Source organism: Streptosporangium sp. NPDC048886 (assembly GCF_055586905.1).
This window is the reverse complement of sequence record NZ_JBVJHH010000023.1, coordinates 108,796-156,179: the sequence shown is the minus strand read 5'-3', so window position 1 is coordinate 156,179 and position 47,384 is coordinate 108,796. Positions and strand designations below refer to the sequence as shown.

The window sequence follows — 47,384 nt, the reverse complement described above, 5'->3', positions numbered from 1 at the left end:
TAAATTTATAAAAAAAACCCCTTTTTTTAAAACTTAAATTTTGGCTTTATACAAAAACGCCCCTTCTTTTAAAATTTTCAAAAATATTATTTTTTTTTTGGGGGGGGGGGGGGGGGGCCCCCCCCCCCCACGACGGGACCGATATGGAAGGCAGGGCAATGGAGACACGCACCGTACGCCAGACGAGCGTTACGCTGCCCGACCTGGATGACGCCGACCTGGGCGAGGTCGATTCGCTGGAAGGCGAGCACGGCACGCTGCGCGACTTCCGATACGCCGACGCCCAGCTGCGTGAGCTGCCCCTGTCGGGGACCCAGCTCATGGACGGACGCATCACTGGCCTCATCACCCAGCGGGCCCGTCTGGAGGACCTGCGCCTGCACTCGGTGGAGTTCTCCGGCTGTGACCTGGCCGGCGTCCGCTGGGAGGGCGGCAAGCTCTCCCGCGTCACCTTCACCGACTGCAAGCTGCTCGGTGCCGTGTGGGAGAGCGTCACGCTCGACGACGTGGTCTTCGAGCGGTGCAAGCTGGACTATGCAGCCTTCACACAGCTCCGCGCCGTAGGGTCGGCGATCTTCACCGACTGCTCGCTGCGAGAAGCGCGTTTCAGCGGGTCTGACCTGAGCGACGTGGCGTTCGATGGCTGCGACCTGCACTTGACGCAGTTCGACGGCGGCGCATATCGCGACTGCGACCTGCGCGGCAACGACCTGTCCGGCCTGCGCGGCGTGAGCGTACTCAAGAAGATCATCATCGATCGGTCGCAGCTTCAGGGCCTCGCCCAGGCGTTCGCGGCCGAGCAGGAGATCACCTTCGATTAGGGCCTCGGCAATCAAGAAGGCGGAGACATGGGCGTACGGCTGCGGTTCGACCAGTTCAGCGACATCCAGGGGCGTATCGAGATCGGGCACGTCAGGCAGGCGGGCGACGCGCCGAGCTATGACGACGGTGTGGCCGTCGTCCCCCAGGGGGACTGGATACCCCTCAGCAGCGCGGAAGCCGACCGTCTCCGGCCTGACGCTGCCACCCCACCCAGCATGGTGATCGACCTGGTTAGCCAGGATTTGCCGGTCTTTGCTTCCGACGATCTCCAAGCCCGCGTGGACGCGGCGGCCGCTCTCGACCCGCTAGGTGGCCGCTGGCCACGCAGGCGGCACGCCTCCATATGCAGCCTGGCCGGGCTGCTCACCTCCACCGAGGACACGACGATCAGCCGCAAGATCGGACTGCACGTAGACAATTGGGATCGGCTGCCGTACCCGGTCCGGCAGGATAGTCACCGCCGGCTGTGCATCAACTTCGGGCCGGGAACCCGCTACCTCCTGGTCGGCGACCGGGACATCCTGGAGATCTGCAGAGCACTCGGCCGGGACCAGGAGCAGCACTGCCCGCACACCGACGACGTGCGTCAATACGTCGCTGACGGGCACCCCCTGCGATGCCTGCGCATCCGCCTGGAACCCGGCCAGGGATACATCGCGCCGACCGAGCTCGTGCCGCACGACGGATCCACGAGCGGTGCCCGGCAGTGGTCGCTCGCGACCTTCTGGCTAGGGTGAGCTGAGTCAGAGAACGCAAAAGAGCGCCCCGTTCCTTCCACGATGGGAAGGAACGGGGCGCTTTCGCAGTCGTCAGGGCCTAAACCACGTCGTAGACCTGGAGAACCTCATCACCGTAATGGTTGATTACCTTAACGGCGATCTTCCCGGTACTCGGAGACCGGAACGGCTGTGAACGGATGCTGTAGAGCGTCGCCCAGGCATCTTCATTGATGTCCGCCTTAAGGGCCTGCTTGAGCCGCTTGTACGGATCATGACCGCCGCTGAAGTAGCAGTGCCGAACAAAGAACGACTCACCGTCATAGTCGGTGTCGATCATCCAGAGGGCGATCTCGTTCGTACCGTTCGAGCGGATCGTGCCCTGGGTCGGGTCGTAGACATCAATGCCCCGAATCTCCACCACGACGCCTTCAGCCGTCCTCTGGATGTCGATATCCGGCTCACCGAAGACCGTGAACAGGTTGCCAGCGCCGGTCTTCTTCAACACATCCGCCATCACCAAATCGGAGTTCATCCGGACCAGCAGAATCGGGAGCCTGCCAAACTTGCGCTCCTCCTGCACGGAGGCGAAGTCCTCAGCGTTCGGCTTGAACTCCTCAGTCGTCTTCACCGCCTGCGGGTCGAACGCAAACGCGCAGATGATCAGCAGATCGAAGCCCATCCCTGTGATTGCCTCACGGGCAGCCCGCCGGATCCAGTTCGGGTCCACCGTGCCGTACTGCGGGCCGATGCTAACCCCGATCCGCTGCGGCGTGCCCTCCTCGCCGTTCTTGCGGATCCCCTCGGCATGAATCAGTTCACCGGCGTACGGAGTGAGCGACTCAAACTCCAGCCGCTCATTCTTCCGGCCGTTCTGCACCCCAGCCTTCTCCAAGTTGCCGAGGATCGACCGCTCGAAGTTGGAGGAGTCCTCTTCAACTGCGGCCTGCTCGGTCCCGGTTTGAACGGTCGTAGCGATCGTCTTATGCGGCGCTAGACTTTCTACGGTGAATGGCCCGGAAACTCGGATCTTCTTCTTGTCGTCATAAGGCTGGTCGTAAAGGATCTCCTGCTCCGCGTGTCGAGCAATCGCTGCATCGATTTGCTCGCGAGTCATTCCTTCTTTAATGTCTGGGTTGTTTGCGATCGATTTAAGTCCGATGTGAGGTACGCGTTTGTATACGAAACCCTTACGAACGTCTCCCTTGAAACTGCCGCTTGGGGGCGCCTGGCCAGCGATCTTAACCTCTTGAAGCTGACCCTCTTTGGAATCTGCCAGCAGATAGAATGGGTACTGAGCGCTCATGACTCGCTGCCGCGCCAGGGCTAGGGCGACTCGAGATGTGTCAATTGTGATCCATCGTCGCGCCCACTGTTCAGCTACGTAAGAAGTTGTTCCTGATCCGCACGTTGGATCCAGCACGAGATCCCCAGGATCAGTTGTCATGAGCATGCAACGCTCAATGACCCTTGTATTCGTTTGAACGACATAGACCTTCGGGTCGGCAAAACCTGAAGTGACCGTATCTTCCCAGAGGTTCGTATAGGGAAATGCGGGAAAGTCGTCAAGATATCGAACATAGCGAAGGGTTTTACCAATTCCCATAAGGCGGTCGGCCCAGATAAGACGCCGCATTCCTGTCTGGTTAGTTTTCCAGCCACCCTTATTTGGCAGATAGGCTTTTCCTTGCACTTCGACAGGAAAAACTGTAGTTTGACCAACACGAGTAGTCTGTGAGGTCATATTGTCCGCCTGAAAAACTTTGTCGCCCCCCTCGGCGGGTCGGGATATGGTGATACTGCGGCGACTTCCATCCAGAGATTCTGCCCACGTGTATTGACCCCCGCCTTGCCCGCCAGCCTCCTTAGTCCGGAACAAGGCCCGATACTTCACCTGAGAAATATCTTTTGCGTACCAAATGATGTAGCTGTTGACGGCCGCGAGAACGTTTGTTCCTCCTGCAAAACTACCCGCCCCCGATGTTGTCTTGAAGGTAATAAGGGAGCAGAAGTTTTCTTCTCCGAACACCTCATCAAGCAAAGATCGAACGCGGTGAACATTCTCATCCCCGATTTGGATGAAAATACTACCGGAATCGGTAAGAAGGTCGCGGGATACGATCAGACGATCACGGATGTAGGAAAGATAGGAATGGGTGCCTAATTCCCAGGTGTCGCGAAATGCCTTGATCTGCTCGACTTCACGGGTGACGTCCTCAAGCTTGCCGTCCGCGACCTTGTTCTTACGGGTGGAGAGCTGGAAGTTAGACCCGAATTTGATGCCATAAGGTGGGTCAATGTAGATCATCTGGACCTTGCCGCGGAGGTTTTCCTTCGCGGTGAGTGAGCCCATGACCTGGAGTGAGTCACCGAGGATCATCCGGTTAGACCAGTTGGCTTCGTGCTTGTAGAACTCGATCAGCTCCATGCCGTCGAGGCCGTCGAAAGTGTCGAAAAGTGTGAGCTCCGGCTCCTCCTCAGGGCGCTCCGCCGTACGACGCAGGTTCTCGATGAGGACGCGAGGGTCGATCTTCTCCTGGATGTAGATCGGCGGCGCATCAACGACCAGGTCCTGGGAGTCCTGTTCGTCCTTACCCTTCCAGACGAACTGCGGGTCGAGGTCAGGGTTGCGCGGGTAAAGCAGCCGCGACGGCTCGGCTGCCTCCTCATCAAGGAGGTCGTGGGAGTCGGCTGTGGGGATGTTGACCCGCTTGTCCTCGTGCTTGAGTGACCCGACTGGGGTGACCCTGGACTTCTTCAGCGGCATCCTTACGCTCCCTCTCCAGCGTTGATCAGCAAAGACTCTTCGGCATCCCACAGCGGCCCGATTTGGGCGCTCAATCCCGTTCCGCCATACAGGGCCTGGATCGCGGCCTCTAGTTCGGAGCGGAACGTGGTGGGGTTCTTCAACTCGCAGTAACTCCACCGGCCGAAGCCGCCGTGGTTGTTTACCGCCGGCACCCAGTGGTGCTTCGCAGTGCGGGCTTTCTCCCACGTCGGGTCAGCCGGTTTGTGGCTTCCGGACACCTCCACGATGAGCGTGTAGGTGAGGCCGTCGCCCGGCTCCGGAGGTGCGAGCCGTACTAGGAAGTCCGGCAGGTACTGGCGGGTCCGGCCGCCGATCGTGTACGGGATGGTGAAGCCGAGATGGTCGTTCTTGACGTAGGCGGCAACTTGGGGCAGCGCCTCCAGGATCCGGGAGACCTTCTCCTCCCAGGTGTTGCCATCCGGCCCGTCGAGCACGACGAAGTTGACGTGGCTCTTCTCCTCTGCGGTGGGGTAGACCGCCTTGGTGGTGAAGAAGTTCACCTCCGTAGTGGAGCCGATGTGGTCGAACGGGCGGAAGATTGGCAGAGACTCGGGCCGCCGGTTCTCCCGCTGGGTAACGATCGAGTCCTTGATCCGGCGGGCTGCCTGGTCAGCCAGTTCGGAGAGAGTGAGCATCCCCTTGAACGCGTCGCCGGAGACGTCCACGCATTCGGCGAGCCACCGCTTGGTGATGTAGAGCACCTGCGGGAAAAGCCAAGGCTTACGGTCTTCTGGGTCAGCGAGATACATGTCGGTGACCTGGTGAGCGAGCTGGAAGGCGATCTCCTGCTCCCGCTTACTGCGCAGTTCTTCCAGCAAGTCGGTGCGGCCCACGCCGACGACGCCGGAGACCTCAGTGAGCGTAGGGATGAGATCGGTACTGAGCGTCATCCGACTCTCCGAGCTGAACACAGGGACCAGCGCTTCATCGGGTAGTTCGATCCGGTAGCCAGCCAGCCGCGGGAAAGTGATTTCGGCATGAGCCCGGTCATCAGCGGCATGCACTCGGCGGCTCGGTTTGACTACCGGGTCCCTGGTCTTGCCGACCGTGGGAATGAACTGGAAGGGCACGCCGTACACATCGGCGTACTCAGGGGTGAAGAAACCGTTCTCGTCCACAGCGTAGGAACGGCGGCGCAAGCCCCGCCCCACGACCTGCTCACACAGAAGCTGAGTGCCGAACGCTCGGACGCCGAGGATGTGGGTGACGGTGTTGGCGTCCCAGCCTTCGGTGAGCATTGAGACACTGACCACGCAGCGGACGTGCTCGCCGAGGGTGTCCTTCTTGCCGACAGTGTTCATCACCTCGCGCAGGATCATCGCGTCGTCCACCTTGTCGGCGCTGCGGCCGGGGAAACGGCGGATGTACTCCTGTTTGAACTCCTCGATCTCGTGACCGAGAGCCCTGCGGAACTCAGGAGTCAGCTCGCCAGACTCGAACTGCTTGGAGTCGACCAGGATGGTTGGCGGCCGGTGCAGCCACCGGCCGTGCTCATCAACGTTGGAAAACAGCTCCAACTTGCCGGGGACCGCGATCGTGGTGTCCTCGGCGAGCTGCCGGTCCCAGCCGCTGATCCAGTCGAAGACCATCTTGGACACGGTGGTGTTGTTGCACACCACGATGAAGACCGGCGGCGGATCGCCGTGCTTGGCCGCCTGGGAGCCGTTCCAGTCCTCGTACGACTTCTTGTAGGAGTCGTAGAGGCTGTGCAGCGCGCCTTCCAACGCCGGAGGCAGGTGGTCGGCCGAGACGCCAACGTCCTTGCTCCGACCCTTTTTGGGCAGCCCATCGCGGATGTTCTTCCAGAGGTTCAGGTAGGTGACGTCGCTCGTTGTGGCGTTGTCGTTCACCGGTACGCGGGGGATCTTGACGATGCCCGACTCAATGGCATCGATTAACGAGAAGTCGCTGACCACCCAAGGGAAAAGGGTGCCTTCCTTGTGGCCGGAGCCGCCTAGGAAGAACGGGGTGGCAGACAGGTCATAGACGGTCTTGATGCCGAGCTTGGCCTTGATCGCCTGCAAACCGCGAAACCAGACGCGTGCCTCCTCGTTACGGCCCTCGGCCTCCTGCTTCGCTTCGCCCTTCAGGGTCTCGTCGGCGCCCTCCTCAGGGTCCGCGATCCGATCTCGGTAGCAGTGGTGGGCTTCGTCGTTGAGCACGACGATCTCTGAAGTGCCACCCAGGTCGCCGACGATCCGGTTGACCATCTGGCCGATGGTCTCCAGGAACGGGCTCGGCCCGCCTACCTTCCCCGTCAGCACTTCTTTCGTGGTCTTGGCTACTCCCCGGCCGAGCTTGGTCTCCCTGCGCTGGAAGGCGTGGAAGTTGGTGATTGAGATCTTCGCCTGGCGGAGAGCGCCGTACAGCTCGGCCGGGACGAGGTCACGCATCCGGTAGTAGTTGCCGTCGTCTTCGGGAAGCAGGACCCGGAGCCGGTCGCGGATGGTGATGCCGGGAGCGACGATCAGGAAGCGTTTGGCGAATCGCTTGTCGTTGGGGTACTCGACCTTGTTGAGGGTCTGCCACGCGATGAGCATCGCCATCACGACGGTCTTCCCGGAGCCGGTCGCCATCTTGAGGGCCACCCGGTTCAGGCTGTCGTTGTATTCGGCGTTGATCTCAGTGAGCTTGTTCGGGATGGAGGAGTCGCCGTCCTTGTTGACGGCCTCGGCGAGGTAGACGGCCGTTTCGACCGCTTCGCGCTGGCAAAACAAGATGGGATTGTCCCGCTCGGGATCGCTCCAAAACTCCAGCAGCCGACGCGTGGTCGGCGTGACGTGCGGGTAGCGCCTTACCCGCCAGCGCTCCACCCGGGTTCGGATGGAGTTGATGAAGTGGTTGGGCTCGATCTGGTCAGCGGTCAAGCCCAGCTCGGGTAGGTCCAGTTCAGCTTGAACGCTGCCTTTGCGGGCCTTCGGCACGGGGATGAAGTGGGCGCTGGGACGCCGGCCTTCGGCGATATCGCCGGTGATTCCGTTGTTGTCGAACGTGAAGTGTTTGGTCGGCGCATGGTAGGGCGAGTTGATGATCGGGTTGTCGATGACGCGGTCCGTCACTCGCCGCCTCCGCTGCATTTGTCCTGTTGGGAGAGATACAGGGTAACGGGCTTGGCTTAAAAGCGTAATGGTTTGGCGATCATGTTTGCGACATCGCGATAACGTTCGGCACTCAATCGGAGGATAAGCACTAAAAATACACATTAATACTTTAAGTTAAAAATGTCCGATTAATCACTTTTGTGTACTTATGTTTCTTGTGGCACATTAATAGACGGCTTTTCCAGGATCACGACCATGCGTTTCTCTGCCCATACCGGTCAAACGACGCATCGACTACGCAACGTGCATGAAATAAGAGCAGGATCCCCTTTACATGGAGAAGAAGTCAAGGCATCTACCTGCGGACGATCAACCGGCTTGGCCACCATGAGCAGCATGGACCCCGAACTACGCGCCCTCGAAGCGGCCTTAGCTCACCTTGATCGGGACGCCGCACTTGCACGGCTGACGCTCGCATCCTGCGGCCTCCTCACCCTCGGCACTCCCCACACACCCGATCTTCAGCCGCATAGCGCGAAAAAGCCTCGGCCGTCGACGCACGACGCGTCGGCGGCCGAGACTTCTTCTTGCGTCCCTAAGGGCGCGGCCCTCCCGGATCTCGAAGTCCATCGCATCCCCTGAGGCGAGGTGTTGCGACGACCATAGAACGGAAGTCTCCCTGGGAGATGAGCAGAGGAACTTCAAGTTCAGCCGCGATCGGTTTCTTGGTGGCGGTGGGTTACCGCTGTTTCACCGGCAGGTCCGGCCGCGGGGTGTGCCGCGCCTTGTAGCCGGCCAGCGCCGCCAGGCCGGTCGGCACCAGCGGCAGGACGATCGCCTCCACCCAGTCGGGGAGGAACGCGATCATCGACGGGTTGTCGGCGACGGCCTGCAGAACGGTCATACCGGCGACACCGGCCAGGTAGCTGGTCAGGGTCATCGCCTTGACCTTGGTCTCGACCGGCGCAGGGTAGGTGGGCCGGGGGTCAGCGTGAGCGTTCATGTCTCTCCTTCGGGACGTCCGCCGTGGTGGCGGGAAGGTTGACGAGGGTCAGGTGCGGGGCGGCCACGACCACTGGCCGTGGTCCGGCCCCTGCGAGCGGGACGTCGCCCAGTACGTCGTGTTGCCGTCCAGGAGCACCTGGAGGTTCACGGTCGTCTCGGCGCCCTCGAACGTGCGGACCACCACCGCTGGGTAGACCTCGCCGAGCTTGATGGGCGAGCGCACGACGCCCTGCCCGCCGTACGACTGCATGTTGTGCAAGTCGATCATGGACACGTCGTGGCCGGACAGCTTGTAGTGGACGATCCGGCCGATGGTCGGCTTCAGGCTCGTCTCAGGGCTGGGAACAGACATGGATGCCCTCCTTCGTTGTACCGATAGCGGAACCGCTATCGGCGATGAAACATGCTGATCTTGGCCATCGAGACCTTCTCGACGACCCCCGTGGCGACGTCCTCACGCGAGTTGATCACCCGCAGACGCAACTGGTTGTGAGTGTTGAGCGCGAACTGACCGCCCACGGACTCCTCGACGCGGCCGTTGGCGTCGGCATGCGCCGTCAGCCTCCAGGCGTCATCCGTCCAGGTCTTGCCATCCCGCGAGTAACGCGACCAGGCGATGTCCACCTCCTGGCCCGGCCGCAGGCCGCGGACCTTCACCAGGCCGTCCGCGATGCACCAGCGGCTCGCGCTGGCCAGGACCGCGACACCGTCCTCGCCGTGGCCCTTCGGGTCGTCGGTGTACTCGGTATGCCAGCGCACCGCCAGCTCGCCGCCAGCCGGGACGTCCTGGTCCTCACCGGCACCCAGACTGATGACCTCGGGCACGTCTTCCTCCTGCTGCTGATTGGGGATTGTTCCGGGGTTCGTCACGCACCTGGCGACGGTGGCCCGGAAGGTGGACATGCTGAGGCTGTGCGGGTCGGGCTTCTGAGAGTTGACCTCCTTATGGCCGACCACCCGCGCCGCACTCAGCCCGAACTCCCGGCACAGCTCCGCGCACAGCGCGTGGTAGGCATCGAGCTGCACGGTCGGCCATGGCGTGCGGCCGTCGTTCTCCGCCTCGATCCCGAGGCTCGCCGAGTTGGTGTGGTGCGCGCTCAGGCTCGGTGCGTTGTGCCAGCACCGCCCGGCCGCCACGACCCAGATCCGGCCGGTGTGCTGGAGCCAGATGTGCGACAACGGCCCGTCCAGCCCCGGCCGGCCGTTCACCACCACATGTCGGTCATTCCAGCCTGCGGTGTGATGGCACACCACGCCCTCAACCGAGGGCTGTGGCCCATGCCCGCGGGACTTCCATCCGCCCACCTCCGTCACTGGGAAGCCCGTACGGCGGGCAACGTCGGCGAGCTGCGTCAGCCATGGCATCAGCTCTCCCCCTTTGTGTTGTCGTCGGAATCCTCGTGGTCACGAGGGCCCTCGGTATGCACCGCCGTGGTGTTGATGACGACCCGCTGCTGCGCGGCCGCCAGGCGGTGCTCCGTCAGGTGCGCGGCCAGTGTGTCCTCCACCCGGCGCACGCCGGATTCGGTGCGGTTCACCGCGTCCCGCAGCGACGAGCCGTGGTTCGGCCGCAGCTCGTCCTCGATCTGAGCGATCCGCGCGGCGATACCGGGCCGCGCTGGGACCCCGGGCCGTTCGGATTCTCCCTGCCAGTCGTCTAAGAAGTTCTTCAGCGCGCCGAACGTCCTCCATAGCCAGGCGCCGCCCTTGCTGAGCAGGCCCAGCAGGGTCAGCCCTCCCGCGATCATCCCCGCGATCACGAACACGTCCAGTGCTGTGTTCCCGGTCACGCGGTGACTCCCCACGGCTTGCGGCCCATCCACGTCGCGGGCGGCTTGACGTCGAAGGAGGGTGTGGTCGGCGCGGACCGCTCGCTGCGGTGCCACTCCACCGCCCGGCGGCGGGCCTCCACACGCGCGGGATCCAGCCGCGTCAGCGTTTTGACCGGCTCCAGCGGATCCTCCGGCGCGACGGCGTCGAGTCCAACGTAGGTCATCACGTCCTGTCGCAGCTGCTGATCCTCGGCCACCATGCGCACTCGGTAGGTCTTGACGGCCTCGACGCGGGCCAGATGCGCCGCCAGCCGGTCGACGTCCGGCACGCCAGGCGTCCAGCACGTCGGCAGGCCGTGGGTAACGCGCAGCACCTCAGACGCGCCCGGTTGGAAGCGGGCCATAGCGTCGTCCGGCGACGGGATCCACGGCTCATGCAGCACGACGTCCAGCAGCGTGTCCATGTCGTCGGGTGAGATGCCGTACTCGGCGCACCGCCACTCCCACGTCGAGTGCGGGATGATGTGCATGTGCGCGACACCGTCCGGCCGCACGCGGCTGATGCCCCACATCGGCTCGGCCCCGTCGTGGTCGGCATGTCGGCCAGACTGCTCTCCCCCGGCTTGTAGCAGGCTGGTCGTCGAGTAGCCAAGCTCGGCATCCCATATGGTCCAGGTGTCGGCCACGCGGGCATCTCCTTTGATGATCGTTAATGGCGGTGAGCCCACCAGTAGAAGCCTTTGCCCGAGAACACACCGCCGCCTTCCGACCAGGCGAGGGAGAAATCGGTCTGGTTACTGAGGTCCTCACACCAATAGAAGTTCGCTCGCACGGCGCCGTCGCGGACGACGGCGACGGGCCCCATGTTGGACGCCATGGACGGCCCATAGTGGATCGTCACGCCGCCGTAGTCCGGCGGCACCGTGCCCGACCCGGCATGCACGGCGTCGTACGGGTCGGCGGTGTTGGTGTCCCACACCCGGCCCCGCAGGTAAAACCGTCCGGAGCTGTTGGTGTAGATGTACGTTTCGGTGCTGGCGAACCCGTCGCTGTAGCCGTAGCGGCCGTAGCTCTCGGCGATGTCGAGGCCGCCGCCGTTGCTGCCGGACCCTGAGCTGTCGCGGATCCGTAGCCGAATCAGATCAGCGGCGACCTGGAGCTCGGCGCGAGCGGTCCCTGACTGGTTAGTACCCGAGGTGATGAACGTGGTCGTTTGGCCGGGATAGATGTTGTCCAGCGCGTAGAACCGCGAGTAGTTGGTATTTCCAGCCGGGTAGAACCGCAGATCAAGCGTGGAGGAGTCGAGCACGAACCGCTGCCCGGTCGCGGCCGATCGGACCACGGATCCCGTGATGGTCTTGCCCGTGATCGCGTCTGCGGCGATTTTGTTCGCGGTGATGGCGTTCGCGGCGATCTTGTCAGCCTCGATCGCGTTCGCCGCGATATGGCCCGCCTTGATCGCCCCAGCGGCGATCTTGTCAGCCTCGATGGCGTTGGCCTGAATATGCCCAGCCTGGACCGAGAGCGCCTGAATCAGACGGCCCGTGATCGTCCCTGCGGTGACCTTCGCATCGGCCGGGATCGTGCCGTCGATGATGTGCTCGGCTCCGTCGATCACCGCGCCGATCACGTCCGTGTCCACCAGCGGCACCGTCGCGATCGTCGCCGAGGCCGAAACCGCCGACTCGTTTCCCGACCGGTCAACCGCCGTGAACCAGAACGTGCGGTCCGCGCCGTACGGCTGGTCAGGCACAACGATCGACCCCGCAGCATCGAGATAGCCCACCTCGGCCGCGGCCTCCGGCGTGAGCGGGTCGTCCATCCAGATGCGCAGCCGCGCGAAGTCGGCTGGCATCGCCACCCCGCCGACGCCGAGCCCGTCCCACGCGACGTGGATCACGCCCAGCCGCGTCGAAAGCTGCGGCGTGGCCGGCACTGGAGGTGGTGTCGCGTCATCGGGGATCAGCTTCACCACCTGGTCGGAGAAGACGCCCTTGATTCCGGCCGAGGTGGCGCGGACCTTCCACGCGTACTCCCAGCCGACAACCAGCGGCGAGACCGTCGCCGTGGTGTCGCCGGACGCGGTCTGCGCGACCAGCAGCCACAGCTCACCCGCCTGGTTGCGCCGGGCGTACACCTCGTATCCATCGATGCCGAGTGCGACGCCGTTGATGTCCTGCGCGACCGCGTTCCACCTCACCGTGGCCTGCCCACGTGCGTACCCGTGCTCATCAAGGTACGCGGCCGGCCCGACGATGAGGCCCAGCGGTGCGGCCGGGGTCCGGTTGTTCGTCTCCGGGGCAGGCTCGCCGCCCGAACCACCCGACGACACCCCACCGTCGAGGATCCCGGCGGCCTGCCGAGCCAGACGGATCTCCCGCTCCAGGAAGCGATCGTTCAAGACGACGTTGCCGCCAACCTGGCCGTCCTTGTCCACCGACAGTGTGATCTGCCGCAGACGAAGCGACTCCATCGCCCCGCCGTCGCCCGGCGCGAGCAGGTAGTCCCCCGGCTGGTAGTGCTCGAACGGCAGCCAGCGCGCGAGGTCGAACATCAGACCGCGGGTGACCTGCACCCGCTCGCGGGCGACTCGATCCAGGGCGTTCTGACCCAGCAGTCTCGCCGTACCCTCATCCGAGACACCGCTCTGCGACTGATAGGTCTCCCACCTGCCCCACGGCGCGACAGCGGCCGAGTTGGTCACCTCCACCGACAGGCCTGCCTCGCCACCGATCAGGATGGCCGACACGGCGTCCTCCAGCGTCCCCGTGTCCGGAGCTTCGGTGACGTCACGGCCAAACCGCAGATCAACCGGCGTTGGCCCGGATGCCCGGTCCCGGCCGAGCACCGTGTCCGGGTTGAAGACGTGCAGGAGGCGACCCTGCATCCGCCAGTCGATCACACCCTGTTCACTTAAATTGATCAGGACGCTGAGCAGGTCCTTGCCCGGCTCGATCGCGAGTGTCAGCGTCTTCGCCCACGTCTTCCTATCGCTGTCTTGCGAGAGTGAGAAGTTGAACCCCAGGTGCGTCAGCGCGCCGCGCGCCTTCCCCTCCTGAATGAACGTCGCCAGAATCTCGCCTGGCGACACCGCGTTGAACGGCCGCTTGCCGTCCACCATCGCGCTGTTGGGGTACAGCACGACCTTGCGCAGCATCCACGCCCAACCAGGCAGGTCGTACGACCGAGAACCGGCGCGGTCCGTACTGTCCCCGCTTCGCTTGATGCGGAGAAACCGCGCGTTCGGCGGTTCGACCCACGCGCCACTGTTCACCGCGTACTCCACCGCGACCTCGCAATGCCCGGCGATGAGGCCCGCGTTCAGCCCGCCGTCCGGGTAGGTCACCTTGAGGCTGGGCACGTCGTTCAGCGGGTCTCCCAGCTCGAACCCACTGTGCTGAGGCAGAACCCCTAGCCGCAGCCCATTAGGCGCGTACGCCACCAGCCGTAGCGCGAACTTCGCGGGCTCACCTGGGATGATCACCTGCACCGCTCGTCCCCCTCAGTTCGTTGATCTCCTCGCGCTGCTGGTCCACTGCCGCCGACAGCACGGCAGTCTCGTACGTCAGCTCCTCGATACGGCGGCGCAGCACGGCGATGATCCGCGCGGGCTCGACCACCAGGTCCTGCATCACGCGCCCGCCTGCAGGAGCGCCCGCTGCTGCTCCAGTCGCACGGCCGCGGCCTTCACCGGGTCGACCCGGACGTGCGACCGCAGAGGTGCGAGCACGTCGGCGGCCTTCCGCGCGGCCGCCGTACGCGCCTTCGGCACGGCCGTCGCGACCGTCGCGTGGTCCCGCTTGCACCGCTCGACCCGCTCTAGCACGACGGCGCGGGCTTCCTCCCCCGACATCTGCCAGGGATTGCTCTCGGGTAGGTTCGGCTCGTAGATCGGGTGGACGGCGCGGTGCATCAGCACGTCGATCACCTCAGCCGTCGAGGTCAGCCCGCACGCCACGGCGGTGGATTCGATCGCCACCTTCGGCAGGAACATCGCGAGCGTCACGCCATCGGCCGGTCGGGTCAGCGTGACCTCCCAGGCCTCGATCTGCCCTGACTCGTCGGCCGTGTCGATCACCTCTGTGACCTGCCACTCGTCCGGCATGACGTCACCTCCAAGCCCAGATGTGGAACGTCCGGGCGGCAGAGCCCCCGGACGGGTCGAAGAAGAAGAGGTCGCTGGCCGTCCGGGAGAACAGTTGCATGGCCGTGGTCTGCTCGGCCGTGAACACGACCTTCGGCGTCGTCGGGAAGGTGTAACCCATCACCACCTGGTAGTAGGTGGTGCCCTTCGACACCGACAGCGACAGCATGATCAGCCCCGAATCGGCCCCTCCGAGCTGCCACGTACCTCGGTGGAACGTCCCGGACGGGTCGAACACGAGATACTGATCCTGCTGAGTCGGGTGCATCCACCCGACCGACGCCTGAGTCTCCACCGCCGACATGAAGCCGCCGCGCTGTTCACCGTTCGACGGGTTCAGGATCGCCGCCTGCCAGAAGCCGGCCGCGTGGGTGAGGCGGCATATCGCAGTGCTCGCCTGGTTCGTGCCCGATTCCATGACCAGCGTCGCCTCGCCTGTGAAGCGAGAGCCGTCGCTGTAGATGCGCGACTGGTTGGTCCCGCTGCCGGGGATGAAGCGAATCTCAGGGTTCGGCGCTCCGGCTGGGTTGACCACGACCCGCGCCCCGGTCACCCCGGACGCGAGTTGCCCCACGATGCTGACCGCGCCGGTGGCCGCCGAGATGCTGGCGGTCTGCTGGCCCGAGCCGTTGAACGCCACCAGACCGGTCGAGTTGAGCTCCACTCGCGCGCCCGAAGCGCTGCCCGCGATGACCCGTGTGGAGAGCGTCAGCACGGCCGCGAGCTTGTCGGCCACCACCGCTCCGGCCGTGATGTGCTCGGCCTGGACAGCGCCTACGGCCAGCTTGTCGGCGGTGACCGCGTTGGCCGCCAGCGTGCCCGTCGTGATCGACCCGTTGGCGGCGTCGCCGGTCACGAGCTGCACCGCGGCGATCGTTGCCGAGGTGGATGGGGCCGACTCATTGCCGGACCTGTCGATGGACGTGAACCGGAACTGCCTGTCGGAGCCGTACGGCAGGTTCGGCACGAGGATCGCCCCGGCCTCGCCCAGGACGCCGATCTCTGACCAGCCGGGCACGAGCGGGTTCTGCATCCACACCCGGACGTGCAGGAAGTCGGACGGCATCGGCACCGAGCCGACGCCAAGGCCGTTCCACGTGACCCGGACCACGCCGAGCCGCGTGGAGAGCTGCGGCGCGGTCGGCACCGGCGGCGCTTCGTCGTCGGCGGAGATCGTCACCGCCACCTCGGACGAGAACGGCCCGATCTTGCCGAGGTTGACCGCCCGGACCTTGAAGACGTACGACTCTCCGATGACGAGCGGCGAGTACGTCGCCGTGGTGTCGCCAGCCAGGGTCGAGGTAACGAAGAACCACGGCGCGCCGGTCTCGTTGATCCGCATGAACAGCTCGTAGCCGCCCACGGCCAACGCGACCCCGCCGACGTCAGAGGTGACCGCGCCCCACGAGACCGTCACCTGCCCGTGCGGCAGGCCGTGTTCGTCGATGTACGGGAGTGGGTTCACGATCAGCCCGTCCGGGGCCGCTGGCGTGCGCGGCTCGGGCGCTTCCGGGCTCGGTTGCGCCCCTGACCCCCCGTCCGACGTCGAACCGCCGACGATCCCGGCCGTCCGCCTGGCCAGCCGGATGTCCCGCTCCAGGAACCGGTCATGCAGCACCAGCGACCCGCCGAGCACGCCCGTCGAGCTGCGCGCCAACGTCACCTGCCGGACCCGCAGTGACTCCAGAGTCCCGCCGGCCCTCGGCGCAAGCACCCGGTCACCGGGCTGGTAGTCCTTCAGCGGCAACCAGCGTGCGCCGTACAGGACGATGCCCCGCGTCCGCTGCACCCGCTCGCCCCCGGCGCGCTCGAGCGCGGACTGGGCGAGGATCGTCGCAGTCCCCTCGTCGGAGATACCGCCCGCGCCGACGTACTGCTCCCACCGTCCCCATGGCTGCGCCGCGGCGGGGTTGGTGAACGTCTTGATCAGCCCGTTGTCTCCGACGAGCAGCACCGATGACGCCAGGTCCTCCAAGGTCCCGTCGTCCGGCGCCTCTGCGATATCGCGGCCATACCGCAGGTCCACCGGGGCGGCCCCGGTCGCCAGATCGTCGTTCAGCGTGTCGGGGTTGAACACCTGTAGGGTGCGGTCGGACATGCGGAAGTCGCACACGCCCTGCTCGGCCAGATTTTGCAGCGCCGTCAGCGCGTCCATGCCGGGCTGGTAGTAGATGTTGATGACCTTGTCCCAGGGGTGGCCTGCGCTGTCGCTCGTCGGCGTGAAGTCCCAGTTCAGGCCGAGTGCCGCTTCGCGTCCCGGCGCCTTGGCCTCCGTAATGAACGTCTGCAGGATCGCCCCAGCGGTCGCGCTGAGGAACGCCCGCTTGCCGTCCACCAAGGGGGCAGGCCCGGGGTAGAGCACGATCTTGCGAAGCATCCACACGAAGCCCGGCAACTCGAACCGGGCCAGGCCGGTGGGGTTGGAGTCGTCGCCGCGGCGCTTGATACGCAGGAACCGAGAGTCGGGGGCTTCGGTCCACACGTTGCCGTCCACGCTCCACTGGACGGCGATCTCGCACGGCTGGTCAAGCAGGTCAGCGCCGACCGCTGTGGTGGTGTAGGCCAGCTTGAGCGACGGCACATCGTTCAACGGCCAGGCCACCTCGACCGACAGCGGATGCGGCAGAACACCTTGCCGAGGGCCATTCGGGGCGAATACCACCAGACGGAGGTCGTACACGTGTCCCTCCATTCACCCGCTCGCTTGGGTTGGTGGCAAGAACCCAGGGGTCGTAGGGGGACACTAAAGGGGTGTCAACGAAGACTTCCTCAAACTCCCGGGACAACTCGCTGCTTACGCAGATCGAGCGTGACGTCCTCGATCGCAGCGTGCCGCTTTCCGACGTGCTCCTCAAGTGCGTCGCCCTGAGCGGGCATTCGGGCTCTTCGGAGCTCCGCAACTGGGCCCAAAGCGAACTGAACGGTTACACGTCCACGGAAAAAGTACCCGCCTACAGGATAGTCAGCGCATCCCTCTACCTTACGCACGTCAACCTAGGCGGCTACAATCCGATGTCGCAGCGAATGAGCCCCCAGCAGCTTCCAGAGAATATCCGCGAGTATGTAAAAGAAGAAGTCCATCTCACGGAATCCATCAGCGAACTGGAAACTTTTGCCAGTCAAGAAAAGTCCTTGGCAGTCATCCGTCCTCACTTCGATGACCTGGCACAACTCCTGACAAAGCATGGATGGGAAACTGGAAGTTTTCCAAGCAATCAGCGCATCGGCAGCATCCACTTGCAGTTGGAACCGGTCTCTGTCGCCGGTGTAGTAAGCCGCATCCGAACAGCGCTTACAGTTTTCATCAGCGAACTTAGGGCCCATATGCCCAGCGGCCAGGAAACACCGTCCACCGCTGAGACAAATCAGGCGCTGGCTTCCGCGATCCCAGGAATGGTCACGGTCACTGCTAACACGGGTTCGACTGTGAACTTGAACCAGGGCAGCGGGGGCACCATCAACAACATGCCCAGATCGGCCCCCGCGGACCCTCCGACCCGCCGGGCCTGGGTGGTGATCGGCTGGATCCTAGCGTTCCTGGTCGCGATCATCGGCACATACGCCGGACTCGGTCAGTGGCTGCAATGGCCAGCACCATGGAAATGAGCATCACGGGGCAAGGGGGCGCCCTCACAGATAGGATCGTCGAGCCCGTATCTCCAGCCTGGATACCTCGGTGGTCGAGGTTGCCGCGCTGGACACCAGCACCGCGCGAGAGAACGGGTCACCCACCGCGACGGCCGGCGTCAGGTGCAGCCACCGGCATTGCGAGCCGGGACCGATCGCATCGATCTCCCCGGTCACGTCCGTTCCGGCGGCCAGATCCCACGTGTCCGTCGTCACCTTCGCGGCCTGCATACGGCCGCAGTCGATCAGCAGCCGCTCCCCCGCCAGCAGACCACCCGGGCGTAGCACCCACCCGCCCGTGGCGACGTCCCCAATCGACGGTTGCACGGCCGGGCCGGTGAAGCGCAGCAGCGCGTCCACGATGGGCCCGGTCGCGCCCGCGAGCGTCGTCACTGGCTGAGCGAGCTGGTTGGGTGCGCCCGACCAAGTGGATTCGGCCTCGTCGCGCCACAGCACGCCCGGCACCTCGACTACGGCCGTGATCCGGGCGGTCGCGGCCCCGGTGTTGATCTCCGGTTCGGTGTTGCTGGTGATTGTGATGTCGGCAACTCGGACGATCGCCCCCGCCTCGTACCGCAGCCTCATCAGCCGGTGCCGCGTCCCGAGGAGGGCGGCCAGGGCCTCCAAGTTGCGCTCCATCTGCTCGTAGCCGCCGTCCGTCCCCGAAGGGGTGGCCGAGCTGACCTTGAAGGACAGGCCGAACGTGGTGGCCTCCAGATCGAGCCCGACGACCGGGATGTCACCATGCCGGCCCGGCACGGCGACCTTCACGGCCCGCGCGCCGGGCAGCGGCCTGCGCTGGGTCCCCTTCTTGAGCCTCCAGCAGCCGGCCGGATGGTCGAGCGGGACTCCGTCGAGCGAGTAGCTCGGCACCTCAGATCACCCCAATCGCGCCCACGTACTGGAGCCCGCGGTTCACGGTCACCGACGTGGGTTCGGCCTGCGGGTAGTGGTTGGTCACGTGGACTACTGTCCGGGAGATGGCGCGGCCGCCGCCGAGCCCGTCCGGGACGGTCACGCCTGGCATCGACAGGTCCGGCATCGTGGTTTTCGCCGCGAGTGAGGTCACCTTGTTCAGCGAGGCGACGACGAGCCCGGCGCCCTTGTCGAGACCAATCGACATGCCCTGCATCATGAAGCGGCCGATGGTGGCGAAGACCCGCGACGGGCTCTTGATGCCGAGGCTGGACTTCACCGAGTTGACGATGCCGGAGAAGAAGTTGTTGATCTGGTTGTAGAAGGTGCTGGCCATCGACTGGATGCCGGACCAGATGCCGGTCACGATGTTTCGGCCGATGCCCATCATCGTGGGGCCGAGGTTGCTGACTGCCGAAGTGATCTTGCCTCCCAGGTCGCGGAAGAAGCCGACCAGGATTGTGCCGATCCATCGGCCGATGCCGTTGACCATGTCCGGAATGATGCTGTTTCCGACCAAGACGTTATACATCCAGCGGAAGATCCCGACCGCCTGATCGATCACCGGCTTGATCTTGGCGACGACCCCGGCCACCTCGACGCCGAGCTGGGCGAACCCGACGCCGATCTTGACCAGCATGGGCAGGATGGGAATCAAGGCAGGGAGGACCTGCTGGATGACCATGACCGCCAAATCGGTCAAAATTGGAAGAACAGGTAGCACAGCCTCAGTTAGTGACACAAAGGCAGGAACCAGCCCATCGAGCAAGCTCGGGATCAGATTCAACAGCGGCGGCAGGAGCTGCTGCACGACCGCACCCGCGATCTGACCAAAGGCGGCATAGACCGGCTGCATAACCGGCCCGAGCTGGGCAAGAGCGGACGAAACGGACGCGAGCGCAGGTCGCAGCGCGTCAGCCAACGCCGTGATCACTGGACCCAGCACGGCCGAGAGATTCTGCAGGGCGATCCCGAGGACCTGACCCAAGATCCCGGCGAGCTGACCGACGATCGGCAGAAGCGGAGCAACCGCCGCCAACGCCGCCGACAGTCCCTGACCGAGCGCCAGCAGCCCGGCCTGCATCTCCGGGGAGGCGAACGCCTTGGAAAGCATGGTCGCGACCAAAATCAGACCAGGTCCAAGCGCGGCCAGAGCTGGCCCGAGCGCGGACACCGCTGCGGCCAGCCCCGGCCCGAGGGCCGTCGCGATGTTGCCGATGTGCGGCGCGATCTGCGCCACCGCACCACCCAGCGCCACGAAGATCGGGAACAAACTCTGCCCGACCTGCGACAACGACTGGAAGATCGTCACGAGTATCCGCTGGCCCTGCGCCGAGTTGACGAACTCGCTGACCTTGCCGAGAAGCTGGCCGAGCACGCCGAGCGCGTCCGACCCGCTGGTCCGCATCGCCTGGAAAACGCCCTTGAGGATGCCGCCCACGCTGCCCGCAATCGAGCCGAGCTGACGGAACACCTCCATCGCGGACTGCATCCACGACAGGGCCCGCCCCGAGTTGGCTGCGGCCGACAGGAACTCACCAAACCGAGCCGCCGCTGAGGCGATGCCCGGCACGAGCCCGGACGAGAACTGCGCACCCACCACGGCGAGGTCGCGGAACCCCGCCAGCACCGGCTGGATGGCCGGCTGGATCGCGGCGACCGCCGACCGCAGCGACCCGAAGACCGAGTTCACCGCTGAGGCGGTCTGCGCCGAGGACAGGAACTGCGTAACCTGCACGGCCGCGTTACCGAAGTCGGATGCGACCCCGGACATCCCGGCACGGAGCGGCCCCACGAGGGCACTCGTCACGGCCGTGATCTGGCCTACCAGTGGTACGAAAAAGGCGTCCTGGACAGTGCTCTTGAGCCCGTCCAGGGCAGGCTTCACCGCGCGCAGTTCCCGCGCTGCGGCCTGCGCCGCTGGGGACAGCCCCTTCAGTGACTCCTCGAATTTCTTCGGGTCATCGCCTAGGGCCGACTTGAAGGCGTCACCGACCCCCACCAGGGCCAGCTTGAGCGTCGCCATAGCGCCAGCGCCGAGCGCGATCACACCGGGCAGAGCAGCGACGATGCCGCCGGCCGGGGCCAGCGCCGCACCGAGACTGACTGCACCCTGCGCGGCCGTCGCCATCGAGGCCGCCAACGACGACGTCTGAAGCGCCGTGGCGGTGAACTTCGCCCCCATCGAACCGGCGCTTTTGGCCAGGCCGCCGACGTCGATGTTGAGCTTCTTCGCGGAGTCCCGCATGAAGGTCATGAACCGGCGCACCGTGCTTGTGCCCCGGTCCTTCACATCGATGGTGGCAAACAGTTCGCCCACGTTCAGCGCCACCGGGTTTCACCTCCTGAGGTCTGGGGTGGGGTGAAGCCGGGCAATGCGGAACCGGTCGAGAAGCAGGAACTTCACGGCTTGTCGCCCGGATCCAGGGCGCGGGTCAGACGCGAGTCACACGTCAGCAGCCCGTGCAATCGCGTCCGCAGCCACCGCCACGACCTGGTGCGCAGCACACCGGGCTCGCCGAGGTCGATGCCGTACACCTCGTGCAGGTCGGCCTCGACGAGTGCCCAGCGCGTCAGGATGTCTTGCCACGAGACGGTGCGGCCTTTCGAGACCGAGAGGCCGTCGTCGTCGTAGTAGTCGCGGATCCCCGAGACCGGGTCGATCTCGCCGCCGCGGCTGTCGCCCGGCGAGTCGCCCGATTCGGGGCCTGGGCTTCCCCCGCGCCGGACTCCCAGATCTTCGCGGCGGCGTCCTTACCTGCCGCGACCCACACCAGCGCCGTCGAACCGACGTGCTGGATCTTCGGCCAGGTCACCCCGTCTGCGCGCAGTTCGTCGAGCACGGGCCCGAGGATGCGCTGGTACAGATCGGTTTCCTCGTCGTCGTTCAGCACGACGGCGGCCAGCTCGTTCAGCTTCGGGTCGTCTACCGGCTCGCCCTGCTCGGCCGCCAAGCTGGCCTGCATGAGCCGCTGGCACAGCATGCCGACCTCGGCGTCTGGGGCGGGAATGACGTACCATTTGCCACCCACCGGGAGACGAAGCGAGTCGTCGAAAAAGTCGTCGAGGTCCTCGAAAGTCGCCACCGGCTACCCCGCCACCGGGTTGGGGATCTCGATGGGAGCGCCCTGGCCGAGGAGCGTGAAGTTGAACGGCTCCAGGTCCGTCACGCTGCCGCCCTTGGTGAACTCCGAGACGGTGCAGACGCCCTTGTAGGCGTCCGGCGCACCGTCCCGGCGGTACCACCGCACCGGGATGTTCGCGCCGAACCCGACCTTCCGAGCCGCCTTCCGAATGGCCTCCTGGCCCGGGTCAGCCGTGAACACCGCGTCGTCGGTCCGCTTACGGCGCCCCTCGGCCTCGATCTGCCATGTCCGGCCGGTGACGACGGAGGAGCCCCACCCCTCCTCGTCGTCGAAGTCGCCGTCGTCCTCGGTATTGTCGTCGGTCGTCTCCTGGAAGGACGTAAGGCCCTTCACCGGGATCCACGTCGGGTTCTCCGGGTCGGAACCGGTGCCGACGTCGAGCTTCCAGTCCTTCGCGAGCAGGGAACGCAGCCCCATGATCACTCCTTATGTGGGCATGCCGGAAAGCCGGAAGCAGCTCCGCTTCCGGCGGGGAAAAGTCAGGTCAGGTCACAGGTCGCGGTGCAGCGACGGCCGGTGACACATCAGGTCGAAGGAGTCGGCCCGCTCCCACCGGCCCGAGCTGTCGCGGCCGAGCGGGGCGACCAGCGTCCGTCGCGCCAGCAGCACGTGCACGCCCGTCGAGAGCGTCACGTTGGCCAGGCCGTGCACGGCGTCGAACACGCCGTCCGCCAGGTCGTCCACGAGCCGCGGGTCCGTCTTCGCCCGGAACCGGGCCTGCATCTGCACGGCCGAGTCCGACTGCTCAACGTCATCACCCATCTGGCCCACGCCGTACACCGCGAGCGCAATCGCGGTGTCCGGCTTGGCCGGGAGACCACCGATCGTCAGCGCGGTCTGCGCCTCGGTGTAGATGCCATGCGGGTTCCACGTGGCCACGCCAGCGTCGCCAAGCAAGACCGCGAACCCGGTCAGCAGGTCGCGGGTCCAGGTCACTTCAACACCTCACGGAGCGGCTTGGCGATCAGCAGCTTGACCACCTCAGCCTCCTCGCGCACCGCGAGCTCCAAGAACTTCGCAGTGCGGCCCGCCTTGTGCTTGTAGTCCAAGTTCTCGTGCTGCACCACGGAGTACGGGGTGTCATAGCTGACGACTCCGCGCAAATCAGACTCATCGACGACCGCCGCGCCCGACCGCTCCAGCGTGCCTTCATCGTGCGGCACCCGCTGGTTGGACACCGCCAGCACGTGCTCGGTGGCGGTGCGCAGGCCCCGCGCGGCCGCCCGCCGGATCTCAGCGGTAAGCGCCTCCGTGTTGACCTTCTCGTTGAACCTGGCCCTAGCCATCAGCGGCACACCACCTCAACGTGATCCGGCGTCGGCAGGCCGCCGCCGTCGCGGGAGAAGGACGTGATGACGGTGGTGACCCGCCCGTTGACAGTGACCCTGCTTCCCTCTGGGCAGATCGTGCCCGGGGGGAAGAAGACGGTCGTGTCGGAGACGACCTCGGCGCCCTGTGCGTCACGTACCAGGCGCCGCTCGTCATCCACCAAGCAGCGAGACTCGAACGCCGGCCCGAACACGGGCCCGTACGCGCCGTCACCCTGAAACGGTTCGATGGTCGCGGTGTGCCGCAGCAGCCACTCGGGCAGCATCACCACACGCTCCCGTCGAGGATGTAGCCGGGCAGCAGCCCGGCCCGCTGGAGGATCGACGAGGCATCCGGGGCGTACCGAGGCGGTGGCCCGTCGCTGGAGCCGCCGCGGTCGAGGCGAACCGAGCCGATCGACACCGATTTGAAGGCCGCCGCCACGCCGAACTCATCTCCTACGGCCAACGTCCACGCAGCCTGCGCGCACACCGCCCGCTTCATCGCGTCGATGTCTCTGGGCCTGATGGGCATGCCCTCGTCGTCAGTCGGATAGATGGAGGCGAACAGCAGCTCGTCGATCCGCTCCGATGCGCGCTCCAGCCGCCGGTCCATGTCGTTGGGGCCGGCCTGGCCGGTATATGCCGTGTAATCGGCAGCGGTCGCGTACCCCATGGCTACACCGGCTGTTCGAGCACCCCGACCGTGAGCCCGGCCGGGGCGGCGTAGTCGACGTATACCTTGCCGTTGGCCTGTCGATACACCGCCGAGAACGGCGGTAGCAGCAGGCTGTCGTTGGCCGGGATGGTGACCGGCAGATCCACGACGTCCTGGCCCTCGACCGTCGCGGGGATCTGCACCGTTGCCGTCGCGGGCGCACCGTTGCTGTTCTTGATCAGCAGCATGCGCCGCGCGGTGTGGTCGAAGGCGTTGCCGTCCGCGTGGGCCGCGACCAGGCCCGTGCCCAGCGCGACGCCGGTACGCGGCATGGGCCGGACAACCAGGTCAGTCCTCGCCATCTGAGTCCTCCCCAAACTCCTCGATCAGCGCGGCCTTCGACAGCGACTTGGCGTCGGCCTCGGGCATGCCGCGGGAGGCGGCATAGATGACCCACGCCGCCTTGGTGTCCTGCTCGGACGGGCGGTCCGGCCCGGCCGAAGCCGGACCGGACTCGTCGTCGGCGGGGGCGGACTCGGGCCCGCTGATGATCCGCCAGTTGTCCAACATGTCCAGCCAGGGGTCCCGCTGGGCGACGGTGACCACCTGGCCGGTGTTGGCGTTCTTGTAAATGAACGTCACGCGCCCTCCCAGTAGAGGCCGAACGCGATCCGCTCAGCGGTTCGGTCGGCTTCCGCCTTGGTCGTGACGGTCGGCGTCTGATAGGTGACGCCCGGGTACGACGTCGTGATGTTGGCGTCGTGGCAGATGACCGCCACGTAGAACGCGCCCGCCGTCCCCCTGACCTCCATCCGGACGACCGAGGCCAGGGGGATGATCGTGTTGCCGAATCGGGCCCAGCCGCTCACGCCGCGACCCCGTGGATCAGCACGGCGCGGTCGGGGTCGAGCGTCTTGACGCCGTAGAGGCAGTCCACCGACACGATGTCCTGCTTCTTCGAGATGTCGTAGTCCATGACCACTCGAATGCCGAAGCCCTTGTAGGACTCGACGGCCGCGTTGGCCGCGCCCTGCGGCAGCACCAAGGGGCGCGTGACCAGTGCAAACGCCGTCCTATGAAAGGCAACGCCGATCTCGGTGTTCGGCTGGCCAGCGCCAGGCGTGCCGGTCGGGGCCTCGATGTTCTGCGTCTGGTAGGCGTCGAAACCGAAGACACGCCTGCCGAGGTTCGCTTCCCTGAGACCGTCCGTGTCGCCCCTTGTGTCGGCCTGGTGGAACAGCGGGTCCGACAGCCATTTGGCCTCGATCTCCGGGCCGACGACGAGGTTCCGGTCGGCGGCCGGGACGTTGCGCTGGTTCAGCACACGCCTGGCGTCGATCGCGGTCTTCGGGTCGTCGTATGGGTGGATCGCGGTGCCGGTCACACCCGTGATGGGCGCGCCGGCCTTGCCGACGCGCTGCACGATGTCGTTGCGCAGGCTGAGGACGTCCCGGTCGATTTTCTGGCTGATGGCCTCCATCGCGGGGTTGAGCAGCTGCGTCCCGAAGTCCTCGATCTCGAGCGTCAACTCTTCTGCCGTCACGGCAAAGGAGACGTCCGCGAAGTGGTTCAGCGTAATCGGCACGCTGCCCTCGGACGCGTTCTGGATCTGGATGCCAGCCGCGCGGTTGAACTCGTTCGCCGTGAACACCGCGGGCTTGCGCACGCTGATCGTGTCACCGACGCGGGAAACGAACTCCTGCTCGTAGTCGCGGTGCACGAGCTGGGCCATGACGCAGGTCTCGTACAGGGTCGCCAGCGCGGCCTTAGCGATGATCGACGGGGTGAGGAAGGTGTTAGCCATTCGGGCCTTTACTCCTTAAGAGAGCCGATAGCGCTCCCGCTATCGATGACTAGGACGAGGCGCGCTTCTTACGCCTGGCGCGGAACTCGTCGATGGAGGGCTCGGAGTCGCTGCGACGCCCACCAGGCCCGCCGGTGAACTCGCCTCCGCTCCTTGCGGGCGGCCCCGCCTGGGCGGCCGCCTTGAACTTGGGGTTGTTCTCCACCGCCGTCTGGATCGTCTCCGTCAGCGACGTGGAGAAGTCGTCGGCGTCCGGGTCCATGTCCCGGACGGCCTTCAGGAACGACCTGCTGTCGAGCAGGACGTCAGGGTCCGCGCCCACCTTCTGGCTGGCGCGGTGGACCGCGAGCTCGATCAGGGCGCGGCGGTGCCGCTCCTTCTCCTGGTCGCGCTCCTGCGCCGTCTGGTCCTTCTCCGAGGTCAGCTTCTCGATCACCTGCTGCGGGTCGAGCGGCTTCTCCTCATCGGCGATCAGCCCCAGCGCCTTGCCGATCTTCTGCGCGAACTCGGCCTGCGCCTGCGCTGTGACCTCTTCCGGGGACGGCCCCTGCTGTCCGGTCGCCTCGTCGGCGGCCTTCTGCGCGTCCTTCAGCTTGGACCGGTAGTCGGCCGCCTCGGCGCGGGTGTCCTTGATGAGCTTCTGCGCCCACGAAGGAAGCTGGTCCACGCGCTTGGCGTCGGGGTTCACCGCCGTGTCGTCGGCCGGCGGCTCGGGCGGCGTGACCTCGGCCTGCGCAGGAGGGTTCTGCTCCTCCTGCTGCGGCTGGCCTTCGCCGCTCTCGTTCTCCGGTGCGCCACCGGCGATCAGGTAGATCGGGGTGACGCCGTCCTTGCGGTAGCCGAGGAACGCGCCTGGCGTGGTCGGCGAGGTGGTTTCGAGCATGACGAGATCGCCCTCCTGGAGCGGAGCGTCGGAACAGTGGAAGGACCCGCGCCCGGCGGGCCCATGGGGAAGGGCGACTACGCGCCCGAGCTGTGCCGCGCGTACGTGCGCATCCACAGCAACCGCAGCGCACGCTGCCGGTCATCGCCCTGCGCCGGATATGGGCAGGTAACGATCGGCATGCCGCGCTCGCCGGCCAGGCGGCCAAACGTCACGGCCGCCCTGCGGTCGGTCTCAGAGAGGGTCATACGCCGAACTCCCTCCCAGCGCCGCCCGCGCGGATCTGCTTAGCGGCCTTGCGGTCGCTGTCGCGGCCCAGCCACATCGCGCGGAACTCCGTCAAGGTCATGCGCGGGTTGTTCTGCCACCAGCGCAGCAGTTCCTCCGAGGCGTACTTTCGAGCGCGGGACGCTGGTCCGGAGAACAGCGAGCGCGGGTCGATGCCCTTGGCCCGGCCCTCCTTCGTGACAAAGTCACCGCCCCGAACAGCCTGCTCGCCCGCCTGAACGTATTGCTCATCCAGCCAGGCCGCGTACATGCGCCGCACCGTCTGGTCGACGTCCTCGCTCGGCCAGCGTTCGGACTCCAGAAGCGCCCGCCGCTCCTGACGTTCCAGCTCCGCCGGGTCCAGCCCGTGCACCTCGGCGTACGCCTCCATGTAGGAGTAGCGGCCCGACACGATGAGGTCTGAGATCTGCCGGTCAGCCTCGGTTTCCTCTTCGCGCCAGTTCCACGACCACTGCTCACGCTGGCGGGTCTGCTGCTCGATGCGGTCCAGTTCGTCGAGCATCCGGGCCATGCCGTCATCGTCGTCGCGGTACCGCTCCATCAACGCCGTCAGATGGTCATCGGTCAGGTCACCGATGTCGTTGATCTCTGACAGGGCGGCGATCGGGTCGTCCTGCGCGGCGGGACCAGCGGCCTTCCGCGCAGCCGCCGCCTCCTCGTCGCGGCGGTTCATCTCCTGTTCGAGCCGGGCCATGGCCTGCTCGTCGTGGGAGAACCGCTGCGACTGCTCGGCGATCTCCTCGTCCGTCAGCTTCTCCAGGTCCTTCGGCGGCGCGTCGACCTTCTCTCGACCGGTCTTACGCCGCAGGCCCGTCGCCTTACTCAGGTCCTTGAGCTGCTGCTGGTAGGCGGACGCCTTCGCGTCGGCCTTCGCGCGGGCGTCGCCGTCAAGCGCGACCGCCGCGCGCCTCTTGTTCTCCCGGACCTTCCGCTCCAGGTAGCGCTGCCGCTGCGTATCGGCGTACGTCGTCTTCGACTCCAGGACCGGCGCCGGCCTGGACACCCCAGGAAGGTAGGCGTTCAGGCTGTGGCCACAGTTCGGGTGCAGCAGCCCCGCCAGTCGGGCCTCCGCGACCGTCCCCGCCACCTCCACGAACACCTGCACGCCCGTGGCCGGGTTCTCCTCCACCCGGGTGCCCGCCGAACCGGCCAGGGCCAGCACCGTGCCCTCCCAGCGGGCGCACCGGCCGCATGTGAGCGGCAGCCACGACACACTGACCAGTCCAATCCCGGCGTCACGCAGCGTGGACAGGTGCCCGTCCACCGCTGCCCGCGCGGTCGCGGTGCGCATCGCCATCTCGACGTAGCTGGTCAGGTTCCACGTCCGAGGAGGACTGGCCGAATCGGTGAACCCCGTAATGCCCTGCGCGGTGAGTCGGTCGAGCGCTCGCTGCGCGGCCTCCCGCCGGGTTTCCGCGCCGATTAGTGTCCGGCTGGCCGCCTCGGCGATGACGTTGCGGTAGATGTCGTCCACCGCACGTAGCGCGCCCTCATGCACGGCCGTGATGATCCTGCCCGCCTGCGCGGCCAGCTCAGCGACGCCCTGACCGGCGTTAATGCCCTTCTTCGCGCCGAGGTTCCGCGCGTCCCGCAGCACCCGCTCCAGCCGATTACGCACCTTCGCGTCGTGGACCTGCAGCACGGCGCCGCGCACCGCGGCGTCCATACCTTCGGCCCACGTGTCGAGCACCGCCTGCTGCGCGGCCGCCTTCGCTGCCGACTCCAGTCGGCGGACGATCGACGCGGCTTCCTTGCGGAGCTGCGTCACCTCGCCAAGCCGCTTGTCCGCCCAGTCGTTGCCGTCGTCGTTGCCGAGGTCCTTACCGACCCGCGCGGCGATCCGCGCGAGCAGCGCCGCCTCCGCGTCGGCGTACATGGCCGCGACTCGCCGCGCCTGCTCCAGACCGACCTCGATCGCTCCGACTGGAGTGACGGCCATCAGTCCTCGCCGGTCGCGTCAGGGACGAACGTTTCAGTCAGCGTCACCGGGTCCGGGACGGTCAGCCCGAGCTCGTCACGCAGCCGTTCCTTCTCGGCCTGGACCTGCACCTCGTCCCAGTCGGGGTGCACCCACCGAATCTTCGTGTCCAGGCTGACAGCCTGCGCTCGGTTCAGCATGTCCAGGGTGCGGCCCATCGCCTCCGGGTCCGGCATGACGCCGTCCGGCCACTCAACGACGGCGCGTTCCGCCACGACCTTCGTGTCGAACACCTCGTGATCGACGGCCAGCATCGCCTCCGACAACCAAGCCAATCCCGGTGTCCAATAGCCGATCTTCCGGCCCCGTGTGGAGTACGACCGGTTCTGCTGCATGTGGATCTCGGTCGCGGTGCGGGCCTGCCCGTCGCCGCCCTCACCGAAGCTCTGCACGCTGTACCCGGCGCCCCGCAGAATCTGCGAGATCAGCGACTTGGACGTCTCGGCGTGCTCGGTCACCCGGATGTTGAACTGGCTCAGGGTGATCATGTTGTTGGGGTTGTTCGGCGATGGCAGCATGCCCGACAGTGCGCTGTAGATCTCCCGGTCGGGGTCCCACGAAGCGGCCTGCCCGCGGGCGCCGGTCGTCAGATACACCTCCGGGACGATGATCCTGGCCTTGCCGAGCCGCAGGTCCCGCATCCATGACGTCCAGGTCTCGTCCAGGGCGTCCATCAGCGGCTCAACGCCCGCGTAGTCGGACCGGCCGACTGCCGTACCCCTGATCGTGCGGTGCGGCCGCATGTTGGGGACGTAGTGGACAAGCAGGCCCCGGTCGTAGCCGCTGTCGAACCCGCCGTTCTCATCCACGATCTCGGCGAACCCCTCCGTGGAAGGGTGCTCCTCCAGCGGAATCTGCATGCCCAGGTGGTCCTCATCGCCCTGGTACAGGCCGTGGAGAACGCGGCCCTTCTCGTGCCGCTCCAGGTGCCGCCACACCTCGCCCGACCGGTCGTCCTCGTGCACGACCCTCCAGAACGTGACTGCCTTGAGCCGCCCAGAGTTGAACTCCGGCACTGCAGCGTCCGGCGGCAACGCGTCCACGACGGGGTAATCCGCCATGGTCGTGTCCCAGCCCACCCTGAGATACACGCCGCCGTACGCGGCGCCCATCTCAGCAGCCTCCAGCAGGGTGCCGTACACCCCGGCCTCGTGCATCACCGCATCCAGCCGCTGCTGCCCCTTCTTGCCCTTGACCTTGAGCGTCGGCGGCTCGGAAAACAGCAGGTCAGCCGAAGTGGCCGCGATGTCAGCGGCGATCGGAATGTGGAGTTTCGTCGCCCGCGACTGCCCCGCCGGCGTCGGCGTCGCCCAGAAGTAGCGGATCATCCGGCCGAAGTAGCCGCCCGCGCGTGTGATGGGCCGGTCCCAGCCCTTCGGGTCCATCCCCATCCTCGGCGTTGCCTGGTTGCCGCCGTATACGTCCGCCAGACGATCCGGGTCACCGGCGTACCAGGCGCCGTGCTGGTCGTAGAGCCGCATCTCCTGTCGGATCGCAGGCGGCGGCCACTCCTGATTACGCTCGGGAAGCGGCATCGGCCACCCTCCTGTTCACGTGTGCTCGATCTCCGACAAGGCGGCGGCCAACTGCGTCCAGCCTTCGGCGATGGCGACCTTGGCCAGGACCATGTCTGGGTTGGGCTCGCAGTCGGCGCGCTCCAGGACCTTGGCGGCATGGGACGCCGCCTGTCGCCAGGTGATGGTCTGATCGCTCACTTGGTGGCCGCCGACCGGTGCCAGGTGCCGGGCTGGGTGCCCGGCGGGACGTTGTACTCGTGGAACCCGCCGACTTTGCCGGGCGTGAAGACCCACAGGTGGACGTGGAACTCGTCATCGAGCGCGGGCACCGCGTCGACCTCGACGCCACGCGGGTCCAGCGTTGTCACGTCCGCCGTGACGATCGCGGCGCGAACAGCGTGGAGGCCCTGCTTGCCCTGGTAGCGGACGATCTCACCGGTGGTCGGGAGCTGGGACATGAGGGAACTCCTGTCAGGTGATGGGGACGGACCCGCAGGGGATCACGGGCCGCTCCACGGCACCGGTCACGCGGGCCCACATCAGGTAGGTGCCGTCCGTCAGGGTGACGGTGCCGCCAGGGCCGATGAGGATGCGCGCCCGGCGGCCATCCTCGGTGCTGCCAGCCCACTCGGCGGGGTGCCAATCGGTCTCGATGGGCTCGGCGCCGAGGTTCGTGAAAGCGATCTCGACCTGCTCGGATCCGAATGCGCCGTTGATGACGGTGTAGATGTACGGGCGACTGAGAGAGGAAATCGGTTCCACGGCAGAGCGCTCCTACGACGTTGTCGGAGGTCCGGCAGACCACGAGGTGTGCGGCGAGGAGGCGTGCCACTCCACGACAGGTAGCGACGCCGCCCACACCGTGAACGGTGTACTGGCACGAAGCGGCGGGGCCAGGCGCAGGATCCGCCGGACGGTGCCGGTCTCGACGACCTGGCCGAGCGTGCGGACGATCGGCGGCTGCGGCCGGATCGTGCGGACGGTGTCGGTCTCCTCAACGACGGACAGCGGCCGGACCTTGATGCGGCCGAGCAGATGACCGGTGCCGGTCTCCACGACCTGGGCCAGGAGCTGGCCGCGCGCGCACACGATCACTGCGGCATGCCCGGTCTCGGTGACCTGGCTCAGCGGCCGGACCTTGACGGGGGTGATCGGCCGGACAGTTCCGGCCTCGGTGATCTTCCGAACTGCGGCCCAGCCCTGCAGCGGGAGCGCGGTGCCGAGCTCCTCGACGCGGCCCACCGCGCGGGTTTTGACCCGGGGCGCCGGCCACGCCGTCCCGGTCTCGACCGGCGGCCCGAGTACGCGGGTTCTGGTACGGCCGAGCACTGCGGCCTGCCCGGTCTCGATCACCGGTCCGAGCAGCCGAGCGCGGACGCGCGTGACCGGCTGAGCACTGCCGATCTCGCTGACCTTACCGAGCACGCGGGTCTTGGTACAGCTGAGCGGCCGCGCGAGCCCGGTCTCGATGACCTGGGCGGCGACCGGACCGGAGGCCCGGGAACGGGCGACAACCGGACGAGCAGGGGATGAACGTCCCGTGCGGGCCATCGTTCACCCCCTACCAGGTCGCGGTCCGCTGCGCCGCCCGAGGCAGGCCCTGCGGCATGCCTCGGGGACGCCCGCTCACCGCAGGAGGCGCCGGACCGAGCTTGTTCGGGCCGACCGCGATGTCATCGACGTAGAGCCGCCCAGCGCTTTCATGCCTCAGGTGGAACTCCGCCGTGAGGGGCTTGATCCCCGGCCAGGTCAGAGACGGCGAGATGACGTAGTCATCGTGATCAAGGGAATCAGGGTCCAGGTACGCCCAGATTTCAACGGTGCCGTTCTGGGCGCTGTCGAGGGTGTAACGCAGTTCGACACGGACCCACTGATTCTGCGGGATCACGAGGTTCGTGGTGGCCGCCGTATCCGCTAAGGCGGTGCTGTAGCCCTTGAACGCGCGGATCGTCCCGCTGGTGTTGCGCAGCCACACCTTCGAGATGATGTGGTCAAGTCCGGGGCCGCTGAGCAGCGCGAACATCGCCGAGAGGTTTCCTGCCGTCAGCGCCCCGGCCCGGTACATGTACCACCGGACGCAGAAGCTGTTGCCGACCGTGGGGACGTTCACCCAGTCGATATGGGTGTCGGAGTCCTGCACTGCGTTCACCGCGACCAGGCCCGCTCCTTCACGGCCGACCACGTTGCTGAACTGCGGGGAGCCCAGCACGTTGTCGAAGGCGGTCCCCGAGGCCCCGCCGGAGTTGACCTTGGTGATCGCCGTCCCGCTGGTGCCGCCGTTGAAGCTGTTGGTCAGCGGGAGGGAGACGTCCGGGATCTCGAACACCAGGTCGTCGATGTACACGGCATCGACCGGGTCCGAGGAGCTGCCGTCCTTGGAGTACCTGAACACCACCTGGGTGGCGCCGTTGAGGTTGTAGACCGGCGACTGTGTCCATGGGACATTGCCCGAGGCGGTCAGCTGCACGACCCCGTTGATGAGGAACTCGAACTTGTCGTGGGTGGGTTCGCTGCTGACGGAATACCAGAACTGGATGGTCGTCGCCCGCAGCGGCATCGTCATCGTCATCGTCGCCGTCTGGCCGTGGCCGATGGGGATGTGCGACAGCGAGTACGAACCGCTGTGCGCCCGCCCGGTCGAGGTGCCCCACGTGTCGTTCGAGGTGTACGGCACCCTGACGACGGCACTCTCGATGGTCTCAATCCACTGCATGGGAGCCTCCCCGCATGGTTCAGGCCCGCTCGACCTGGAAGCCTGCGCTGATGGTCACCGCCGCGGCGTACTTCGCGCGCAGCACGAACCCGGTCCCGGGCGCGCAGTCCGGGGTGTCGCCCAGGGGGACGTCATAGATGGCGAGGCCGCCGTTGGGCGACAGGGGCCAGGAGTCGAGCACAGTCAGCACGGTCGGCTCCGTCGTCCACGCGGCGGCAGCGAGGAAGCCCGCAGGGATGGTCCGGCCGTAGAGCTGCTGCGGGGTGACCGCCGTGGCGTAGGCCATGGACGCGGCCGGCGGGTTGGTCGCGAACGTGGCCGCGCACAGCTCGATGTCGCCCGGCACCCCGGCCGCCGAGATACCGTACAGGCCGACCCTGATCTTCTTCAGGTCCAGGCCGAACGAGGCCGGGGCGAGCACTCCGAGGACGCTCTTGGCGGTGTTGGCCACCAGCGTCACCGGGGCGGGGGTGAGCGCGGAGTATCCGGTCTTGGCCATGGTCAGACCGCCCGGAAGAAGCCGGTCGGGTCGACCTGGGCGACGACGTTGCTGCCGTCCGGGTTGATTGGGAAATCGTGCGAGGTGAGCGGCACGATCGCCGAGTCCGGTGACGCGGGCGCCGGCCGGTAGCAGATCAGGATTTTCGACCAGTTGCTGCCCGTCTGCACGTTGGTCCACGTCTGCTCGGGGATGGCCAGGTCCACCCAGTCGTTGACGTCGTCGGGGACCACTGGGGTCAGGTTGGCCGCGACCAACACCTTGCGGCTGTAGCCCGGGTTGGTCGCCTCGTCGGTGGTTCCGGCCAGGACGTCGGCGAGTGTGTCCTTATCGCGTAGGACGGCGTCGGTTTCGACGTTCGCGGCGGCCAGAGCGAGCACGATCAGGGCGCTGTTGGCTGGGTCGCTGGTCTGGACTCGGCGGTACAGCTCGACCGTGCGCCCCTTGGACACATTGAACTGGAAGTCGGGCATGACTCTCCTCATCAGAAACGGGATGGTCTCGGCCTCCCGTGTAGCCCCTCAACTACGCGGGAGACCGAGCCCATCGGGGCTCGACGCACGCGGGTGGGGCGTGCGGAGCAGGCGCACCCCTCGGCCCGCCATAGATCGAGGGGTGCGCGTCTTGGGTCAGAAGACCGGCTGCAGCAGCGGTAGCCAGGCCGACTGAGTGGTGTGCAGCGCGTACCGGGCGGCGTCGAGGGCGTGGTCATCGGTCTTCACCGGTGCGTCGTCGCCCTTCTCGGCCTTCTTGTCGTCCCAGGCGTAGGAGCCCACCTCGTCGAGGAACCCGGACACTGACCGGTGAATCCGCAGGTGGTCGGCCGCCAGCAGGTTGCTGACGGTGCGGATGCCGTCCAGAACGGAGTTGTCGCCCATCTGCGGTACCAGACCATCGCGGTGGAGCTGCGTGATGAAGCTTGCGGCGGACGGGTCCACGATCACCCACTGCGGCCGCACCCCGTAGGTGCCGGGGCCGTAGGTGCCGGGGATGTGGTCCAACCAGTGAATGAGCTTCTGGGCGTACTCGGCGTCGGTGAGCTGCCGCCGCTCCTTCCGCGAGTCCCACCGCCACTCGCTGGCGAGGTAGATGCGACGCTGGCCGGCTGCGTCCGGCGTGGACACGCCGACGAGAATCGCGTCGAACGGGTTGACCGTGCCGTAGTCGACGCCTACCGACAGCCACCGCTCCATCAAGGGCAGCTCGTCTACGACATGCTTGTCCGGATCCCACAGGTCGTAGATCGCGCCCTCAGCGACGACCCACTGCCCGAGGATGAACCGCTTGTACCAGAGGCCCGTGTACTCCAGCTTCAGGTTGGCCACGTATAGCGGGTCCAAGGCCGGGTTGTCGTCGAGCGTGAAGTGCCAGTGGTTCAGGTCCAGCTCGCCGGCCCGGTCGAGGAAATGCTTCTTCAGCCAGTGGGTCGGCGAGTCCGGGTTCGTCGAGGCGAACAGCTTCGCGCCCTTGACGCTCAGACGGGCCAGGAGCTGGTCCCAGAAGGACCGCTCGATCAGCGTGGCCTCGTCGACGTACGCCCCGGCACAGGTCATGCCTCGCAGCCGGTTCTCTGACCGGGCGTCGTTCGAGCTGATGATCTCGACGCGGCGGCCGAGGATGTTGGCCGTCGGCGCGCCGCGAGTGTAGATGATGCGGCGCGACAGCGGGCCGGTGATCGCCGGGTCCATCAGCGGGTCGAAGATATTTCGCGCGATGGTGTCAGCGGTCTTGCCGACGATCACCAGGGCGCCGCCGCGAGGAGCGTTCGCGACGTACATCAGCCACCTGAGCAGGGACGCGATGGTCTTGCCCGACCGGATCGCCCCGGACCAAATGTTCAGACGGGCGGTGGCCTCGGCGATCGAGCGTTCCTGCTTCGGCGACAGCGACACCACCTCGCCGAGGCTCATTCAGCGTCTCCGGACTCGATCTCAGAGACGATGTCGGCCTCGATGATCGTGTCGACGTCGGGGTCCGCGGGGATGTACCGGGACTGCAACTGCGCCAGCATGGTGCCCAGCAGCGACGCCATGTCAGTGTCGGCGACACCGTTGCGGTTGATCAGATCCAGGCCCAGCAGCGACGCCCGCCGGTTGATGGTCTTCAGCGCCGTCTCGGCGGCGGACACGTCGCCCTTGATGACCTTCGGCCACAGCGCCGCCATGATGCGGTCGAGCCGGTCGATCTCCAACTTGAGCAGCTGCTCGCTCGCGAGGTGCTCTTGCTTGGCGGCCCGCTGCAGGGCGCGGTCAATGTCCTTGCTGACGGCGGCCGCGCCCGAGTAGCCGAGCCGTTCCGCGATGACCGTGGGAGACACACCAGCGGTTCGCATCTGCACGGCCTGGTGGCGGCGCTGGGAGATTTCGACCTGCCGGGACTTGCTGACAACCATAAGGGGAGGCCGCCCTTCTGTGTCAGGCGGCGTAGGCGCGTAGCGCCGCCATGATGATGTGCGTGGTCGTGGCTTCGCCGTCGCGGGCCCGGACCTTGCCGAGGAGGTCGGTCAGCTCGTCGTGCTCAGCGGCCGTCAGCGCGAGCAGCAGGTCAGCGGTGACACCCGCCTTCGGGCGGGGCTGCGGCGGCGCGTCCACCCGCTCGTCGCCGACGTCGTCAAGGTCCTCGCTCTCGAGGTCGTCTTCCTCGTCGTCGGGGCCTGGCCGCGAGTTCGGCCGGCCGCCGCTCACCGTGTTCTCCGGCTCGGGGTCGGGCGGTGGGGCAGAGCGAGGTCCCGCGGGCTCGTCGGTGACGATCTCAATGCCGCCGGTGTCGCTGAGCAGGTCGGCCAGGTCGTCATCGGACCAGCCGGTGCCGCTCAGGTCAGGGAGGCCCTGCAGGAGGTCGGCGAGCACCTGATCGTCGTAGCCGCCGAACTCCGGTGTGCGGTTGTCGGCTAGCATGATCCGCTTGGCTTGCTCATCATTCACGTCGAGCAGCACCGCGGGCAGCTCGGCCAGGCCCTCCTCTCGGGCGGAGCGCCACCGGTGCTCACCTGCGATGATCCGCATCCGGGACTGCTGAACGATGACGACGCCGTAGAAGCCGTTCTCTCTGACGGACTCCCGGATCACGTCCAGATCACCCTTGTGCGGGTTGGCCGGATGTGGTTCCAGATCGGCGACCGCGACCATGCGGTAGGTCTGGGGGACGAGCGTGGACACGAAACCTCCAGAGGGAAAGAGCCACGCCGCTTATTTTGAGTAGGTAAGATAAGCGCATGGCAGAGATCAAACGCGTCACCCAGCCGACGCTGGACGTTCTGGAGGTGCTGCTACGCGCCCACCAGGAGGACACGCCAATCCACGGCTGGGCGATCATGAAAGAGGTCAAACGCTCGGGCCCGACCGTCTACAACGTGCTCGACCGCCTCGAAGACGCCCACATGATCAGCGGCGAGTGGGAAGAGGTTCCGTCTGAGGAGAGCCGTCCTCGACGCCGCCTCTACCGGCTGACCGGCGCAGGCGTTCCCGCGGCCCGCGCACTGCTCGCCGAGCGGCGGCCAGCGGCACTCAAGGCCAAACCCGCTTTCGGGTTCCTCCAGCTCGACCGGATGCGTGCGCTCCTGGTCGGCGGTGGCCGATGAGCAAGGAAGAAGTCATCCTCGCCATCGGCAGTGGCCTCTTAGTGAACGAGTGTTGCGACCTCTCCCCCTGGGCGGCCCGAAAAATCGTCGCCTGGTCAGCACGCCTGCGGTACGGAAAATCGCAGCGAGCTGAGATCCGCGCCGAGGAACTCGTCGCCGTGATCGACAGTTGTCCCGGGAAGCTCTTCAAGCTGATCACGTCACTGACGTTCGCCTGCGGAGCAACCACAGCCCGAATGCAGCAGATGGCGCTCCTGTTGAGGCTCTATCTCATGACCATGTTCGACGTGGTGATTGCTGGCGAGTTCAACCCGGCCGTTACGATCGAAAGACTTGTCGACTCGGGAAAGTCAACACACATCATCCAGATGAAGGTACATCGCAATAACAATCAGGTAGAGAGGCGGCTAGGGGAGGGGGTCCTAAAGCACTTGCTGGACCAGGGAACGCTTCCTGATCAGCTAGATCCTGCTCACCGCAAGCTTCGGGAAGAAGTCGACGCTTGCATTCAGCGGAACTTAGCTGCGGGCCGCCAGAGAGGCCTCGACTCGGGCGAGCCGCTCTGATAGGTCACGTACGGCCGCGCGGAGCTCGGCGAGCTCGTCGACCGGCGCTGCCGGTGCAGGGGTGTCGCGGACGAACACGCCTTTGCCCTGCTGGCCGACGACCAGGCCCTCCGCTCGGAGGAGGTGGACGGCGTTCTTCACGACGCTCGCGGAGACGCCATACTGCTCGCACAGACGGGCGATTGACGGCAGGGTCGCACCGGGAGTGAGGTCGCCCAGACGGATCTGCTCGCGCAGGTTGTCGGCGATCTGGAGGTAGGCGGGCTGCCCGGTGTGCTCGATCACTCTCGTAGTCCAGCGCATCGGTGATGCTTGGTCAACTAGGGCGTCTAAGGAGGCGTCTGCCCGACTGGCCTACCGGTTGATCCAGAGGGACTCGACGGCGTGGACCCGCGCATCGGAGGAGGCTTGCCTTACCCGGTAGTCGATGCGGCGCCACCCGGCCAGGGCCTCGTCATACAGCTCTGACCGGTAGCCGGACAGGACGATGCCGCCGCGGCACGCGACGAGGATGTCGAGGAGGCGGCGGTGCTCGGGCGCCTCGTCCATCTCCTTGACGTAGTGGCCGGAGCCGAACGTGTTCCTCGTGGACCGCAGGTAGGGCGGGTCCAGGTAGAACGTGGTTTCCGGCGAGTCCATGCGGGTGATCAGCTCGAAGGCGTCGCCCTGCTCGATGAAGGCATCCCGGAGGCGGGCGGCGTGCCAGCGCAGGGCCGCGCCGGCCCGCTTGGACCCGGCGGGGTTGTTGACCCTGGTTCGCGCCGTCGGCCGGCGCCAGGACGCTCCGGCCTCTCCGGAGCGCGACTGGCTGCATTGGATCCACCAGCGGCGCGCGCGTTCGAGGTCGGACGCCGTGGTGTCGCCGAGCTTCGCTGCGGCGTGCTCGGATCGGGCGTACGGGGTGAACTGGATGGCCCGCTGCAGCTCTCGCGGCCGGTCGCGGAGCATCCGCATGAAGGTGACGAGGTCGCCGTTGAGGTCGTTCAGCGTTTCGATCTTTGACGGGGTCTTCGCGAAGAACACAGCACCGGACCCGGCGAAGGGCTCGACGTAGACCTCGTGCTTGGGGAGGAGGGAGACGATGAAGGGAGCGAGGCGGCCCTTCGCGCCGTAGTAGGAGAACGGCGGGCGTAGCACCACGGCGAGGGGCCTCCGTATTCAGTTTTGTCGGTGTGTCGGTAACCAGCGGTGATGCGCTCAGATCGTTTCTAAGCTGATCATCTTTGAACTGATCCAGTCACACGCGCGTGTGCGTGATCGTCCGTCAGGGACGACTACAGGGACGCGCGCGCGTGCTGATCACTGACCAGAAACCGACCCTTCGCGAGGAAAGTCCGATTCCGTTCTCGACGGCCCAGCGCTCCCGAAGCTGCCGCCAAGTGACAAGTAACTCTCTGTAGTTGTCCTATGGCCAATGTTTGCCCCGGATTCGACGTTTCGATCCGTGATAACAGCGGCTATAAGGGCGGAAAACGGGTCGGCGACCGACGGCAAGCCGAGATCGAGTTCGTGACTCCCTGCAACTTTCTAATTACAGTTATCTTCTCGTGCTTTCCCATATGAACGAGGAGGATCATGCACACCTTTATCCGCAAGGCGGGAACTGCCCTGGCCGGTGCCGTCCTGGCCGGCACTGGCATGCTGGTCGCGCTCCCCGCGACCAGCGCTCACGCCGCATCGTTCACGGTCGCAGCGTCCAAGGCCGCGCCGGAGACCGCCTGCACGCAAGCAGCCGGAAGGTGGATCTGCTACCTGCTCTACTGCCGCAACGGCATCTGCTACTACCGGTGCTACCCCATCGGGTACAAGCAGGGCGATGCCAATGCGCCCACCAAGGAATACACAGTTGCGGAGACCGCAGGTGCTGCCCCCGAGCAGCAGATCGAGGTCGATCTGCCTGATTGATGAGGTCGGGAGGCGGATCGGAGCGGCCCTGACAGGTCACCGGCCCGTCTCCGGTCTAGGGGAACAATGGAGCAGCCCTGTTCCCCGAGGCCGGAACCGTCATGATCCTGGCCCGCGATAAGTCTCGTTATCGCGGGCCAAAACGTCGGATCCGGCAGGTGAGGCATCGAGCGTAAGTCGACTACAGAAAGTTACTTGTCACTTCGCCGTGGCTTCGGGAGTGCAGGGCCTCGACCTACCAGACTCGGGTCAGCTTGAACTGCTGGACGTCGTCGGCGTGCTCCACGGAGAAGCGGCAGCCGCTACACATGACGGCTCGCCTCCATAACCCCAGGTTGATCGCCCCGCAGGAGTGCAGCCAGGCGTGCGTGGCAGCAGCCATTAGGTACTTCCTAGTCGACGCGCCGCAGTTTCCTTCCATGACCCCATGCGGATCCAACACGCCCAGGCGACAATGAAGCTATGGGAAACGGACGCCACGACGAACCCCGAATATCCGGAGTATCCGACCGATACGAAGGCGGAGACCACGGCATCCAGCACGTCGGCAGCGGCCCGCAGACGAACTTCTTCTCCACCGTCCGCGAGATCATCACCAACACGGAGATCAGCGACGAGCAAATTGAAAAACTCGCCCAAGCCCTCGCAGACAAAGCCGAAGCTGCAGCCCGCGTTGATCGTCTCCACCAGCGTCGCCGTGAGTGGAAGCTCCTGATCATCGGCTTGACCGCAGGTGCCGTCGTATCTATCCCGATCGGCATCTGGATCAACTACATCACCTGACCCGGGCCACCGGCACCAGCTCGAATTGCTCGACGTCCTCGGCGTGCTCCACGATCGCCTGGCACCCACACCCGGCGCCGTAGACCCACACTCCGGGGTTGATGTTTCCGCAGGTGTGGGCCCAGGCGTGTGTCATGCGACCCCGCTATTCGACGGCCGCCGCGACGAGCTGCGACGGATCCCGCTCCAACATGTCCCGCGAGTGCAGGTAAATCTCCGTCGTCTCGATGCTCTGGTGACCGAGCGCTTCCTGAATCTGGCGCGGCGTCGCACCCAGCTCCTCGGCGAGCGACGCCCACGTGTGCCGCAGCGTGTGCGGCGTCACCTTCGCGTCGATCCTGGCCTGCTTGGCGATCCGCTGCACCAGCTCGTAGGCCTTCCACCGCAGCATCGGCTGGCCCGAGGTGGTCGCGAACAGCGGACCGCGCAGGTCCCGCAGCTCCACGCCGGCCCGCGCCGCCCGCTCAGCCAGGTACTGGTCAACGGCGTGAGCGGTCTCCACCGGCAGCTTCCGGACCAGCGGCTTGCCGCCCTTAAGCGTGATGCTCAACGTCCGGTAGCCACGCGAATAGCCCAGATCCGTGATGTCGGCGTCGACCGCCTCCGTGATGCGGATCCCCAGCTCGACCAGGACCCGGATCAGCGCCGCGGTGCGCAACCGGGATCCGCCGTGGTCCGCGTCGGCGGTCTCGACCATCGCGTGCGCTTCGGCCCTGGTGAGCGCCTGCGTTTCCGAGTGCTTACGAGGGATGCTCGGCCGGTCGGCCTCGGCGAACGGATTCATCACTTCGACGTCGTTCTTGACCAGGTACTTGTACCAGGCCGACGCCGTGGCCATCGCCCGCGCGATCGTCTTCGGCTTCGGCGGATCTTCCCCGTTTTCGATCGCCTGCTCGACCATCCACCGGGCGTACAGCTCGGCGTGCCGGACCTTCATCTCCAGCGGGTCCAGGCCGGTCCGCTCGCAGTAGGCGAACCACTTCCGGATGTCGCGCCGGTAGGCCGCCCGGGTGTTCGGCGACTTACGGCTCTCCAGCCACATCGCGGTGATCTCGACAACGAGCGGCGGCAGGTCGAGCGGAAGCGCGACCTCTTGGCCCCTGGCGACGACCAGCTCGGCGGTCATTGATCGTCACCGACGCCGAACGGCGGCGGTTGCCCACCTACCGCATCTCCGACGCTCTCGCGGGCAAGGCTCATCAGCCGACCTTCCGGAAGACGATGGTCGCCTGGTAGCGGTTGTGATGCTCCCCGTCCGGCTCGGCTTCGGCGCTGATGACGTCCAGTTCGGTGCTCGACCCGAAGAACGAGAGGGCCTGCGCCACGGCGGCCTTTCTGATCTCATCCGGGGTTGCTCCGCTCACGGTGACGCGCAGGGTCAGCGGAAACGATCGCACGCTCATAGATGATCTTCCTTCGTCGCTAGGTGATCTTTGAGCGTAACACGAAGAGCGGAACATAACCTGGATTATGTTCCTGCCTTAACGATCATGAAAACGTGACCAAACCGAACGCGATTCCAGAGCGCGTGATCAGATAGCGATCTGATCACAAGCGGACACACACACGGCACGCCGCGATCAAATAGGCGAGTGAACCTCCAGAAGCCCAAACGCGATCCTTCCGTCATCTGGCAACTTGTTCTCTTCCTCGCACTCATCGCGACTGCGGGCGTCGCCGTATCAATCGCCATGACCACCCTTTTTGACTTCGAGCAAGTCCAACGCCTAGGTGCTCCCAAAGAACCGCCGTGGACATTATTTGTCACCGCCATGGTGGGCCTAGCTCTGACTGGCATGTCCTTCTGGCTCACCGCCCGCCGCACGAAGCGACGTCTCGCGCAAGCAGCGGAAGATCCCAGCGAAGCACTCCGACGTCGCATCGAGGCCGTCAACGTGGCATTCACCGAAGCCGCTCGGCTCATGGACGACCTTCGTCGCGACCTCGAAGCCCAGCAAGCCGCCCGGGAAGCACTTCTCACCGAAGCCGAACGCCAGCAGCGGCTCTTGGAGGTCAACGAGGACCAGGCGGAGAAGATCCGGCAGATCCTCGTCGGAGAGACCAAGTCCACACTCAACGCCGAGCGGTGGCGTCAGTGGATGTTCTTCGGGCTGGGCGTGATCGTGTCTGCAGCGCTATCCGTCCCTATCGGACTGTGGGTCAACAGCATGAGCTAGACCGTGGCGCGCACCTTCCGCGCTCTGCCTCGCGGCCGCAGCAACGCGCCCGACTCCTGCAGCAGCCGATGCACGAACCCGTACGAACGACCCGTCGAAACCGACAGCGCCCGAATCGACTCACCCGCCGCATACCGACGCTTCAGGTCCACCTTCAACGCCTCACGCTCCGCGCCCTTCACCCGCGCGTGCTTCCGCAACTCCACCTACACCCACCCCGATCTGTTCACGCGGCCGCCGCCAACCGAGCACGCAACGCATCCCGTGCCTCCGGCGTCTCGGGCACAGAATCGCCCCGCCAGATACAGCCCTCGATCGTCGCCAAGTCGTCGAAGTCGTACACGACCTCCCGGCCGGCCCGGCCCATCACCCGCACGCCATATCGGCGCGCCCACTGCCGGATCGTCACCGCCTCCCGGCCCAACCGGGTAGCGGCCAACTTCGCCGTCGCAGGGAACACAAACACCCCCGGAACAGCAAAAACCCCCGAACCATCAACCGGTCCGAGGGCACACGTCTCTCCGTCGCCCCGAAGTGTTACACACCCATCCACCCGGCGCAAGCCAACAGCGGAACCGCTATCAGCGACCCGCCTCCGACTCCACCCGCGCCGACGCCTCACCCTCCGAAACATGCGTCCCACACGCGGCGCACACGTAGAAGCCCGCCTGCGCGTCCCAGCGGAACGACCGCTCACCACACCCGCACCGGGCCGGCGTCCACGCCGGCGGCTCATCCCCCACCACCCGCTCGAGCAGCAGCCGCCACGACAACGCGAAATCCACCAAGCCCACCAGGTCCTCGGCGACGAGCACCGAGTCGAGACGCTCCACCAGCCACGACACCGCCCGCGACCGCGCCACCGCCGACCTCGCACCCCCCAGACGCGGCACCGCCCCCAGCCACACCCGCGCCCGATCCTCGAAGTCGAGCAGCCCACCCGTCAGCTTCTCCAGCAGATCCCCCACCGGCGACACATCCGGCTTCGGCCGCGACCCCGACACCCGCGACCACGTCGACGGAGGCCGGAACCCATCCACCTCCCTGGCGAGCTGCGACGCGAACGTGTCCACCTCCAACAGCGCAGCCCGCACCGTCGCCCGGCACAGGCCACACACCAGCGGCTCCCCCGGCCGCCACCTCACCTGAGGGACCTCCGGCTCCGCCGGGCACTCCCCCACCTCACCCCCGCGCACCCACGCATCCACCAAATCCGCATGCTCCGCGCGGGCCGCCTCGAATGCAGACCACGCCCGGCGCGACTTCACATTGCACGGACCCACACACGCACCCGGCACACCAGAAGCAAGAACAGACACGGCACCCCTCCCGACCCGACGTGAACCGCCACAACACTACAAGATCAACTTGTTTTCGCAGACACCAAGGCAACATCCCCCTGGCCGGCCCCGGACCTGAGGGGGGCGGGGCGCGCGAAAACGCCGGGCCGCTGGCTGCGGTCCGGCGCTGTCGGCGCGTCGCGCTACACGCGGACTCCGGCGCGGTCGGCAAGCTTCCGCGCGCGGTCGGCAACGTGCCTGACCTCGTCCCAGTCGCGCGCGCTGCACGTGGCGCGCAACACCTGAATGAGGTACAGCGCGGCGGCAAGGTACTGCTTGACCTGCTCGTCATCGACGGCGCGGGCGCGGTTCTCCGCTGCGATGAACTCGACGGATGACCACGTGACCAGGACGCGGCCGGTGTCGGCGCGGTCCACGCTGACCGCGACCGTCACGCCGTGCTTGGCCATGACGGCGATGATCTTGTGGGCTGTGGCGCGAACCAGGTCCAACAGTTCCCGGTTCTGGGCCTCGCGCGTGGTCAGTCGCAGACTGGCCAGAGTCGCAGTGAACGGGGCGACTCCGGGGCCAATGAGAACGTAGGTGCTCCACGGGGAGCGGCGCGACGGTCCGGCTACGGTCCACACCTGGCCCTGGTACTCGCGACGGTGGCCGTGGTAGGTCACCTGGCTACCGGCCGGGAGGTACGCGTTAAGGGCGTCGCGGGCCTCACGTCGGATCTTGAGCGCTCCGCGCTGCAACATGCTGCCCAACTCGCATGGGACTTCGGACATGCACTTACGGCACTCACCCGCGTGGGCGCGTGCGGTCTTCGTCGCGTTGGCGGCGTGGTCCCTGGCAAGTTCGGCGCGGCTGCGGTCGATCATGGCTAGTGCCTCCTGTGGCGTTTGTGGTGTTGGTGGGGTGGGGCGGGAGCGCCCACATGTGGCGTGCGGGCGCTCCCGGTGGGGCTAGGCGTCGGTCTTGACCTCGTCGGCAACCTGCTCGGCCGTCTTGATCTCGGCCTCAACGACCAAAGCCGCGATGATCTCGGAGACCTGGTCATAGGTCAGTCCGCGCTCATCCATGACCTCGGCGTAGGTCTCCTCGGTGTGCGGGGCCTTGAACTTCTCGGCGAATCGCCACACGAGCCGGACGGCAGCGACGTCAGCGGCGCGCTTGGCTGCGGCCTTGCGTCGGGCCTCGATCTCCTTGCGGTACTCGGCCATGCTCGGAAGCTCGGCGAGGAGCTTCTGAACGGTGGCGGCGCTGGTGCCGGGGACCTTCCCGAGGTCCTTCAAGGTCGCCTCACCGAAACCGACCTGAGCGGCCACGTGCATACCGATCAGCGCATACGTGCTGAACTTCGGCGCGCCCTTCCCAGTGCCGCGCGTCGCGATGCAGTCGGCCGGGAGGTCGGCCAGCTCGTCACCGGTCAGGATGCGGTCGGCGGTGCTGGCCTCGTTCTCGGAGTCGGCAAGCTCGTTAAGGCGGCCGGTGGCGGCAAGCCCGATGATGACGAACCCGATCGGACGGGAGACGCCGAGACGGGTAAAGGTCTTCGGGTGGCTGACGGTCACGGCCTCGATCGCATCGAAGATGTCGGCCGGGTTGCTGCTGATGACCTGCATTGATCTTGCCTTTCTTGGCGGTTGGGGTGTCCGGGCGGACGGGTTGGGTTAGGTCGCGGGGTGCGTCCTAGCGGCGGATAGCGATACCGCTATCAGCTTGGAAGCGGCGGCGGCGTCGCCACCTGATCACCAGTCCGAGCGTTCCGGCTCCGATCGCTGCGGCCAGCCAGGGAAGCAACGCGGGCGCGTCGCTGGACTGGTTGGTTGCGTTGATCTCAGCCGGGGCCGGGATGTCGAACGGGCCGGGGGTGGCGGCGTCCATGTCCGGCGTGGTCGTGGCCGTGGCCGTGGCCGTGGGGGTCACGGTCGGGCCGGGCTTGCCGGACGGTCCGGGGCTGCCCTGAGGGCCGGGAGGTCCGGAAGGTCCGGCGGGTCCCTGCGTTCCGATGCCGGACGGTCCGGGGCTGCCGTCGGCACCGGGCTGACCAGACGGGCCGGTTGCACCCTTCGCGCCGGTCTCGCCCTTCGCGCCGGTCTCGCCCTTCGCGCCGGTCTCGCCCTTCGCGCCGTGGTTGCCCTGCGCTCCGGTCTCGCCCTTGTCGCCCTTCGCTCCGGTCACGCCGGGCTTGCCCTGCTCGCCCTGCGGTCCGGCGTCGCCCTTCGGCCCTGCGGGGCCGGTGACGGTGACGGTCGTAGGGGACGGGCCGGGTTCGCCCTGCGGTCCGGGGTTGCCCTGCGGTCCGGTCAGACCTGCGGGTCCGGTGGGGCCTGCGGGTCCGGGAGGTCCGGCCGGTCCGGCGGGTCCGGGGTCGCCCTGCGGTCCGGGCTCACCCTGCGCGCCGGGGTCGCCCTTGTCGCCCTGTAGACCCTGCGGTCCGGGAACACCCTGCGGTCCAACAGGGCCGGGAATGCCCTGCGGTCCGGGGTCGCCCTGCGGTCCGGGTGGTCCGGGTGGTCCGGACACAGTGACTGTCGGTGCGGGTTCTGCGGCCACCAGGGAAACCCCGGTGCCTCCCGCGCTCTGGAGAGCCAGGACTGTGAGAGCCGCACCTACGGCGGCCCACGCAATCCGTTCGCTCGTTCGTATCTGCACATGACAAACGTTAGCCCGACATGGACATTTGGGAGACCAGTTTCTCTAACGGTTTGATGGCAGTTCAACCACAAGTTGATAACAGGCTCCGCGCCCGGCCAGGGCTCATGCGCGAGTCAGGCCGTACGCGCTTCCGAATGCACGTTCGATTATCTCGGCGCGCGGCTGATCATGTGCATTGGCACGAAATCAAACCTTTTCGGCGGTAGCGACCCATCGCCCAGCCCGGGTTGGTCACATCCTCTGTTGATCTTGTTAGAACGCCCCCAAATCGACGCTGAGCATTTTTGATCTTGGAGGGTATTCCTGGTACCGACTAACCGGTGTTCGCGTCTCTACGTTGATCTCAGAGCGTTCTAAGCAGTGCGTCACATCTCGTTCGGTGCGTCGGATGCAATCCGATGCGTCTCCGAGCACGCGAAAACCCATCAGCGACGAGGAGGGGGCTGCTCTCGCGCTGATGGGTTTCCGGCTCGCTTTCGCTGCTCTGGGTCGGTTTGCCGCGTCGCTTCAGGCCTGCACCTTGTGGGCGCGCCTAGCATTTACGCTGGTGGCGGGCTTGCGAGGTGTCGTACCGTCCGCCAACCTGCTAGTCCGGTAGGGCCTTGGCGTCGGCGGCACAGCCGATGCAGGGCATCGCCTGGAAGTGGATCCCGCACCGCTCGGCCGTGCGTGTGGGTTTCGCCAGGCCGGCCTGAGGGGTGGTGTGCTCGCGTGCGGTGTCGCGCCAGGCGTGCAGGTCTGCTGCGGGGATGCTCGCGATGTAGATGTGCAGGGGCTTGCGG

58 protein-coding genes (1 of these 58 running past the window's edge) are annotated in these 47,384 nt (G+C 66.3%); 8 read left to right on the top strand and 50 right to left on the bottom strand.

What is annotated here, in order from left to right; genetic code table 11:
• Positions 1-158: 158 nt before the first annotated feature.
• Complete coding sequence (locus ACZ6R6_RS27900; RefSeq protein WP_470098142.1) at positions 159-821, top strand: pentapeptide repeat-containing protein; 663 nt, start codon at positions 159-161, stop codon at positions 819-821.
• A gap of 27 nt (positions 822-848) precedes the next feature.
• Complete coding sequence (locus ACZ6R6_RS27895; protein ID WP_470098140.1) at positions 849-1,559, top strand: hypothetical protein; 711 nt, start codon at positions 849-851, stop codon at positions 1,557-1,559.
• A gap of 79 nt (positions 1,560-1,638) precedes the next feature.
• Here ACZ6R6_RS27895 and ACZ6R6_RS27890 read toward each other — a convergent pair whose 3' ends face one another.
• The 11 genes from ACZ6R6_RS27890 to ACZ6R6_RS27840 form a co-directional block, all read right to left on the bottom strand.
• On the bottom strand, positions 1,639-4,305 hold the full coding sequence (locus tag ACZ6R6_RS27890; protein ID WP_470098138.1) for a site-specific DNA-methyltransferase: 2,667 nt from the start codon (positions 4,303-4,305) through the stop codon (positions 1,639-1,641).
• A gap of 2 nt (positions 4,306-4,307) precedes the next feature.
• Positions 4,308-7,406 carry a BPTD_3080 family restriction endonuclease gene (locus tag ACZ6R6_RS27885; protein WP_470098136.1) on the bottom strand — a complete coding sequence of 1,033 codons (3,099 nt, stop codon included), beginning with the start codon at positions 7,404-7,406 and terminating at the stop codon, positions 4,308-4,310.
• Positions 7,407-8,127: 721 nt separating this feature from the next.
• Positions 8,128-8,391, bottom strand: coding sequence for a hypothetical protein (locus tag ACZ6R6_RS27880; RefSeq protein WP_470098134.1), 264 nt, complete (start codon positions 8,389-8,391; stop codon positions 8,128-8,130).
• A gap of 48 nt (positions 8,392-8,439) precedes the next feature.
• Positions 8,440-8,745 (bottom strand): hypothetical protein, encoded by a 306-nt coding sequence (locus tag ACZ6R6_RS27875; protein ID WP_470098132.1) that lies wholly within the window; start codon positions 8,743-8,745, stop codon positions 8,440-8,442.
• Between the two features lie 35 nt (positions 8,746-8,780).
• Complete coding sequence (locus ACZ6R6_RS27870; RefSeq protein ID WP_470098130.1) at positions 8,781-9,758, bottom strand: peptidoglycan recognition protein family protein; 978 nt, start codon at positions 9,756-9,758, stop codon at positions 8,781-8,783.
• Entirely contained in the window at positions 9,758-10,159 is a 402-nt protein-coding gene (locus tag ACZ6R6_RS27865) for a hypothetical protein (RefSeq protein WP_470098128.1), read from the bottom strand. The genes ACZ6R6_RS27870 and ACZ6R6_RS27865 overlap by 1 nt, the downstream gene beginning before the upstream one ends.
• 20 nt (positions 10,160-10,179) lie before the next feature.
• Positions 10,180-10,851: a hypothetical protein gene (locus ACZ6R6_RS27860; RefSeq protein ID WP_470098126.1), complete on the bottom strand. Its 672-nt coding sequence runs from the start codon at positions 10,849-10,851 to the stop codon at positions 10,180-10,182.
• A 23-nt stretch (positions 10,852-10,874) separates the two neighbouring features.
• The gene (locus ACZ6R6_RS27855; RefSeq protein WP_470098124.1) at positions 10,875-13,655 is read right to left on the bottom strand and encodes a phage tail protein; all 2,781 of its coding nucleotides are present in this window, start codon (positions 13,653-13,655) and stop codon (positions 10,875-10,877) included.
• The gene (locus ACZ6R6_RS27850) at positions 13,633-13,800 is read right to left on the bottom strand and encodes a hypothetical protein (protein ID WP_470098122.1); all 168 of its coding nucleotides are present in this window, start codon (positions 13,798-13,800) and stop codon (positions 13,633-13,635) included. The genes ACZ6R6_RS27855 and ACZ6R6_RS27850 overlap by 23 nt, the downstream gene beginning before the upstream one ends.
• Positions 13,797-14,270, bottom strand: coding sequence for a hypothetical protein (locus tag ACZ6R6_RS27845; protein ID WP_470098120.1), 474 nt, complete (start codon positions 14,268-14,270; stop codon positions 13,797-13,799). The genes ACZ6R6_RS27850 and ACZ6R6_RS27845 overlap by 4 nt, the downstream gene beginning before the upstream one ends.
• 4 nt (positions 14,271-14,274) lie before the next feature.
• Positions 14,275-16,989, bottom strand: a complete 2,715-nt coding sequence (locus tag ACZ6R6_RS27840) for a phage tail protein (protein WP_470098118.1) — start codon at positions 16,987-16,989, stop codon at positions 14,275-14,277.
• 71 nt (positions 16,990-17,060) lie between these two features.
• Here ACZ6R6_RS27840 and ACZ6R6_RS27835 point away from each other — a divergent pair, with 71 nt between their 5' ends.
• Positions 17,061-17,915: an AbiTii domain-containing protein gene (locus ACZ6R6_RS27835; protein ID WP_470098116.1), complete on the top strand. Its 855-nt coding sequence runs from the start codon at positions 17,061-17,063 to the stop codon at positions 17,913-17,915.
• 24 nt (positions 17,916-17,939) lie between these two features.
• Here the strand turns inward: ACZ6R6_RS27835 and ACZ6R6_RS27830 are convergent, their stop codons facing one another.
• From ACZ6R6_RS27830 to ACZ6R6_RS27700, 27 genes are all read right to left on the bottom strand, one after another.
• Positions 17,940-18,809: a hypothetical protein gene (locus ACZ6R6_RS27830; protein ID WP_470098114.1), complete on the bottom strand. Its 870-nt coding sequence runs from the start codon at positions 18,807-18,809 to the stop codon at positions 17,940-17,942.
• Position 18,810: 1 nt separating this feature from the next.
• The gene (locus ACZ6R6_RS27825) at positions 18,811-21,183 is read right to left on the bottom strand and encodes a phage tail protein (RefSeq protein WP_470098112.1); all 2,373 of its coding nucleotides are present in this window, start codon (positions 21,181-21,183) and stop codon (positions 18,811-18,813) included.
• Positions 21,184-21,254: 71 nt separating this feature from the next.
• Positions 21,255-21,389, bottom strand: a complete 135-nt coding sequence (locus tag ACZ6R6_RS27820; RefSeq protein ID WP_470098110.1) for a hypothetical protein — start codon at positions 21,387-21,389, stop codon at positions 21,255-21,257.
• A 35-nt stretch (positions 21,390-21,424) separates the two neighbouring features.
• A complete protein-coding gene (locus ACZ6R6_RS27815; protein ID WP_386439706.1) occupies positions 21,425-21,937 on the bottom strand; it encodes a DUF7426 family protein in 513 nt (170 codons plus the stop codon).
• A gap of 3 nt (positions 21,938-21,940) precedes the next feature.
• The gene (locus ACZ6R6_RS27810; protein ID WP_470098108.1) at positions 21,941-22,414 is read right to left on the bottom strand and encodes a phage tail tube protein; all 474 of its coding nucleotides are present in this window, start codon (positions 22,412-22,414) and stop codon (positions 21,941-21,943) included.
• A 72-nt stretch (positions 22,415-22,486) separates the two neighbouring features.
• The gene (locus ACZ6R6_RS27805) at positions 22,487-22,933 is read right to left on the bottom strand and encodes a minor capsid protein (protein ID WP_470098106.1); all 447 of its coding nucleotides are present in this window, start codon (positions 22,931-22,933) and stop codon (positions 22,487-22,489) included.
• On the bottom strand, positions 22,930-23,283 hold the full coding sequence (locus ACZ6R6_RS27800; protein WP_470098104.1) for a hypothetical protein: 354 nt from the start codon (positions 23,281-23,283) through the stop codon (positions 22,930-22,932). The genes ACZ6R6_RS27805 and ACZ6R6_RS27800 overlap by 4 nt, the downstream gene beginning before the upstream one ends.
• Positions 23,283-23,594, bottom strand: coding sequence for a hypothetical protein (locus ACZ6R6_RS27795; protein WP_470098102.1), 312 nt, complete (start codon positions 23,592-23,594; stop codon positions 23,283-23,285). Before ACZ6R6_RS27795 ends, ACZ6R6_RS27800 begins: the two co-directional genes overlap by 1 nt.
• Positions 23,591-23,980, bottom strand: a complete 390-nt coding sequence (locus ACZ6R6_RS27790; protein WP_470098100.1) for a hypothetical protein — start codon at positions 23,978-23,980, stop codon at positions 23,591-23,593. Before ACZ6R6_RS27790 ends, ACZ6R6_RS27795 begins: the two co-directional genes overlap by 4 nt.
• 2 nt (positions 23,981-23,982) lie before the next feature.
• Positions 23,983-24,324 (bottom strand): hypothetical protein, encoded by a 342-nt coding sequence (locus tag ACZ6R6_RS27785; protein ID WP_470098098.1) that lies wholly within the window; start codon positions 24,322-24,324, stop codon positions 23,983-23,985.
• Positions 24,311-24,604 carry a hypothetical protein gene (locus tag ACZ6R6_RS27780; RefSeq protein ID WP_470098096.1) on the bottom strand — a complete coding sequence of 98 codons (294 nt, stop codon included), beginning with the start codon at positions 24,602-24,604 and terminating at the stop codon, positions 24,311-24,313. Before ACZ6R6_RS27780 ends, ACZ6R6_RS27785 begins: the two co-directional genes overlap by 14 nt.
• Complete coding sequence (locus ACZ6R6_RS27775; protein WP_470098094.1) at positions 24,601-24,831, bottom strand: hypothetical protein; 231 nt, start codon at positions 24,829-24,831, stop codon at positions 24,601-24,603. The genes ACZ6R6_RS27780 and ACZ6R6_RS27775 overlap by 4 nt, the downstream gene beginning before the upstream one ends.
• Positions 24,828-25,766, bottom strand: coding sequence for a major capsid protein (locus ACZ6R6_RS27770; protein WP_470098092.1), 939 nt, complete (start codon positions 25,764-25,766; stop codon positions 24,828-24,830). Before ACZ6R6_RS27770 ends, ACZ6R6_RS27775 begins: the two co-directional genes overlap by 4 nt.
• Positions 25,767-25,815: 49 nt before the next feature.
• Positions 25,816-26,649, bottom strand: a complete 834-nt coding sequence (locus ACZ6R6_RS27765; protein ID WP_470098090.1) for a DUF7239 family protein — start codon at positions 26,647-26,649, stop codon at positions 25,816-25,818.
• 77 nt (positions 26,650-26,726) lie between these two features.
• Entirely contained in the window at positions 26,727-26,897 is a 171-nt protein-coding gene (locus ACZ6R6_RS27760; protein ID WP_386439725.1) for an Rmf/CrpP fold protein, read from the bottom strand.
• A complete protein-coding gene (locus ACZ6R6_RS27755; protein WP_470098088.1) occupies positions 26,894-28,876 on the bottom strand; it encodes a phage minor capsid protein in 1,983 nt (660 codons plus the stop codon). Before ACZ6R6_RS27755 ends, ACZ6R6_RS27760 begins: the two co-directional genes overlap by 4 nt.
• The gene (locus tag ACZ6R6_RS27750) at positions 28,876-30,396 is read right to left on the bottom strand and encodes a phage portal protein (RefSeq protein ID WP_470098086.1); all 1,521 of its coding nucleotides are present in this window, start codon (positions 30,394-30,396) and stop codon (positions 28,876-28,878) included. Before ACZ6R6_RS27750 ends, ACZ6R6_RS27755 begins: the two co-directional genes overlap by 1 nt.
• A gap of 69 nt (positions 30,397-30,465) precedes the next feature.
• Positions 30,466-30,630, bottom strand: a complete 165-nt coding sequence (locus ACZ6R6_RS27745) for a hypothetical protein (RefSeq protein ID WP_470098084.1) — start codon at positions 30,628-30,630, stop codon at positions 30,466-30,468.
• Complete coding sequence (locus ACZ6R6_RS27740; RefSeq protein WP_470098082.1) at positions 30,627-30,890, bottom strand: hypothetical protein; 264 nt, start codon at positions 30,888-30,890, stop codon at positions 30,627-30,629. Before ACZ6R6_RS27740 ends, ACZ6R6_RS27745 begins: the two co-directional genes overlap by 4 nt.
• Positions 30,891-30,903: 13 nt before the next feature.
• Complete coding sequence (locus tag ACZ6R6_RS27735; RefSeq protein ID WP_470098080.1) at positions 30,904-31,194, bottom strand: hypothetical protein; 291 nt, start codon at positions 31,192-31,194, stop codon at positions 30,904-30,906.
• A gap of 12 nt (positions 31,195-31,206) precedes the next feature.
• Positions 31,207-31,857 (bottom strand): hypothetical protein, encoded by a 651-nt coding sequence (locus ACZ6R6_RS27730; RefSeq protein WP_470098078.1) that lies wholly within the window; start codon positions 31,855-31,857, stop codon positions 31,207-31,209.
• A 136-nt stretch (positions 31,858-31,993) separates the two neighbouring features.
• Positions 31,994-33,145, bottom strand: a complete 1,152-nt coding sequence (locus ACZ6R6_RS27725) for a hypothetical protein (RefSeq protein ID WP_470098076.1) — start codon at positions 33,143-33,145, stop codon at positions 31,994-31,996.
• Positions 33,146-33,164: 19 nt separating this feature from the next.
• The gene (locus ACZ6R6_RS27720) at positions 33,165-33,644 is read right to left on the bottom strand and encodes a hypothetical protein (RefSeq protein WP_470098074.1); all 480 of its coding nucleotides are present in this window, start codon (positions 33,642-33,644) and stop codon (positions 33,165-33,167) included.
• 2 nt (positions 33,645-33,646) lie between these two features.
• The gene (locus ACZ6R6_RS27715) at positions 33,647-34,117 is read right to left on the bottom strand and encodes a hypothetical protein (RefSeq protein WP_470098072.1); all 471 of its coding nucleotides are present in this window, start codon (positions 34,115-34,117) and stop codon (positions 33,647-33,649) included.
• A gap of 156 nt (positions 34,118-34,273) precedes the next feature.
• Entirely contained in the window at positions 34,274-35,554 is a 1,281-nt protein-coding gene (locus ACZ6R6_RS27710) for a PBSX family phage terminase large subunit (protein WP_470098070.1), read from the bottom strand.
• The gene (locus ACZ6R6_RS27705; RefSeq protein WP_470098068.1) at positions 35,551-36,036 is read right to left on the bottom strand and encodes a hypothetical protein; all 486 of its coding nucleotides are present in this window, start codon (positions 36,034-36,036) and stop codon (positions 35,551-35,553) included. The genes ACZ6R6_RS27710 and ACZ6R6_RS27705 overlap by 4 nt, the downstream gene beginning before the upstream one ends.
• Positions 36,037-36,058: 22 nt before the next feature.
• A complete protein-coding gene (locus ACZ6R6_RS27700) occupies positions 36,059-36,802 on the bottom strand; it encodes a ParB/RepB/Spo0J family partition protein (RefSeq protein ID WP_470098067.1) in 744 nt (247 codons plus the stop codon).
• Between the two features lie 56 nt (positions 36,803-36,858).
• Here ACZ6R6_RS27700 and ACZ6R6_RS27695 point away from each other — a divergent pair, with 56 nt between their 5' ends.
• Together ACZ6R6_RS27695 and ACZ6R6_RS27690 are read left to right on the top strand one after the other, a co-directional pair.
• Complete coding sequence (locus ACZ6R6_RS27695; RefSeq protein ID WP_470098065.1) at positions 36,859-37,224, top strand: PadR family transcriptional regulator; 366 nt, start codon at positions 36,859-36,861, stop codon at positions 37,222-37,224.
• On the top strand, positions 37,221-37,790 hold the full coding sequence (locus tag ACZ6R6_RS27690) for a hypothetical protein (RefSeq protein WP_470098063.1): 570 nt from the start codon (positions 37,221-37,223) through the stop codon (positions 37,788-37,790). The genes ACZ6R6_RS27695 and ACZ6R6_RS27690 overlap by 4 nt, the downstream gene beginning before the upstream one ends.
• Here the strand turns inward: ACZ6R6_RS27690 and ACZ6R6_RS27685 are convergent.
• Both ACZ6R6_RS27685 and ACZ6R6_RS27680 read right to left on the bottom strand, forming a co-directional pair.
• Entirely contained in the window at positions 37,743-38,093 is a 351-nt protein-coding gene (locus ACZ6R6_RS27685; RefSeq protein ID WP_470098061.1) for a winged helix-turn-helix domain-containing protein, read from the bottom strand. The genes ACZ6R6_RS27690 and ACZ6R6_RS27685 overlap by 48 nt on opposite strands.
• Before the next feature lie 51 nt (positions 38,094-38,144).
• A complete protein-coding gene (locus tag ACZ6R6_RS27680) occupies positions 38,145-38,930 on the bottom strand; it encodes a DNA adenine methylase (RefSeq protein WP_470098059.1) in 786 nt (261 codons plus the stop codon).
• Between the two features lie 435 nt (positions 38,931-39,365).
• Between ACZ6R6_RS27680 and ACZ6R6_RS27675 the strand changes: the two genes are divergently transcribed.
• Both ACZ6R6_RS27675 and ACZ6R6_RS27670 read left to right on the top strand, forming a co-directional pair.
• A complete protein-coding gene (locus ACZ6R6_RS27675; protein ID WP_470098057.1) occupies positions 39,366-39,695 on the top strand; it encodes a hypothetical protein in 330 nt (109 codons plus the stop codon).
• A gap of 462 nt (positions 39,696-40,157) precedes the next feature.
• On the top strand, positions 40,158-40,478 hold the full coding sequence (locus ACZ6R6_RS27670) for a hypothetical protein (protein WP_470098055.1): 321 nt from the start codon (positions 40,158-40,160) through the stop codon (positions 40,476-40,478).
• Here ACZ6R6_RS27670 and ACZ6R6_RS27665 read toward each other — a convergent pair.
• The 3 genes from ACZ6R6_RS27665 to ACZ6R6_RS27655 all read right to left on the bottom strand — a co-directional run bounded on the left by ACZ6R6_RS27665 (position 40,471) and on the right by ACZ6R6_RS27655 (position 41,881).
• Complete coding sequence (locus ACZ6R6_RS27665; protein WP_470098053.1) at positions 40,471-40,614, bottom strand: hypothetical protein; 144 nt, start codon at positions 40,612-40,614, stop codon at positions 40,471-40,473. The two genes, ACZ6R6_RS27670 and ACZ6R6_RS27665, sit on opposite strands and share 8 nt — an antisense overlap.
• Before the next feature lie 9 nt (positions 40,615-40,623).
• Positions 40,624-41,604, bottom strand: coding sequence for a tyrosine-type recombinase/integrase (locus ACZ6R6_RS27660; protein WP_470098051.1), 981 nt, complete (start codon positions 41,602-41,604; stop codon positions 40,624-40,626).
• 73 nt (positions 41,605-41,677) lie between these two features.
• Positions 41,678-41,881 (bottom strand): hypothetical protein, encoded by a 204-nt coding sequence (locus ACZ6R6_RS27655; protein ID WP_470098049.1) that lies wholly within the window; start codon positions 41,879-41,881, stop codon positions 41,678-41,680.
• A gap of 189 nt (positions 41,882-42,070) precedes the next feature.
• On the opposite strand from ACZ6R6_RS27655, the gene ACZ6R6_RS27650 reads away from it, so the two are divergent.
• A complete protein-coding gene (locus ACZ6R6_RS27650; RefSeq protein ID WP_470098047.1) occupies positions 42,071-42,655 on the top strand; it encodes a hypothetical protein in 585 nt (194 codons plus the stop codon).
• Here ACZ6R6_RS27650 and ACZ6R6_RS27645 read toward each other — a convergent pair.
• The 7 genes from ACZ6R6_RS27645 to ACZ6R6_RS27615 form a co-directional block, all read right to left on the bottom strand.
• Entirely contained in the window at positions 42,652-42,861 is a 210-nt protein-coding gene (locus ACZ6R6_RS27645; RefSeq protein ID WP_470098045.1) for a helix-turn-helix domain-containing protein, read from the bottom strand. The genes ACZ6R6_RS27650 and ACZ6R6_RS27645 overlap by 4 nt on opposite strands.
• A gap of 20 nt (positions 42,862-42,881) precedes the next feature.
• The gene (locus ACZ6R6_RS27640; protein WP_470098043.1) at positions 42,882-43,064 is read right to left on the bottom strand and encodes a hypothetical protein; all 183 of its coding nucleotides are present in this window, start codon (positions 43,062-43,064) and stop codon (positions 42,882-42,884) included.
• 172 nt (positions 43,065-43,236) lie between these two features.
• Positions 43,237-43,623 (bottom strand): TFIIB-type zinc finger domain-containing protein, encoded by a 387-nt coding sequence (locus tag ACZ6R6_RS27635; RefSeq protein WP_470098041.1) that lies wholly within the window; start codon positions 43,621-43,623, stop codon positions 43,237-43,239.
• A 515-nt stretch (positions 43,624-44,138) separates the two neighbouring features.
• Positions 44,139-44,822 (bottom strand): hypothetical protein, encoded by a 684-nt coding sequence (locus ACZ6R6_RS27630; RefSeq protein WP_470098039.1) that lies wholly within the window; start codon positions 44,820-44,822, stop codon positions 44,139-44,141.
• 84 nt (positions 44,823-44,906) lie between these two features.
• Positions 44,907-45,566: a hypothetical protein gene (locus ACZ6R6_RS27625; RefSeq protein WP_470098037.1), complete on the bottom strand. Its 660-nt coding sequence runs from the start codon at positions 45,564-45,566 to the stop codon at positions 44,907-44,909.
• A 67-nt stretch (positions 45,567-45,633) separates the two neighbouring features.
• Positions 45,634-46,470, bottom strand: a complete 837-nt coding sequence (locus tag ACZ6R6_RS27620; RefSeq protein WP_470098035.1) for a hypothetical protein — start codon at positions 46,468-46,470, stop codon at positions 45,634-45,636.
• 718 nt (positions 46,471-47,188) lie between these two features.
• Positions 47,189-47,384: the 3' portion of a hypothetical protein gene (locus ACZ6R6_RS27615; protein ID WP_470098033.1), read on the bottom strand. The gene runs 770 nt beyond the window's last position; only the last 196 of its 966 coding nucleotides appear in the window; its start codon lies beyond the right edge, outside the window; the stop codon is at positions 47,189-47,191.

What these genes read in the sequence shown, in the direction of transcription:
- ACZ6R6_RS27750 (WP_470098086.1), bottom strand. Translation starts at nt 30,396, where the DNA reads ATGCGGCTCTACGACCAGCACGGCGCCTGGTACGCCGGTGACCCGGAT.
- ACZ6R6_RS27655 (WP_470098049.1), bottom strand. Translation starts at nt 41,881, where the DNA reads ATGAGCGTGCGATCGTTTCCGCTGACCCTGCGCGTCACCGTGAGCGGA.
- ACZ6R6_RS27725 (WP_470098076.1), bottom strand. Translation starts at nt 33,145, where the DNA reads ATGCAGTGGATTGAGACCATCGAGAGTGCCGTCGTCAGGGTGCCGTAC.
- ACZ6R6_RS27765 (WP_470098090.1), bottom strand. Translation starts at nt 26,649, where the DNA reads ATGCTCGAAACCACCTCGCCGACCACGCCAGGCGCGTTCCTCGGCTAC.
- ACZ6R6_RS27785 (WP_470098098.1), bottom strand. Translation starts at nt 24,324, where the DNA reads ATGGCGAGGACTGACCTGGTTGTCCGGCCCATGCCGCGTACCGGCGTC.
- ACZ6R6_RS27875 (WP_470098132.1), bottom strand. Translation starts at nt 8,745, where the DNA reads ATGTCTGTTCCCAGCCCTGAGACGAGCCTGAAGCCGACCATCGGCCGG.
- ACZ6R6_RS27790 (WP_470098100.1), bottom strand. Translation starts at nt 23,980, where the DNA reads ATGGGGTACGCGACCGCTGCCGATTACACGGCATATACCGGCCAGGCC.
- ACZ6R6_RS27695 (WP_470098065.1), top strand. Translation starts at nt 36,859, where the DNA reads ATGGCAGAGATCAAACGCGTCACCCAGCCGACGCTGGACGTTCTGGAG.
- ACZ6R6_RS27895 (WP_470098140.1), top strand. Translation starts at nt 849, where the DNA reads ATGGGCGTACGGCTGCGGTTCGACCAGTTCAGCGACATCCAGGGGCGT.
- ACZ6R6_RS27720 (WP_470098074.1), bottom strand. Translation starts at nt 33,644, where the DNA reads ATGGCCAAGACCGGATACTCCGCGCTCACCCCCGCCCCGGTGACGCTG.
- ACZ6R6_RS27630 (WP_470098039.1), bottom strand. Translation starts at nt 44,822, where the DNA reads ATGATCGACCGCAGCCGCGCCGAACTTGCCAGGGACCACGCCGCCAAC.
- ACZ6R6_RS27880 (WP_470098134.1), bottom strand. Translation starts at nt 8,391, where the DNA reads ATGAACGCTCACGCTGACCCCCGGCCCACCTACCCTGCGCCGGTCGAG.
- ACZ6R6_RS27715 (WP_470098072.1), bottom strand. Translation starts at nt 34,117, where the DNA reads ATGCCCGACTTCCAGTTCAATGTGTCCAAGGGGCGCACGGTCGAGCTG.
- ACZ6R6_RS27690 (WP_470098063.1), top strand. Translation starts at nt 37,221, where the DNA reads ATGAGCAAGGAAGAAGTCATCCTCGCCATCGGCAGTGGCCTCTTAGTG.
- ACZ6R6_RS27800 (WP_470098104.1), bottom strand. Translation starts at nt 23,283, where the DNA reads ATGGCTAGGGCCAGGTTCAACGAGAAGGTCAACACGGAGGCGCTTACC.
- ACZ6R6_RS27675 (WP_470098057.1), top strand. Translation starts at nt 39,366, where the DNA reads ATGCACACCTTTATCCGCAAGGCGGGAACTGCCCTGGCCGGTGCCGTC.
- ACZ6R6_RS27740 (WP_470098082.1), bottom strand. Translation starts at nt 30,890, where the DNA reads ATGTCCCAGCTCCCGACCACCGGTGAGATCGTCCGCTACCAGGGCAAG.
- ACZ6R6_RS27665 (WP_470098053.1), bottom strand. Translation starts at nt 40,614, where the DNA reads ATGACACACGCCTGGGCCCACACCTGCGGAAACATCAACCCCGGAGTG.
- ACZ6R6_RS27705 (WP_470098068.1), bottom strand. Translation starts at nt 36,036, where the DNA reads ATGGTTGTCAGCAAGTCCCGGCAGGTCGAAATCTCCCAGCGCCGCCAC.
- ACZ6R6_RS27625 (WP_470098037.1), bottom strand. Translation starts at nt 45,566, where the DNA reads ATGCAGGTCATCAGCAGCAACCCGGCCGACATCTTCGATGCGATCGAG.
- ACZ6R6_RS27900 (WP_470098142.1), top strand. Translation starts at nt 159, where the DNA reads ATGGAGACACGCACCGTACGCCAGACGAGCGTTACGCTGCCCGACCTG.
- ACZ6R6_RS27770 (WP_470098092.1), bottom strand. Translation starts at nt 25,766, where the DNA reads ATGGCTAACACCTTCCTCACCCCGTCGATCATCGCTAAGGCCGCGCTG.
- ACZ6R6_RS27845 (WP_470098120.1), bottom strand. Translation starts at nt 14,270, where the DNA reads ATGCCGGACGAGTGGCAGGTCACAGAGGTGATCGACACGGCCGACGAG.
- ACZ6R6_RS27685 (WP_470098061.1), bottom strand. Translation starts at nt 38,093, where the DNA reads ATGCGCTGGACTACGAGAGTGATCGAGCACACCGGGCAGCCCGCCTAC.
- ACZ6R6_RS27890 (WP_470098138.1), bottom strand. Translation starts at nt 4,305, where the DNA reads ATGCCGCTGAAGAAGTCCAGGGTCACCCCAGTCGGGTCACTCAAGCAC.
- ACZ6R6_RS27755 (WP_470098088.1), bottom strand. Translation starts at nt 28,876, where the DNA reads ATGGCCGTCACTCCAGTCGGAGCGATCGAGGTCGGTCTGGAGCAGGCG.
- ACZ6R6_RS27670 (WP_470098055.1), top strand. Translation starts at nt 40,158, where the DNA reads ATGGGAAACGGACGCCACGACGAACCCCGAATATCCGGAGTATCCGAC.
- ACZ6R6_RS27660 (WP_470098051.1), bottom strand. Translation starts at nt 41,604, where the DNA reads ATGACCGCCGAGCTGGTCGTCGCCAGGGGCCAAGAGGTCGCGCTTCCG.
- ACZ6R6_RS27710 (WP_470098070.1), bottom strand. Translation starts at nt 35,554, where the DNA reads ATGAGCCTCGGCGAGGTGGTGTCGCTGTCGCCGAAGCAGGAACGCTCG.
- ACZ6R6_RS27760 (WP_386439725.1), bottom strand. Translation starts at nt 26,897, where the DNA reads ATGACCCTCTCTGAGACCGACCGCAGGGCGGCCGTGACGTTTGGCCGC.
- ACZ6R6_RS27810 (WP_470098108.1), bottom strand. Translation starts at nt 22,414, where the DNA reads ATGGGGCTGCGTTCCCTGCTCGCGAAGGACTGGAAGCTCGACGTCGGC.
- ACZ6R6_RS27870 (WP_470098130.1), bottom strand. Translation starts at nt 9,758, where the DNA reads ATGCCATGGCTGACGCAGCTCGCCGACGTTGCCCGCCGTACGGGCTTC.